The sequence below is a fragment of the Aliivibrio sp. A6 genome, from assembly GCF_028765505.1.
GTDB classification, from domain to species: Bacteria; Pseudomonadota; Gammaproteobacteria; order Enterobacterales; family Vibrionaceae; genus Aliivibrio; species Aliivibrio finisterrensis_A.
The window spans coordinates 1-43,608 of the sequence record NZ_JARACR010000031.1 but is presented as its reverse complement, the minus strand read 5'-3'; the positions used below and the strand labels follow the sequence as shown (position 1 = coordinate 43,608).

Below are 43,608 nucleotides of genomic sequence, written 5' to 3'. Positions count from 1 at the left end.
ATGTTTAGAACTTAAGGAGTAAATTTGAATAAGAAATGATAAGGATAGAAAGCATGGGGAAATAAAAAGGAAAGGAAGTTTAGTAGAAATAAAGGATAGAACAATAATAGGTGCAACAGTGTTATATAAAAAACACTGTAGACATCAATAATATGCATTGGGAATAGCTAAAACGTTACGCTTTTACGTTAGTACCTAACGTAGTGATATTGCGAGTTTGGCCTTCTGCTGTATAAGTCATGCCATTCTTTCCACGGCTTTGCTGCATAAGGTTATTTAATTTATTGAAGCTTAATTGTGCGCGTTGAAGCGCTTCACCATTGACGGCGTTTTCTTCTTTACAGTCATGAATGATGGATTTAATTTCCGTCACTTTTTCTGTTAGTGCATTGTCCTCAGAGAGGAGCTGTCTTTCTGCATGGCTTCCTAATAGCTGATCATATTGGCGCAGTTGGTTTAGTAAGCCAAGTTTGTCGTGAGCAATACCTTCCATTTCAGCTGGTTTTCTACTTGCGATAGCATGCTTCTCTCGATGTAATACCGTCGAAAGAGACAAAGCAACACTGCGTTGTAGATCCAATAATTCAGTTAATGTTTGAGCCATATTCTCTCAATATTTATTAGGTTAGCGCTAGATAAGTAACCAGCCTAGGTTATTATAGGCCGGCTAATTCATCTTCAAATTTAATTATGTTGTCTGCTAGGCGCTCAGGATCAACAGAATAAGAGCCATTTGCGATAGCTGCTTTAATTGCGGCAACTTTATCTTCGTTAAATGAAGGTTCAGTTGCTAGTTGTTGGTGCATTTGGCCAATCTCTTTACCTTGGTTACTTAAAGAAACCGCATCCATTTTCGCAGACATTGCAGGTGTTGAATTTACAGGTGACTTATCACCAGAATCAACACGAGCGTGATTACGTAATGTTGCCATTGCTTGGCTAGCACGTAGTTGGTCAATACTTGTCATATATTCAAGCCTTTTAGCCGGGTTAATACATTTCTCTAATCTATCTATCGGCTGTCAAAAAAATAACTTAAGCAAATAATGAATATTTTTGACGCTTTTTTCATTATTTTCAGTTGTGGAAAAACTAAGCATAAATAGTGCCACAAAAAACATATCGGCATTGTTTGCAGATAGTTTAGAAAATAAAAGTGATTATTTGTTAAAAACGAATACTCACTTCACCTACGGCAGTAACAATACCGCTAACAATGCGTTTTGATTTGTCATTTTCTACATTTACTTTTTCACCGAGTACACCATCACTGAGTGCTGTGCCTTTAGTGAGAATGCTTAATTCGCCTTTTACTGCTTTAATTATAACACTGTCATTGCGGCATACCATGCAGATGTCGTTTTTTTCGACAACTTCACCCGCTCGAACGCTGCGTTTTATGCGCGCACCAATGATATCGTCTTGATTTATATAACCTCCGCGGCGGTATACTCGACTGCCAACGAGCGTTAATGTTAAATCTTGAGGCGAAATCGAGTGTCCGCGCGATAGGGAGGTGATAGCGGTAACTAATGGCATCATAAGCTCTGATTTAACCGGAACATAGACTTTCCAATCGTCTTCTGGGCACTCAACTAACACTGAGGTATTTCCACTCGTATTGAGTTTACCTGGTAAGCTGGTTGTTAAAGGGGTAGGGCAGTCAGTTGCGTGAATACGACTATCAACTCGAACCGCTTCTACTTGCAGAGTTCCATTTTTAGGAGTATCTATTTGCTGTTCAATGAAAGATTCTGCAGCCTGTTTGATTGCCTTTAGTTGCTCATCTGTGGCAGCATGAACATTCACACTAAAGAAACTTACAAATATGCCGATAAGGCTCACAAGTCGATAAAAATCTATTGGGTTACCCTTTGTTTTTTTTATCATCAAAAATTTATTATAAAATGCCATATGGTACATCGTGTTCTTAATGGGTTTATGTTAGGCTCACGGTTCATTAATAATGGCACAAGATGGAGTCAGATATGACAGGCATACTGGATTCGGTGAATCAGCGCACACAACTTGTAGGGCAAAACCGTTTAGAGCTACTTACTTTTCGTCTTATGGGACGCCAACGTTATGGTATTAACGTATTTAAAGTAAAAGAAGTATTACAGTGTCCTAAGCTGACTTCAATGCCTAATTTAAACCCTTTAGTAAAAGGGATTGCTCATATTCGTGGTCAAACTATTTCTGTTATTGATTTAAGTCTTGCTACCGGTGGTCGTGCGACTACCGAAATTGATAAATGTTTTATTATTATTTCCGAATTCAACCGTACTATTCAAGGTTTCCTTGTTAAGTCTGTTGAGCGTATTGTAAATATGCACTGGGAAGCAATTTTGCCGCCGCCACAAGGCACTGGTCGTGCAAACTACCTAACTGCAGTAACTAACATTGATGATGAGTTGGTTGAGATTTTAGATGTAGAAAAAATCTTAGCGGAAATTGCGCCTGTCGATGAAACGATGAACGAAGAATTGGTAGAAGAAATGACGGCGATGAGTCAAGAGGTTGTTCGTAGAGTACTTATCGCTGATGATTCAAGTGTTGCCCGTAAACAAGTGCAACGTGCTGTTGAATCTATTGGTTTTGAAACCATTATGGTGAAAGATGGCAAAGAAGCGTTGAACAAATTGGTTGAAATGGCAAATGCTGGCAGTGTATATGAGCAAATTGGCTTAGTTATTTCTGATGTTGAAATGCCAGAGATGGATGGTTACACATTAACGGCTGAAATTCGTCGTGAACCAGCACTTAAAGACTTACATGTTATACTACATACTTCATTGAGTGGCGTATTTAACCAAGCAATGGTAGAACGTGTTGGTGCAAACCAATTCATAGCTAAATTTAATCCTGATGAGTTAGGTGCGGCCGTGAAAAGGGCTGTTGAAAAATAAACAGCATAAAGTAATAAGCTAAATCCTATTGTCGTAGTAATATTAAGCGGCAATTCATTTTTTATTTGGAAGTAAAAGCGTTAATGACAACTATAACTATCAACGAACAAGAGTATCGTGATTTTAGCCGTTTTCTTGAATCTCAATGTGGTATTGTCCTTGGTGACAGTAAGCAATATTTAGTGAGAAGCCGACTGAGTCCTTTAGTTGCTAAGTTTTCATTAGCTTCATTATCTGATTTATTAAAGCAAGTGATCTCAGGTAGTAACCGTGAGTTACGTGTTGCAGCGGTCGATGCCATGACAACCAATGAAACGTTATGGTTTAGAGATGGCTACCCATTTACAGTATTGTCTGAAAAACTATTGCCAGAATTAGCGGCAAATCGTCGCCCATTAAAAATATGGTCAGCGGCAAGTTCATCAGGCCAAGAACCGTATTCAATGGGGATGACCATTGCTGAGATTCAAGCGCGTAAACCGGGTTTCCTTCCAAACATCAGTATTACCGCGACCGATATTTCACCGTCAATGCTAGAAAACTGTAAAGCGGGTGTCTATGATAACTTGGCGTTAAGCCGTGGTTTGTCACCAGAGCGTCGTCGCGCATTTTTTGAAGACGCTGGTGATGGAAAAATGAAAATTAACGATAAAATTAAGCGAATGGTAAATTTCCGTCCACAAAACCTAATGGACAGCTATAGCTTACTTGGTAAATTTGACATTATCTTCTGTCGTAACGTACTTATCTACTTCTCACCAGAGATGAAATCTAAAGTTTTAAACCAAATGGCGGCAAGTCTTAACCCTGGTGGGTATTTATTACTGGGTGCTTCTGAGTCATTAACTGGTTTGACTGATAAATTCGAAATGGTTCGTTGTAACCCAGGTATTATTTACAAACTAAAGTAATGTCATTTGAATAATTATTAAACAAAAAGCGACTTAGGTCGCTTTTTTTGTATCTGTAATCTATAGTTGGCGTAAATATTGCTAATTATTTATCTGTAGTATCGTCAATCTGCTCTGTGAATTGAAAAGTTGGCATACAGGTTGCATTATAGAAATTATATACTGCTAGTCAGTTCTTGTGGAGGGTTTGAAATGGCAATTTCTTTTGATAACGCATTAGGTATTCATCAGCATACTGTTGGTGTTCGTTCAGAGCGCGCAGAAATGCTAGCGACGAACATCGCTCAGGCGAATACACCTGGCTATAAAGCAAAAGGAATGGATTTTCAAAAAGCATTACAGTCGGCAACATCAAAGGCAAGCATGGGTCTTAGCCGTACAGATGGTCGGCACATTAATGCCTCAACACGAGTGGCAGGGGAAATTCAATACCGTGTACCAACTCAACCAGATACAGGTGATGGCAACACGGTAGATGTGGATTTGGAGCGTAATTTATTTATGCAAAACCAACTTCGTCATCAAGCATCATTAGAGTTTTTAGGTAGTAAATTCAAAAACCTAACCAAAGCAATTAAAGGGGAATAGAGATGAGCTTATTTAATGTTTTCAACGTTACGGGTTCTGCAATGAGTGCAGAGTCAGTTCGTCTTAACACCACTTCAAGTAACATGGCAAATGCCGACAGTGTTAGTAGTTCTGCTGCTGAAACTTACAAGGCTCGTCAAGCTGTCTTTGGTGCGGAATTGAGTAAAGCTAAATACAAACAAGAACATACAGTACCTGTAAAAGTTCTTGGTATTGTTGAAAGCCAAAAACCGCTACGTGCTGAATATAACCCTGATCACCCTATGGCAAATGACGATGGCTACATTTTTAAGCCAAACGTTAATGTAATGGAAGAAATGGCAAACATGATTTCGGCTTCTCGTTCATACCAAACGAATGTTCAAGTGGCAGATGCAAGTAAACAAATGTTGCAGAGTACTCTGCGAATGGGTCAATAAGGATAGGAGGTAGCTATGACTGGAATCAATAACGTTGGTCAAAACGGCTTGTCCTACATGGACCAGCTTAAAAGTCTTCAAGAGGCAAATAAACCTGAAAAAACAACAGGTGGTAAAAATGAACTGAAGCAAGAAGACTTCCTTTCATTATTAACCAAACAATTGTCTCAACAAGACCCGTTTAAGCCGGTTGAAAACGACCAGATGATTGCGCAAATGGCATCATTTGCAACCGTCGATGGTATCGGCAAGATGAATACACAGTTTGATAGCTTGAATTCATCTATGACATCTAACCAAGCATTACAAGCGTCTTCGCTTGTTGGTCGTGATGTTCTAGTACCGGGCGCTAAAGGCTTAAAAGAAGCAGATAAAGGCATGGCGGCAATGGTTAAATTGCCACAAGCGATTAATAACCTAATGGTTCGTGTAGAAAATGAACAAGGTCAATTAATTCGCACTTTAGATGTAGGCGCTAAACCGGCAGGCGACACTCGAGTTGAGTGGGACGGCAAAGATGACAAAGGCAATGCAATGCCAGCTGGCCGCTATAATATTAAAGCAGCTGGTGTGCTTGATGGGAACAACCAAGAGTTTGGCGTATCAACATACGCTAACGTCAACAGTGTTCTTCTAGGCAAAGGCGATGGCAATGTTCTGCTAAATCTTGCTGGTTTCACCTCACCTATGAAATTAGCGGAAGTGCTAGAAGTAGGTAAGGCGTAAAGGGCGAATATTCAGTGCAGCATTGTTGCTGCCTGAATACTCCGTTAGTGTCAAAACTAAACCAATTCATTCATAGAGCTATGCCAATTCCATTAACATTCCTCATTAACCCTGATCGTTAATGGAATTGGAAAACATAAGCGTAGCTAGATAGGAGATATCAAATGTCATACGTAGCATTAAGTGGTCTAGCCGCTGCTCAAAAAGACTTAAACACAACATCAAATAACCTTGCCAATGCAAATACTTTTGGCTTTAAAGAGTCTCGTGCTGAGTTTGGTGATGTGTATTCAACATCGTTATTCTCAAATGCAAAAACCACAACAGGTGGTGGTGCACAAACGACGAAAATAGCACAACAATTTCATGAAGGTTCAAGTGTTTATACGAACAACCCAATGGATTTACGTATAGCGGGTCAAGGTTTCTTTGCGGTAGCAAAAGATCGTATGCAACCGGGTACAAACGAATTAACACGTAATGGAGCATTCCACCTAGATAAAGATAACTTTATTACTAACTCAAATGATGAGTTTTTATTAGGTTATAGTGTAGATGAAGAAACGGGTACTGTTGGGTCTTATGAAGCAAAGCCTATGAGTATCCCTGATCAATTTGGTACGCCAAAACGCAGTGATAACATTGAAATTGGCATGAACTTACCATCAGGAGCGCCATCAAAAGACGTTGCTTTATTTGATATGAATGATCCTGATACATACAACAAAGCTACGTCATCAACGATTTATGACTCATTAGGTCAATCGTACAAGCTAACGTCTTACTACGTTAAAGATGCGGTACAACCAAACCGTTGGAATGTGTTCTATTCAGCAACGGATGCGAGTGGTGAAAAGGCTATTAATATTAATGGTGGTGATGTTGCCACGGCTACAGGCCATTCAGGTCATTCAATTGCCTTTAATAATGATGGTTCAACACAAAGTATTAATGCCGGAAATCCAATTCAAACCACAACATTTGGTGAGAATGGTATGGATCTTAATGGTTCAGATCCATCACAAACGCTAACGATCAATTTTGATGAACCAACCCAATTCTCAGCACCATTTGAAATGCGTCGCTTTAGTGAAGATGGCGCAACCACGGGTTACTTAGCAAAAGTAGATATTGATGCCAAAGGCAATATCATTGGTTCATACTCAAACGGCAAAGATGTAACATTAGGTCGCGTAGCAATGGCTCGTGTAACAAACCAACAAGGCCTTGCTCAAAATGGTGGTACTCAATGGTCTACGACTCAATCGTCTGGTGGTGTTATTTGGGGCGAAGCAAACCAAGGCTCATTTGGTGACATTAAAAGTGGTACGCTTGAGCAATCAAACGTTGATATGACACAAGAACTGGTTGATTTGATTTCTGCACAACGTAACTTCCAAGCGAACTCACGTTCACTGGATGTACACAACCAACTGCAACAAAATATTCTGCAAATTCGTTAATCTAAACGAGATTGTTGTTATCGAATTGCCGTCAATATTGACGGCAATTTTTTACCCAAATTATTTGCCTCTCCTCCCCTAAGTCTTTCCTCTTTGAATCTCTTATATTCATAAAATCATCCTGTTATATATTTAATTTGTTGAAAAATATAGAAAATAAAAGTTGGCACACTCATTGCTATTATAACTTCAGATAGATTATTGGAGTTCATTATGGATCGCGCATTATTTTTAGCCATGAGTGGCGCAAAGCAAAACATGCAAGCTATGCAGCTGCGTTCAAACAACCTTGCCAACGTAAGTACGACTGGTTTTCGTGCCGATTTAGAGCAAGCGCGTTCAATGCAAGCGTATGGTGAAGGTTTGCCTACTCGTGTGTTCAATATGACTGAGCGTCCAGGAAGCAGTTTTTCTCAAGGCTCTGTGATTACAACAGGTCGTGATTTAGATTTAACGATTGAAGGCGATGGCTGGATTTCAGTGATGGACAACACGGGCCGTGAAGGTTTGACTCGTGCCGGTAATCTAAAAATTGATGAAACAGGTTTATTAATGAATGGCAGCGGTCATCTAGTACTAGGTGAAAATGACGCGCCAATCACTTTGCCGCTTCCTATCTCAAAAATTCAAATTGCTAAAGACGGCACTATCTCTGTTCTTGAGCAAGGTGCACCAGCAGAAGCGATGGCAGAAGTTGACCGTATTAAATTAGTAAAAACCGATAATCGTGATTTATTTAAAGACACGAATGGTTTGTTCCGTTCGAAAAATCCTAATAATGCATTCCAAGCGGATGCTAGTGTCACTGTATTAAAAGGTGCATTAGAAGGCAGTAACGTTAATGCCGTAGGTGAAATGACCAATTTAATTGATTTGCAACGTCAATTCGAAATGCAAGTCAAGATGATGAGTACCGCTGAAGAAATGGATAAAGCATCAGACTCATTATTACGTATGGGTTAATTGAATAATTAACTTTGATTAACTTAATACATTAAAAAATTTAGAGGAACACACAATGAATCCAGCATTATGGGTAAGTAAAACAGGTTTAGACGCACAGCAAACAAACATTGCTACTATCTCAAACAACTTGGCGAATGCCTCAACGGTTGGCTTTAAAAAGAGCCGTGCCGTATTTGAAGATCTGTTTTACCAAAATGTAAACCAAGCTGGTGCTCAATCAACTCAAAATACTGAGTTACCAACTGGCTTAATGCTAGGTGCTGGTTCTAAAGTTGTGGCAACTCAAAAAGTATTCACTAACGGTAATGCTCAAACCACATCAAACGGTATGGACATGATGATCGAAGGTAAAGGCTTTTTCCAAGTGACTATGCCTGACGGCAACATTGGTTACTCTCGTAATGGTCAATTTACACTGAACGATGAAGGTGCAATCGTAACAACAGGCGCTGGCTACCGTTTAGAACCAGAAATTATCGTTCCTGAAGATGCAATTAATGTAACGGTAGGTACGGATGGTGAAGTTTCTGTTCGTTTACGTGGTCAGCAAGATAACCAAGTGATTGGTCAAATTACAACGGTTGATTTTATTAACCCAGGTGGTCTAGAGCCAGTAGGACAAAACCTTTACTTACCAACAGGCGCAAGTGGTGATCCGCAAGAAGGAACACCAGGTCTAGAAGGTTTAGGAGCCATTCGCCAATCTATGCTTGAAGCATCAAACGTAAACGTAACTGAAGAGCTAGTAAACATGATCGAAGCGCAACGTGTTTACGAAATGAACTCAAAAGTAATTTCTGCTGTTGATAAGATGGCAAGCTTTGTTAACCAACAACTGTAATTGGTGATTAGGATGAAACGTCTTCTTTGTTTATTAATGCTAACTGCTTTAACTGGCTGTGAATCATTATTGGTGCAAAATCCAAACTTACAAGAGAGCGAAGTCACTTCTGCGACAACCAATGTTGATGCAGTTGAGGGAGATAAAGCAAAAGAAGAGGGCGGCGGCATTATTGATACACTGCGTGGCCGTAATGATCCTATATCAGGTGATCCTGCTTGGGCTCCAATTCATCCTAAAGAAAAACCAGAGCATTATGCGGCAGCAACTGGATCTCTGTTTAATGTTGATCATGCACAAGATATGTACGATGACACAAAACCACGTGGGTTAGGTGACATTGTTACGGTTACTTTGGCTGAAAATACCAAAGCGGCAAAAAGTGCCGATGCAGAATTATCAAAATCGAATGATTCAAGCATGGACCCGCTGCAAGTTGGTGGACAAGAATTGCAGATGGGCGGCCAATATAACTTCTCTTATGAATTATCAAATGACAATAATTTCACAGGAAATACATCAGCCAACCAAAGCAACAGTTTAAGTGGGTCAATTACGGTTGAAGTGATTGAAGTATTATCAAATGGTAACTTGCTGATCCGTGGTGAAAAGTGGCTAACACTGAATACGGGTGATGAGTACATTCGATTAAGCGGAACCATCAGACCTGAAGATATTGGATTTGATAACACTATCGCATCAACACGAATTTCAAATGCTCGTATCCAATATTCAGGTACGGGTGATCAACAAGATATGCAAGAACCTGGATTCTTGGCACGATTCTTTAATGTAGCACTGTAATAATGACGAATCGTTGGAGTTTTGACGTGAATAAAAACCTAGTTACCTTAATTTTTACTTGGTTATGCCTAAGTATCTCTACAGCACAAGCGGCACGTATTAAAGACGTAGCAGAAGTTGCTGGGGTTCGTAGTAACCAATTAATCGGCTATGGTCTGGTCTCAGGCTTACCGGGTACTGGTGAATCAACACCATTTACCGATCAAAGCTTTAATGCCATGCTGCAAAACTTTGGTATTCAATTACCACCTGGTACAAAACCAAAAACAAAAAATGTTGCGGCAGTAATGGTAACCGCAACGTTGCCAGCCTTTTCAAAACAAGGCCAAGTAGTTGATGTTACTGTCTCTTCTGTTGGTTCAGCGAAAAGCTTACGTGGTGGTACTTTGCTACAAACCTTCTTGAAAGGTTTGGACGGTAAAACCTACGCAATTGCACAAGGTAACTTAATTGTAAGTGGTTTTAGTGCTGAAGGTGCAGATGGTTCAAAATTGGTGGGTAATAACCCAACCGTAGGTCGTATCTCTGGTGGTGCAATGGTTGAACGTGAGATCCCGTCTCCGTTTGGTCGTGGTGATTTCATTACCTTTAACTTATTAGAGTCTGATTTTACTACTGCTCAACGTATGGCTGATGCGGTAAATAACTTTTTAGGTCCGAACATGGCGTCAGCGGTTGATGCAACCTCAGTCCGTGTGCGTGCTCCTCGTGATATTAGTCAGCGAGTTGCTTTTTTATCTGCAGTTGAAAACGTAGATTTTGACCCTGCAGATGGCTCTGCAAAAATCATTGTTAACTCTCGTACTGGCACTATTGTTGTTGGTAAACACGTGAAATTGAAAGCCGCAGCGGTAACCCACGGGGGTATGACGGTTGCAATTAAAGAAAACTTACAAGTGAGTCAACCAGGTCCTTTTAGTGACGGTCAAACGGTTGTTGTTCCTGATTCTGATATTGAAGTAACGGAAGAACAAGGAAAGATGTTTAAGTTTGAGCCGGGGCTGACTCTTGATGATTTGGTTCGAGCTGTGAATGAGGTTGGTGCTGCACCATCAGATTTAATGGCGATTCTACAAGCATTGAAACAAGCGGGTGCCATTGAAGGGCAATTAATTATCATCTAATAGTTGCTTGTTAAATAAAGACAATAAACGCACTTCTTAGGGAGTGCGTTTTTTTTGGCATTAAATTTGCTGTATTAGTAACGTAGAGACCGTAACTTTATTACCCTGATTAAAAGAGTAAGTGTAAAGATGAATAATTCAGTAAACATGACAGACGTAGGCTTTATCCATGATGTGGGTGGTCTAGATAAATTACGTAAAAGTGCGGTGAGTGGCGATCAAGAAAGCCAAGACAAAGCGCTGCGTGCGGCGGCTGAGCAGTTTGAATCAATCTTCACACAAATGCTTTTTAAATCAATGCGTAATGCCAATGATTCATTCAAGTCAGACATGATGAGCAGTGATAATCAACAGTTCTTTGAGCAAATGCGTGATGATCAAATGGCAACTGAGTTGTCGAAAAAAGGGTCATTAGGCTTAGCAGACATGATTGTTGCTCAACTTAGTGCATCAATGAATCAAGAGCCACCTGTACATAACGGCAAGAATTTAGAGCAAGATGCGCGTATGGCAATGCGCAAAGCGGCAACCGACGAAACATTGCGTTTGCCAGTTGATTATCAATACCCGGCAATGTCTGAAGCCAAGAAAGCATCACAAACAGAATCAGGGTCTGTCGCTCAATTAGAAAAAGCCTTAGCGGTAAGACCGGCACAGCAGCCTCAGAAATTTGATTCACCTCAGCAATTCGTTGAAACCATGAAACCATACGCAGAGAAAGCAGCAAAAGCACTGGGTATTGATTCGAATGTCTTGATCGCTCAAGCGGCATTAGAAACCGGCTGGGGTAAGAAAGTGATTCAAAACTCAGTCGATTCAAGTCATAACTTATTTAATATCAAAGCAGACAGAAGTTGGCAAGGTGATAAGATCGCTAAGAATACCTTGGAGTATCACGATAATATTGCCGTTACTGAAAATGCCGCTTTCCGTTCATACGATAACTATGAAGAGAGCTTTAGTGATTTTGTTCGATTCTTAAATCAAAACCCACGTTATGAGCGAGCGCTACAGCAAACAGAAAGTTCAGAAAGCTTTATTAAAGGGATCCACAGTGCTGGTTATGCAACGGATCCAAATTATACCGATAAAGTAATGAGTGTAATGAAGACCGTAGAAAGCTTAACTAAATAAACGTAACTAAAAAATTAAACCATTAAAATCCTGCATCTTAGCCATATTGACTGGCTAAGCGGCAGGATTTTTTGTTTTATTGCCGCTTAAAAACCAAAAGAGGCAAAGAAAGGCAATAAATACAGAGTTTTAGTGGCAAAGATAAAGTTTTAAGTCTGTGTTTTTAGTTATCTTATTGAAAGTAAAGAGTTTAAAAGTTGGCACACTGATTGCTATATTAGATTCGTTAGGAAATTTTTATCGCATCTTTTATAGAGTTTTTTTGGAGGCAACATGGGACTTGATCTGCTAAATCTAGGTACACAAGGTGTGCTTACGGCGCAGCGTCAACTGAATACGACCAGTCACAATATTAACAACGTTAATACTGAAGGCTTCAGTCGTCAATCGGTAGTTCAAGAAACAGATATGCCTCTTTGGGTTGCTGGCTCAAAATATGGCGCAGGCGTGCATGTAGCCGCTGTGCGACGTTCGTTTGATCAGTTTGCTACAAACGAATTGAATCTATCGACAACCAATTTAAATTACTCTATGGATACAGAGGCAAATCTTGATGTTCTAACGAATATGATGTCGTCTATTGGCGCAAAGCGTATTCCAGAAAACATTAATGATTGGTTTGATTCAGTAAAAACACTTGCCGATAGCCCTAACGAAATCGGTGCACGTAAAGTAGTCCTTGAGAAATCACGCCTTGTTTCGCAAAGCTTAAATGATTTTTATGAGAACGTACGTCAGCAAAATGCAGACGTAAATAAAAAGATGGATCTAACGGTAGAGCGTATGAATGGTATTGCTCTAGAGTTAAAAGACATTAACAAAATGATGGTTAAGACCCCAGGTCCGCACAATGACCTAATGGACCGTCATGAAAAGTTAATTAAAGAGCTATCTCAATATACAAAAGTAACGATCACTAGGCGTGACAACGAGAATTCATTCAATGTATTAATCGGTGGTGGACACATGCTTGTGTCTGGCACAAATGCAAGTGAACTGAAAATGATCGCAGGTACTCCTGACCCATTACAGCGTCGACTAGCAATGGTTGAAGGTAAAGGCATGAAAGCGATTCAGCATGACAGCATTGGCGGTAAATTATCGGCACTGTTTGAATTGCGTGATAGCACTATCCCAACAATCATGGATGAATTAGGCCGTGTAGCAGTGGGCTTCAGCAGTGAAGTTAACCGTTTACAAAGCCAAGCTATTGATTTGCGTGGCCAGATTGGTGCTAATATTTTCTCTGATGTGAACTCAGAACAAGCAGCACGTAGCCGTGCCATTGTACAAGGTGGTTCTTCTGCTGAAGTAGGCGTATTTATTGATGATATCAGCTTACTAAAAGCAGGCGATTACGCACTAAAATACGATGGTAGCCAATATACAGTGACCCGACCAACAGGTGAAGTACAACGCTTAGACCCAACCGGTAACCCATCGACCTTTTTCTTAGACGGTATGCGAGTTGAAATTCGTGAACCACTAAGTGCCGGTGAGCGTGTATTACTTCGCCCAACTCGTATTGCGGCTGGTGAAATTAAGCTTGAGATGAATGAAGCTGAGAAAATTGCTGCACAAAGCTACGCAAGCTCTGCCACTTTTGCGACAGGTAATGCAAAATTTAAAGTTCTGCAATCAGGCGCATTAAAAGAATTCCAAGTCGTTATCTCTCCAGCAGCAAATCAGTTTGCTGTATTAGATATGAAAGGAAAAATGTTACTTGAACCTCAAACATACCCACCAAAAGGCCCAGTAACTGTTGGTGGAACTACGTTTGAATTAACAGGTGGTGCAGCAGCAAATGATAAATTTGCAGCGAACTTAGTTCCATCTGAAGGTGATAACGGTAACTTATTGTTAATGCAAGGCTTACAGACACGTAAAGTGATGGACGAAGGCCGTTCAACGGTGATTGACCTATACGAAAACGTAAATACTGAAATTGGCCTGAAAAAAGCAACAGCGTCTCGTTTATCTGAAGTTTCTCGTGTAGAAAACGAAGCAGCACAAAGTCGTGTCGCTTCTGTTGCTGGCGTAAACTTAGATGAAGAAGCGGCAAATATGATGAAGTTCCAACAAGCGTATATGGCTTCTTCTCGTATTATGAAAGCGGCAGACGAAACGTTTAACTCAATCTTGCAACTTTCGTAACTAGGAGGCATTCAATATGTTAACTCGTATTTCAAGCTTTCATAATTACCAATCAGTTCAGAATGATATTTCGCGCCAAGAAGCCAAAGTGCATCAAAACAGCGCACAATTAGCGTCAGGTAAAAAGCTATTAACGGCAGGAGACGACCCCGTTGCTGCGTTATACGCTCAAAACCTAACGCAAAAGAAAGAAGAACTACGTCAATACAGCGATACCATTATTCTTGCTCGCAACCGCTTAGAGCGTCATGAAGTGGCGATTGCCAATGCGGAGCAGTTTGCCGATGATGCAAAGCGCAGTGTAATGGAAATGATTAACGGCTCTCTTGCACCAGAAGACCGTTATGCTCATGCTCAGGACGTAAAAGGATTAGCAGATAATTTCTTAAACCTAACGAATATGTTAGATGAATCAGGAAATTACCTTTTCTCTGGAACTAAGCCTAAAACCCAACCATTTTTTAGATCAAATGATGGGACAGTTGCTTATGCCGGAGATGAATACCAACGTAATTTAAAAGTATCAGGTTCGATTGAAGTTGCTGTTAATGATTCTGGCAGTAAGCTGTTTACTGAAATCAAAAATCCATTTGGAGATTATGATCCACAGTACGCACTGCAAGAAGGTTCAGAGCTTTTGCTGTCAAAAGCGACTAATACCAATTACACCGATCCTGCAACTTATGAAATCACTTTTAATGCAGCCGCTAACGGTCAGTATAACTATGAGCTATCAAAAGATGGCAGTACGGTAAAAACGGCCCAGTTTGACCCTTCTGAGGGCATTAAATACGAAGGGGTTGATATTCAAATCCGTGGTCAATTAAAAGCGGGTGATACCATCACCTTAGAGCCGAAAAAGACCATTAGTATTTTTGATTCGTTCAAAAGAGCACAAGAATTAGCATTAAATGATGTGTCTGATGCCTCAACAACGGCAGAATTGCATCAAGTAACGGATGAATTTCACGCGGCATTCATTCATTTAAGCCAAGCGCGAGCAGAAGTTGGTACGAGACAAAATACGCTAGATCAACAAGAGATGCAGCATCAAGATTTTGATTTAACTATTTCTAAATCATTAAGTTCTATTGAAGACTTAGACTATGCGCAAGCGGTCATCGAATTTAATGAAAATACTCGTGCGCTTCAAGCATCTCAACAAGCGTTTGGTAAAGTAAAAGACATTACTTTATTTAATTACGTGTAAATACCGCCATTGAATAAAAAGAGAGCTTAGCAGTCGTGCTAGGCTTTTTTTATGACTGTAACTAATTGAATTATCAATATATTGCATAGGAAAGGCTTTGCCGCATCGTTTGTTTTTTTGCCGCTTTGTAGTAGCTGGCAAATAGTCATTTATTGATTGAGGCAAAGGTGAAAAAAAGCGGCAATAGCTATTGCTAATCAAGCGGCAACATTATTTTTTAGTCTTGGTTTTTTCTATAAAAAGAGACAATAAATAACGAATGTAATTTTTTAAGTTGTTGTTATTTATATATTTAATTTATTTTTCATTGTATTTGAGTTTTTATTTAAAAAACTGGCACACCTTATGCTAATTAATAACTATGACTGAGACGCTCACAGTTTGCCAATGGTAAATAGTGGCATAGCAGTTGCAAAGTAGAGTTAATGACTTTGCTTTTGTATGTCAGTCATTAATGTGCATGTTTTTCTCATCTTGGCATGAGATTTGATATGTAAATTACATGACACTTAATAACTATTGGCCAATTGTGGCTGATATGAATTTTAAATATTTCTGAATAGAGCAGAAATGAGTTTTCGCGAAAGCGAAGCCAAAGGAGAGCAACGATGGCTGTAAATGTAAATACTAACGTATCTGCGATGACTGCGCAGCGTTACCTAAATAACGCAACAAACGATTTAAACAATTCAATGGAGCGTTTGTCTTCAGGTACTAAGATCAACAGCGCAAAAGATGACGCTGCTGGTCTACAGATTTCTAACCGCTTAACAGCTCAGACTCGTGGTCTTGATGTTGCTATGCGTAACGCGAACGATGGTATCTCTATCGCTCAAACGGCTGAAGGTGCGATGAACGAATCGACAAACATCCTTCAACGTATGCGTGATTTATCAATCCAAGCAGCAAACGGCTCTAACTCAGACCAAGACCGTGCTTCTATTCAAGAAGAAGTGCATGCGTTATCTGATGAATTAAACCGTATTGCAGAAACAACATCATTCGGTGGTCGTCGCCTACTGAACGGTACATTCGGTGAATCAGCATTCCAAATTGGTGCAAACGCGGGTGAAGCAATTCTAATCGAATTAACCTCTGTACGTGCTGATGATAGCCGCATGGGTGGTCAACGTTTCGTTTCTGAGAACGGCAAAAGCGCGTCTTGGAATGTAGAAGCTGGCAAAAGTGACATGAAACTAGAGTTCACAACTCAAAAAGGTGAAGCAGTTTCTATTGATATCAACGCTAAAGCTGGTGACGATATTGAAGAGCTAGCAACGTACATCAATGGTCAATCAGACAAGATCTCTGCATCTGTTGGTGATGAAGGTAAACTTCAACTGTTTGTTGCTGAACCATCTATCCAAGGTGAGTTAGCGGTGTCTGGTAACCTTGCTTCTGAGTTAGGTTTAGCTGGCGGTGCTGGTATTAAAGCAACGGTTGATAAACTAGATGTAACGTCTGTTGGTGATGCTCAAGTATCTATCGGTGTTATCGATTCAGCTCTTGCTTACATTGACCGTGAGCGTGCTGATTTAGGTGCTAAACAAAACCGTTTAGGCCACAGCATCAACAACTTGTCAAACATTCAAGAGAATGTGTCTGCTTCTAACAGCCGAATCAAAGATACTGATTTTGCTAAAGAAACAACAAACATGACAAAAGCACAAATCCTTCAGCAGTCTAGTACTTCTATTCTTGCTCAAGCGAAACAGTTACCAAACGCTGCACTAACTTTACTGCAGTAATTGAGTAACTAACAACAGTCATCTTAGTGAACAAGAGGTGCTCTCATCTCTCATCATCCTCTTGTTCATTTGATTGTTGGCAAGCTTCAGGTAACTGGTTTTTTGTGTTCTTCTCACAGATCTCCTCATAAAAAACCAGCCTAGCTTTATGCCCCTTAATTGGGGCTACCCTTTTCTATGTATCCCTCTAGTATTCTCTTCGCTTTTTCCTGTCTCTTTCTTTTTGTTTTTCCTCTTAAGTTTATTTTTTCAGCGCCGATAAAGCCTTATAAGAGTCTATTTTTCTATATCAACGAATAGCTATTTTAATTAAGAGGTCATTATGACAGTGACAGTAAACACCAATGTGTCTGCCATGACGGCACAGCGATATTTAAATCAAGCGACGGAGCATCTAAACCAGTCTATGGAGCGTCTTTCTTCAGGAAGTCGAATTAATAGTGCGAAGGATGATGCGGCAGGTTTGCAGATATCAAACCGTTTAAAATCACAAATGAGTGGTTTGGATGTGGCGGTTCGTAATGCTAATGATGGTATTTCTATTGCCCAAACTGCAGAAGGAGCAATGAATGAAAGCACCAACATTCTTCAACGTATGCGTGATTTAGCACTGCAGTCATCAAATGGCTCTAACTCTTTACAAGATCGCCAGGCAATACAAGAAGAAGCGGATGCTTTAAATGATGAATTAAATCGTATTGCAGAAACTACCTCTTTTGGTGGTCGCCGTTTATTGAATGGTCAATTTGGAACATCAACCTTTCAGATTGGTGCTAATGCGGGTGAAGCGGTGCAATTAACGCTTGGTAGTATGCGTTCTGACACCTTAGCTATGGGCGGCTTTCATTACACCTCTCAAAACCAGCTAAACAAAGGTTGGACAGTACCAGAAGGTGGGCAGACTCTTACCATGTCATTTAATGATGAAAATGGTAAAGCTCAAGAAATCACAATTGAAGCGAAAGCGGGTGACGATATTGAGGAATTGGCAACCTACATCAATGGGCAAAATGATACCGTTCAAGCATCTGTTGATGAGAAAGGTCAGTTACAGTTATTTACCGCAGGGGATTTAGTTTCTAGTGCGGTGACCTTTGGTGGTTCGTTATCTGCGGAATTGGCTATTGGTGGTGCTGTATTTGATACCGTGAATGATTTGGATTTAACGACGGTAGGTGGCTCTCAAAAAGCCATTGCAACGTTAGATGCCGCCATGGGATTTGTTGATAAAGAACGTGCAACATTAGGTGCGTTCCAAAACCGTTTTGGTCATGCGATTAATAATTTAAATAATATTAATGAAAATATCTCGGCATCAAACAGTCGTATTGAAGATACGGATTTTGCGAAAGAAACGGTTGAGATGATGAAAGCGCAAATTTTACAACAAGTAAGCTCAACGGTACTCGCTCAAGCTAAACAAGCACCAGATCTTGCGTTAAAACTGCTTGGGTAACTTATACCAACAGATATAACTATTTAAAAACCAGCAATGACAGCTGGTTTTTTTTCGCCTAAAGAAAATAAAGTGAAATAAATAAAGAAATGAGGCATCAAACTCAAAATAAAACCCAAGGAGAAGTAAGCAATATCCTTTTGTATCAAGGTTCTGATTAATACTTGACCAAAATCGGGAAAACTTTAGCTGTTTTTTAGTCAATTGTAAAAAACTTTGAAGCATGATCATAGTTCATAAAGTAATCATCTGTTTTATAAAAAAAAGCATAAAGGTTTATTTTTAACCGTCGCTAAGCTAAGTATCAGGCACTAATAGCAACGTTGTTAGTTCTAAATAATAAAGCTCAGTTTTCCGAACTACGGAAAACAATCGGAAAACTAAACGGAGATACCACTATGTCGATTACAGTAAATACTAACGTATCAGCAATGACTGCTCAGCGTTACTTGAACAATGCAACGGATGGCGTTAATCAATCAATGGAACGTCTATCTTCTGGCTTTAAAATTAACAGTGCGAAGGATGATGCAGCAGGCCTGCAAATTTCAAATCGTTTAACTTCTCAATCTCGTGGTTTAGATGTTGCTGTTCGTAATGCAAATGATGGTATTTCTATTGCACAAACAGCTGAAGGTGCGATGAACGAATCGACAAACATCTTACAACGTATGCGTGATTTATCGCTTCAGTCTTCTAATGGTTCAAATACTTCAGCTGATCGTGAAGCGATTCAACAAGAAGTTGGCGCGCTTAATGATGAGTTAAACCGAATTGCAGAAACGACTTCATTTGGTGGTTCACGTCTTCTTAACGGTCAGTTTGGTACTAAATCATTCCAAATCGGTGCTGATTCTGGTGAAGCGGTAATGCTAAGCCTAAATAATATGCGTTCTGACTCGGCATCAATGGGGGGTACAAGCTATAAAGCTGAAACCAAGCTTGATGCTGACTGGGGTGTTAATGCAGAAAATTCAGAATTAACGGTTTCGTTTGTTAATAAAGCGGGCGAAGAGAAAGAACTGACAATTAATGCCAAGACGGGCGATGACATTGAACAAGTAGCGACTTACATTAATGGTCAGACTGATTCTATTAATGCTTCTGTCTCAGAGAACGGCGAGCTACAAATTGTAACGTCGAACGATAAAGTGCAAGGTGAAGTGCAATTTGGTGGCTCACTAGCAAGTGAACTAAACATGGGTGCAGCACAAGCTGAAACCGTTAAGAGTATCGATGTAACAACGGTTGGTGGCTCACAAAAAGCAGTTGCTGTTCTTGATGCGGCAATGCAATTTGTTGATGAGAATCGAGCGGGTTTAGGTGCATTCCAAAATCGCTTTAGCCATGCGATTAATAATCTAGATAACATTAATGAAAATGTATCAGCATCAAATAGTCGAATTAAAGATGTCGATTTTGCGAAAGAGACCACTGAGATGACTAAAGCTCAAATCCTTCAGCAAGCAAGTTCATCTATTTTAGCTCAAGCTAAGCAAGCGCCAAATGCTGCTCTTGGCCTGTTACGCTAATTATATTGGCTAATTAAAGAAAATTCTAAGGTAATAGTGCTCTCACACTATACCAAAGCCGGGGACTACCTCGGCTTTTTTTATATCAATATAAAACACGACAGACCGTATAGTGGCTTGTAATGTGTTTATCTGTATGTTGTTTGAGTGATCTTTGTTCTGTTTTTGTTGATTTATAGCGTTTTTTCTTACTTTTCCCCCTTTATTTAAATTAATTTCATTTTTTTTGCATTTTCTCCTAAAGAGTTTCCGAGTTTGAGCGATAACCTAAGTACAAAGCAGAACGACTGAATAAACAGAAAATGCTTTAAAAAGAAAAACTTAAAAAAATTAAAAGTTTTTCTAAAGTAAATTGAAGTCAGGTCGTTAAGTTAAGTATCAACGATGAATAATACGGTTTCCGGTCCAGGAGCGGAGTGATTCGGAACCAAAGTGGAGAAATAAAATATGTCTATCAATGTAAACACAAACGTATCAGCAATGACAGCACAGCGTTACCTAAACAGCGCAACGAATGACTTAAACAGCTCAATGGAGCGTTTGTCTTCTGGCTTTAAAATTAACAGTGCAAAAGATGATGCAGCGGGTCTACAAATTTCTAACCGTCTAACATCTCAAACTCGTGGTTTAGATGTAGCAGTTCGAAATGCAAATGATGGTATCTCAATGGCGCAAACTGCTGAAGGCGCGATGAACGAAACAACGAACATCCTTCAACGTATGCGTGATTTATCACTTCAATCTTCTAACGGTTCAAATACAACAGCTGACCGTGTAGCAATTCAAGAAGAAGTGGTTGCTTTGAATGACGAATTAAACCGTATTGCAGAAACAACATCGTTCGGTGGCTCTCGCTTACTTAACGGTCAGTTTGGCACTAAATCTTTCCAAATCGGTGCGGATTCAGGTGAAGCGGTAATGCTTACTCTGAACAATATGCGCTCTGACACAACGGCAATGGGTGGACACACTTACTCTGCGACGGAAGGTAAAGATGCAAACTGGAAAGTAGATGCAGAAAGCACAGAATTAACAATGAACTTTGTTGATAAAGATGGCCAAGAACAAAACATCACCATTAATGCAAAAGCGGGCGATGACATTGAAGAAGTAGCAACCTACATCAATGGTCAAAGCAGTGCAGTAAATGCTTCTGTAACAGAAGATGGCAAACTGCAAGTATTTGCAGCAGCTGAAGCAACTGACATTGCATTTAGTGGCTCACTAAGCAGCGAATTAGGTATGGGTAACAAGGTTACTGATACGGTTAAGAGCATCGATGTAACGACGGTTGGTGGTTCACAAAAAGCAGTCGCGATTCTAGATTCAGCAATGCAATATGTTGATTCAAATCGTGCGGACTTAGGTGCTTTCCAAAACCGTTTTGGTCACGCTATCAACAACTTAGAAAACATTAATGAGAATACGAGTGCAGCAAACAGCCAAATCAAAGATGTTGATTTTGCGAAAGAAACCACTGCAATGACGAAATCTCAAATCCTGCAACAAGCGAGCTCGTCTATCCTTGCTCAAGCTAAGCAGGCACCAAATGCAGCATTAGGCCTGTTGGGCTAATCAGCATAGTAAACACTTGTGAGAATGAGAGCTAAGCTATCTGCAAAGTTCTATCCCAACAGGTTATAAGTAAGTCTGGCTTACTTTATAAAATTAAACTTAGGCTATCTCATGATGTATTTTGTAGAGGTGAGAGTCTACAAAGTGCATAGAGATACGCTTTTAAATATATGTGAGAAACAATGGCTGGTTCGGAGGATGAGACCAACCACCATTGAACTATCCCTTAGGAGATCTATTTATGTCTATTACAGTAAATACTAACGTATCAGCAATGACAGCTCAGCGTTACTTAAACAGCGCAACATCTGACGTTAACCAATCAATGGAGCGTCTGTCTTCTGGCAACAAAATCAACAGTGCTAAAGATGATGCGGCTGGCCTACAAATCTCTAACCGTTTAAACACGCAAACTCGTGGTCTAGACGTAGCGGTTCGTAACGCAAATGACGGCATCTCTATGATGCAAACTGCTGAAGGCGCAATGAAAGAGACTTCAAACATCCTTTCTCGTGTACGTGACCTAGCACTGCAATCGTCAAATGGTTCAAACACAGACGCTGACCGTAGCGCGATCCAACAAGAAGTAACGGCTCTTTCTGATGAAATGAACCGTATCGCAGAAACAACTTCTTTCGGTGGCACACGTCTACTTAACGGTAACTTTGGTACTAAATCTTTCCAAGTTGGTGCTGATTCTGGTGAAGCGGTAATGCTTACACTGAACAACCTACGTGCTGACGAAGCAAACATGGGTGGCCAATCTTTCACTGCGAAAGAAGGTGTTGCTGCGGGTTGGACTGCTGGTAAAGATGCAGAAATGACTATTTCTTTCACAGACAAGTCTGGTGAAGAGCAATCAGTATCAATCACAGCTAAAGCTGGTGACGATATCGAAGAAGTAGCAACATACATCAATGGCCAAACTGATAAAGTTAGCGCTTCTGTTGGTGAAGATGGCAAGCTACAAGTATTCGCAGCTAAAGGCACAATCGAAGGTGAAGTAAGCTTCTCTGGTGCTCTAGCTAACGAAACTGGTATGTCTGACGCAGTTCAAGCACAAAAAACAGTAGGTAACATCGACGTTACAACTGTAGCTGGTTCTCAAGATGCAATCGCAGTTGTTGACGCAGCAATGAAATTTGTTGACAGCCACCGTTCTGAGCTAGGTGCTGCTCAAAACCGTATGGGTCACACAATCAACAACTTAGACAACATTAACGAAAACGTTTCTGCTGCTAAGAGCCAAATCAAAGACGTTGATTTCGCGAAAGAAACAACTGAAATGACTAAAGCACAAATCCTACAGCAAGCAAGCTCTTCTATCTTAGCTCAAGCTAAGCAAGCGCCAAACGCTGCTCTAGGTCTATTACGTTAATCTCTTTGATTAAGTGATAATACTAAAATAGGTAGGTGGGCGGCTTCATCGTCAACCCACTTACTGAAATATGACAGCCGGACCGCTCTCCTGCTGTCTTTTTTCGTATTAGGAGGTAAGAGTTATGAACCCCTCATTTGTATCTTCACCAACCCTCACATTCCCCCCTTCCAATAACGGCACGCAAATTGCTAGTTCTAATGTACAGCCAACATCATCTGTGAATATCAATAATCAAATAGCAAAAGGTGAGTCGTCAGAGTTATTGACACCAAGCCAAGCTATTGTGGTTGAAGCAGAGCAACAGCTTGAAACGAAAAAGAAAGAAGAACTTTATCATGCAGTGAAAGAGCTGAATGAATACGTTAAGAGCATGGATCGAGGATTATCGTTTCGCTTAGATGAAGAGTCTGGGCGGCAGGTTATTACCGTTTTTGAAGTTAATAGCGGTGAAATTATTCGTCAGATCCCCGATGAAAAGATGTTGGAAATTGCCAGAGAATTAGCTGCCAGTGCGTCTGGATTAATAGCTGAGAAGATATAATCGTTAATTGAGGAAAATGCTTCATGAGTATGAGCCCGATGGGGATGGGTGGTGGCCTAGATATTAATTCTATGGTGAGTAAAATAGTTGAAAGCGAGCGCTTACCAAAGCAGCAGCGCATCGACCGTGAACGCTCAGATATAGACATGAATATCAGTGGCTATGGCCGTCTGCAAGAATCGTTAGATACCATGAAAAACCTCATGTCGACGTTTCGCCAAGAGGATACGTTTGCATCTCGAACTATTTCAAGCAGTGATGACGAAGTAGTCAGTGCGACGGCAACGCCAGAAGCCTTGGCGGGTCGATACACAATTGATGTTTTACAATTAGCTCAAGCTCAAAAACTAGCATCATCGCCAATCCGTGATGATGCTAAATTTGGTCCAGGTAAATTGGATATTTCATTAGGTGATAAAGAATTCACTATTGAAATTATTGGTAAAAATAATAAAATTACCGATCTGTTAAAGCAGATCAATGGTGCACCGTCAAATCCAGGTGTACAAGCCTCTATCGTTAAAGACGATGGTGGTTCACGTCTTATTCTCGCCTCGGATAAACCAGGCGAAAGTCATAAAGTTAAAATTGAAGTCGATGCTGAATACAATAATCAGCTACATCGTCTTGCTTTTAATCCTAATTTTGATCCTACGGTATCAACAAAATTTGATATTCCAACCTTGCTTGAATATCAAAATGTACCAGAAATTGCCGCTCAGCAAATGCAAGAGCCAATAACGGCACAAGAAGTTCCTGAATTAAGTGATGAAGAAAAATACGCGTACTTTAAGCCGCTTATTGATTATGCCAATCGTGAATTAGCGCGAGAAGAAAAAGCGGCAAAAGAGATCATGCTTCAACAAGAAGCAACGGCAGCGTTATCAACATTGGAAGACCCTACCGATCCAACATCGGGCATGTCAGGGTGGAGCGAGCGTACAGCGGGTACTCTGCAAGCGGCACTGCCAAACGAAGCTGAAAAGATCGAGTTAGCTAAAGCCGCCAAGCAAGGCGATCAAGATGCAGCAGAAGCCTTAGCTGAAATTGGTCAAACGCCAGATGTTGTTTTTCAAGCGGCGGGCATTACTTATGAAGCACCTCAAGTCGCACCTAAAAAAGAATTGGTTGAAATAGCGAAAGAAAAAATTGAGCAGTTACCGCCGACAATTAAAGAAATAGCAAAAGAAAAATTAGAACCGATTGAAAAAGTTGTAGAGGCAATTAAGCCTGAAGGCCCACGTAAACCGTTGTATTCTGGTCTTCAAGAAGTGCAAACAGCAAGTAGTGCAAAAGTAGTATTAGATGGTGTTGCTCGAATAAGCAGTGATACTAATGTGATTCAAGATGCGGTTCATGGCGTAGATATCACTTTAAAAGGTACGACAGCAGAAGCAAGCAAGCGTGTTGAGCTTGATGTGCAATTTGATAGAGATGGTGTAAAAGCTGCTATTGAGCAATTTGTTGCCACCTATAATCAGTTCTATGAAACGACTCAAGCACTGAGTGGCTTTGATCCGGCAACTGGCCAAAGTGGTCCTCTTGCTGGCGATAGTGTTGTTCGTTCTGCTGAATCTCGTTTGAAATCCGCTTTCGTGGCACCAGTAGAGTCGGCACCAAAAGATGTGAAAACACTGATTGAACTGGGTATTTCTACGACTCGTCAAGGAACGTTAGAAATAAATCATACAATGCTTGATCGACAATTGAATGAAAACTTTGGTCAATTGCATACTTTTTTTGGCGGTTCTAAAGGGTTTGCTAAAAAAATTGAAGACGTCATTCAGAGTATGACAGGGGTAACAGGCCCAATTCGAACCAGAATGAACACTATGCGAGATCAAAATTACCGCTTAAATGATCAACAAGTGGACTTAGATCGTCGTATGGAGAGTTTACAAGAACGAACTCGAAACAAGTTTGCCAATATGCAAGACGTTACTGGGAAAATGAAAGCTCAGTTGTCAGGAATGATGAACGCGTTAGGTTAATAGAGTGTCAGTGATAATTAGGTGTTTTCGATGATATTAATACAGCAATTAGAAAAACTGGATCAAGAGTTGCAAAATTCATATCGTTCAGATGATATTAATTTTGAACAGTTGGCGATATTTTTATCAAATCGGGAACAACTTTTGCATCAGTGTATGCAAGTGTCAGAAATAGTGCATTCCACTGAATGGCAAAGCGCAATTGCAAGAACTCAATTGATCGTTGATGAAATGAGTCAATTAGGACAGCAATTTGCTACAGATTATCAAAAATTGAATCATGGACAAAAGTCGGTTCAACTTTATAGAAAATTTCAATAATACTGAGGAAATACAATGAGAGGTTCACTACAAGCATATAAGAAGGTATCGATTGATAGCCAATTAAGTGCTGCATCACCTCATAAGGTCATTCAAATGCTAATGGCTGGCGCGATTGAGCGTTTAATCCAAGGTAAGGCTGCAATGCAGCAAGGAAATACCCCGGTAAAAGGTGAGCGTCTTGGTAAAGCATTGGATATCGTGATCAGTTTACGTTCTTGTCTTTCTATGGATGATGGTGGTGACATTGCAAGTAATCTTGATTCTTTGTATGACTTCATGATCCGCCAGATCTCCCATGCAAATCAAAATAACGATGGTCAAGCTATTGATGACGTTGTTGAGATGCTGCGTGAGATAAAATCAGCATGGGATCAAATTCCAGCAGAGTTCCATAACCTTACTGCAGACCAAGTTGGTATTTAAGTTCACTTCACGTAACTTGGTATAAAATACCATTAGTTTTATAAATCAAGTTTATTTTTGATTTTTTATACTAACCTCTCATTTACAGTATGACTGTCGATTTATTGGCAGTCATAGTTGCCTTATTTTTCTTATGCTATAAAATAGCGATATAATTTCGTTGCTGTTCAATGAATAGGCCACTTAAATCAAAGAATTAAGGCACATAACACATCTATGCAAGGTTTAGCAAAGACACTAATTATTGAAGATGACGAGCAAAACCGTCATAACCTTAAGGTCATTCTTGAGTTTATCGGTGAGCATTGTCATGCCATTTCGACTTCAGAATTGTCTACTTTTGACTGGAATGACCCTTGGAGTGCCTGTTTTTTAGGTAACGTAACAGATAGTTCACAAAAAGAATTAATCAAAAAATCCTTAATTACTAATAACCATGTCCCTATTATTATGCTTACAGGGGCTATGTTTGATCTTGAGGATTTAACTAATTATGTCGGTGAATTAAATCAACCGGTAAATTACCCTCAATTGACCGATGCGTTGCGCCATTGTCAAGAGTTTATGGGACGCCGTGGCTTAGGTGTACCCCAGCTTGGGCGTAAAATTACCTTATTCCGTAGTATGGTTGGACAAAGTCCTGCGATCAGTACGGTTCGGCATTTAATTGAGCAAGTCTCTGGTACTGAAGCAAGTGTTCTTGTTTTAGGTGAGTCGGGGACCGGTAAAGAAGTCGTTGCACGAAATCTTCACTATCATTCACCGCGTCGTAAAGGCCCATTTGTACCTGTAAACTGTGGTGCGATTCCACCTGATCTTCTTGAAAGTGAGTTGTTTGGCCATGAAAAAGGGGCTTTTACTGGTGCAATAACAGCACGTAAAGGTCGTTTTGAACTGGCTCAAGGCGGTACGCTGTTCTTGGATGAAATCGGTGATATGCCAATGCCGATGCAAGTAAAACTGTTGCGAGTATTACAAGAGCGCTGTTTTGAACGTGTTGGTGGCAATCAAAGTATTAAAGCGGATGTTCGTATTGTAGCTGCAACACATCGCAATCTTGATGAGATGATAGAGAAAGGAACTTTCCGTGAAGATCTTTATTATCGATTAAATGTATTTCCAATAGAAATGCCAGCATTGCGTGAACGTAAGCAAGATATTCCGTTATTATTGCAAGAACTGCTAACGAGAATGGAAGCGGAAGGCAGTGCGCGTGTCCGTCTAACGCCACGTGCGGTGAACTCGTTAATGGAGCATCATTGGCCGGGTAATGTGCGTGAGCTAGCAAACCTCATTGAGCGTTTAATGATCTTATTCCCTGGCGAATCGGTTGATGTTAATCACTTACCGACAAAATATCGTTATAGTGATATTCCTGAGTTCCAACCAGAGAATAACAATAAACAAAGTATTGAAGAGCAAGAGCAAGCTGCACTAGCAGATATGTTTGCTAACTTTAGTGATGGTGGAGTGCCTCAAATATCAAACCAAAACTTCGGTCCAGCATCTAATGATTTGCCTGAAGATGGTCTAAATCTAAAAGAAATGTTGGCTGATGTAGAAGTTAATATGATATGCCAAGCACTTGAAGCGCAAGCCGGGGTTGTTGCTCGTGCTGCTGATATGTTAGGTATGCGTAGAACGACTTTAGTTGAGAAAATGCGTAAATATAATCTAAATAAAGATGATATGCGTTAATAATCTGCACTGACAAATAATTGACTCATTAAAGATGTTATTTTGATATAACTTGATGATTTAAAACAATAAAAAGGGCTGGCATGTTAAATGCATTAGCCCTTTTGTTGTTTTGGCGGGGATCAAATTATGCAAGGTAACTCTGAGAGTGGGATCAATTCACTCCTTGGCACAGTAGAAGAACAAAATACACGTTATAAGCAAGTATTAGATGTTATGCCTGCGGGGGTAATATTGCTTGATACACAAGGCGTTGTATGTGAAGTAAACCCAGAAGCCATTAAGCTTCTTGGTACCCCATTATTAGGTGAACGTTGGTTTGAAGTCATTCAACGCTCATTTGATCCAAGAGAAGACGATGGGCATGAGATCTCATTGCGTAATGGACGTAAAGTACGTTTAGCGATCTCAGCCTCAGAAACGGGTCAACTTATTCTTATTACCGATCTAACCGAGACCCGTTTACTGCAATCTCGTGTCAGTGATTTGCAGCGTTTGTCATCGTTAGGAAAAATGGTTGCCTCCCTTGCTCATCAAGTAAGAACGCCACTTTCAAGTGCGATGCTTTATGCTTCAAACTTAGGTTCCCCCAATCTGCCCGCAGCAACACACAAACGTTTTCAAACCAAATTGGTTGATCGTTTACATGATCTCGAAAAACAAGTGAATGACATGTTGTTGTTTGCTAAAGGTGGCGATAACAAGGTTGTTAAATCATTTACGATTGAAGAGCTTGTTGCAGAATATCGTCCAATGGTAGAAACCGCTTTGCAATCAAATCAAGTGGATTATCACTTAGAAGTAGAAGAGCAAGATACTTTATTAATGGGTAATGCCAACGCTATTGCCAGTGCCATTAGTAACTTGATTATGAATGCGATACAAGCCATTGGAAAAGAATGCCAAATTGATGTTTTCTTTAGACCGGTTAATGGTTATTTGAAAATATCAGTACAAGACAATGGGCCAGGTATCCCACTTGAATTACAAGATAAAATTATGGAACCATTTTTCACTACACGCTCTCAAGGCACGGGTCTTGGTTTGGCCGTAGTTCAAATGGTTTGTCGAGCACATAAAGGACAACTTGAATTGTATTCAGAACCGGATGATGGTGCGTGCTTCACCATGTCTATTCCATTAACAGCAACCTATGCTGAATCCGCAACTCAAACAGAATCTGGAGAATAATCATGGCTCAAAGTAAAGTATTGATCGTAGAAGATGATGAAGGCCTACGCGAAGCCTTGATTGACACCTTAGAGTTAGCTGGCTACGAATGGATAGAAGCGGATAGCGCAGAAGCCGCGTTGCTTATTTTGAAAAAAGAATCTGTTGATATCGTTGTTTCTGATGTTCAAATGGCAGGAATAGGCGGTTTAGCATTGTTGCGTAGCATCAAGCTAAATTGGCCTAATTTACCCGTTCTTCTAATGACAGCTTATGCCAATATTGAAGATGCGGTTTCTGCAATGAAAGACGGCGCAATAGATTACATGGCGAAGCCTTTTGCGCCAGAAGTGTTGTTAAACATGGTTAGCCGTTATGCACCAGTTAAAAATGAGCAAACGGGCGATGCCATTGTTGCGGACGAAAAGAGTCTGAAATTACTTAAGCTTGCAGATAAAGTTGCGCGAACTGATGCAAACGTGATGGTCCTTGGCCCAAGTGGTTCAGGCAAAGAAGTGATGTCTCGTTATATCCATAACAACTCACAGCGTAGTGACGGCCCATTTGTTGCGATTAACTGTGCTGCTATCCCAGACAATATGCTAGAAGCCACCTTATTTGGCTATGAGAAAGGTGCATTTACTGGCGCAGTTCAAGCGTGTCCGGGTAAATTTGAACAAGCTCAAGGCGGCACCATTTTGTTGGATGAAATCAGTGAAATGGATCTTAATCTACAAGCTAAATTACTGCGCGTACTTCAAGAACGCGAAGTTGAACGTTTAGGTGGTCGTAAGAGTATTAAGCTTGATGTCCGAATTTTGGCGACCAGCAACCGAGACTTAAAAAAATACGTAGAAGAAGGTAATTTCCGTGAAGATTTATACTACCGCTTAAACGTATTCCCAATTGCATGGCCAGCACTTAAAGAGCGTAAAGGTGATATCGCACCTATTGCTAAGCACCTTATTGAGCGTCACTGTCAAAAGCAAGGCTTACCCGTACCCAGTTTTAGTGTTGAAGCTACTCAAAAACTGGAAAGTTACCCTTGGCCAGGAAATGTACGTGAGCTAGATAACGTTGTGCAACGTGCATTGATCTTGGCTGAAGAGCATCAAATTACCGCGGATGATATCTTATTAGAAGGCGTTGACTGGGTAGATGCTCGAGGTTTGCAACAAGTGGTTAGTGGTGAAGCGCCAACAATTAAGCCTGAGCAGCAAGCACCGTCAATAAATGACACAGTTGCAATGCCATTATCTGAAGATGGTGAGATTTTAACCGCATCTAGTGGGCTAGGTGGTGAACTTCGTGAGCAAGAATTCATCATTATCCTTGAAACGATAAAAGCGTGTGACGGTAAACGAAAAGATGTCGCTGAAAAATTGGGCATTAGCCCGCGAACGTTACGCTACAAATTAGCGAAGATGCGTGATGCTGGAATAGATATCCCAAGTTAAAACAACGGGTTACCGTGTTTGATATTTTGGTATGTAAATTGCTTTATATACTTCGGGTCGTAAAATAAAGTCAATTAGTTGACTGGGTCGGAGAATAGAAATGAAAATTGGTGGTTTACAAGGCGAAATGCAAGCAATGATGCTTGACGCGTCAAATACAACGCGTCCAGCAACAGGTAAAGAAGTCGGTGCGGACTTCAGTGCTATGTTTGCAAAAGCAGTGAATAACGTAAATGGCTTACAACAAGCATCAAGTGATTTAGCTGTGCGTTTTGATCGAGGTGATGAAGGGGTCTCATTATCCGATGTAATGATTGCACGTAACAAATCAAGTGTTGCATTTGATGCCACAATACAAGTGCGTAATAAGCTTGTAGATGCTTATAAAGCACTCATGAATATGCCAGTATAATTTCTAGGAATTAAAGCGTGTCAGAAGAAAATAAAAACACAGACTTAGCAGTATCTGATGGAGTATCCGCCGGTGGTTCAATGGCGTTAGATAATTCAATGGATGTTCAAAATCCAGATACTGATGAGCAAAGTTCTTCGAAGTTAGATTCAGCGTTGGGTAATCTTGATTTATTGCGTCAAGTTATCCTTGTGTTATCTGTATCTATCTGTGTCGCATTAATCGTAATGCTTTTCTTTTGGGTTCAAGAACCTGAAATGCGACCACTTGGTGCGTATGAGACGGATGAATTAATTCAAGTTCTTGATCACCTTGATGCGCAAAAAGCAGAATACAAGCTAGAAGGTAATACCATTCTAGTTCCCGCTTCTCAATTCAGTAAAATGAAGCTTGATCTTTCTCGTGCCGGTTTAAACCGAGAAGTAGGAGAAGGTGATGATATCTTACTGCAAGATATGGGGTTTGGTGTATCACAGCGTTTAGAACAAGAGCGTCTAAAGTTAAGTCGTGAACGCCAATTAGCGAGTACGTTTGAGCAAATGCGTCCAATTCGTAAAGCTCAAGTATTACTCGCAATGCCAAAACAAAGCGTATTTGTTCGTCATAACCAAGAAGCATCGGCAACGGTATTCTTGACTATGCGAATGGGTGCAATGCTAAAACAAGAAGAAGTAGATTCGATTGTTGATATGGTTGCAAGTGCGGTTCCTGGAATGAAACCAACACGTGTTACCGTAACGGATCAGCACGGTCGTCTTCTTAGCTCTGGTACGCAAGATCCGATGGCTATGGCTCATCGAAAAGAGCAAGAGTTAGAGCGTAAACAAGAGCAATCACTGCGTGATAAAATTGATGCGATTCTTATCCCAATTTTAGGCTTGGGTAACTATACTGCTCAAGTTGATGTATCAATGGACTTCAGTGCGATTGAACAAACACGTAAACAGTTTGATCCACAAACTGCATCAACACGAAGTGAATATACATTAGAAGATTACAACAATGGTAACGTGATTGCCGGTGTTCCGGGTGCCCTAAGTAATCAGCCACCAGTAGATTCAGCAATCCCTCAGGATATTGCTGAATTAAAAGATGGTTCAGTACTAGGTCAAGGTTCGGTTCATAAAGAAGCAACACGTAACTTTGAATTAGATACAACCATCAGTCACGAGCGAAAACAAACGGGAACGGTCGCACGTCAAACGGTTTCAGTTGCCGTAAAAGAGCGTCAAAGTGTTAACCCTGAAACAGGCGAAGTGACTTATACACCAGTGTCGACAGAGCAAATTGAAAAGATCCGTCAAATCATCATTGGTAGTGTTGGTTTAAATGAGCAACGTGGCGACTTATTAAACGTATTAAGCGTTAAATTTGCGATTGAAGAGCAACCAATTACTATTGATGTACCGATTTGGGAGCATCCAAACTTCAACGACTGGATTAAATGGTTAGCTGGTGCTTTAGTGATTATTGCTGTGCTACTTATCCTTGTTCGCCCAGCAATGAATAAATTACTGTTCCCTAACCAGGCAGAAGACGATGCCGTTGCGAAAGGTGAAGGCGTTGAAGGCGACATGGGCTTAATTGGCAGTGATTTAGATGGTGACGGTTTCGAGTTTGGTTCAGGCATTGATCTACCAAACTTGCATAAAGACGAAGATTTATTAAAAGCGGTTCGTGCTCTTGTAGCAAATGAACCAGAGTTAGCAGCACAAGTGGTTCGTAACTGGGTATCTGAAAATGGCTAATGAGATTGTAGAAGCAGAAAAAAAAGATGAAGACAACCAAGAGTTTGATCTTTCGTCACTAGCAGGCTCAGAACGTGCTGCCATTTTACTACTTAGTTTGAGTGAGGATGATGCTGCAAGTATCATTCGTCACTTAGAACCAAAGCAGGTTCAGAAAGTAGGCGCAGCAATGGCAACCGTATCTGATTTAAATCAGATTAAAGTGTCAGCGATTCACCGTGCTTTCTTAGAAGACATTCAGAAGTTCACTAGCATAGGTATGGGCAGTGAAGACTTTATGCGTAACGCATTGGTTGCAGCTCTTGGTGAAGATAAAGCGAATAATCTAGTAGATCAAATTCTACTAGGCAGTGGTTCACAGGGGTTGGATTCATTGAAATGGATGGACCCTCGTCAAGTGGCAAGCATCATTATGAATGAGCACCCACAGATCCAAACCATCGTATTATCGTATTTAGACCCAGATCAGTCAGCAGAGATTTTATCTCAGTTCCCTGAGCGTAGTCGCTTGGATTTGATGATGCGAATTGCTCATCTTGAGGAAGTTCAACCATCAGCTCTGGCTGAACTGAACGAAATCATGGAGAAACAGTTTGCGGGTCAATCTGGCGCACAAGCTGCGAAAATTGGCGGCCTGAAAGCAGCGGCAGAAATCATGAACTACCTAGATAACAGCATTGAAGGTATGTTGATGGATCAAATCCGTGACCAAGATGAAGAGACTGCAACGCAGATCCAAGATCTTATGTTTGTATTTGAAAATCTTATCGATGTACAAGATACAGGTATTCAAATGCTATTGCGTGATGTTCCACAAGAAGTTCTGCAAAAAGCACTTAAAGGTGCTGATGATGCACTTAAAGAGAAAATGTTTAAGTGTATGTCGAAACGTGCAGCGGAACTTATGCGTGATGATCTTGAAGCAATGGGGCCAGTTCGTGTGGCAGACGTTGAAGCCGCTCAGAAAGAAATTCTGGCAGTGGCACGTCGAATGGCCGATTCTGGCGATCTAATGCTTTCTGGCGGTGCAGACGAATTCGTATAATACGTTTTTGCTTCATTGAGTTATAATTATACGGCTATTTAAGAGTTAATCTAAATAGCCGTTATGCTTTTTAATCTTCTTCTTTTTACGGGTTATTATCATGAGTATCAGCAAAAAACGTGGCTTTATTCGCATTACCGATGAGAGTGAGCTACAAAAAACTAATATTTGGGAATCCCCTGATTATTCTGATCCTAACCAGCCAGCTCGTGAAACTGCATTAAATTATGATCCTAGCTGGACACCATCACTTCCTCAAGAAGAAGAGCCTGAAGAATTTGTACTCACCGAAGAGATTATCGAACAGATAAAGCAAGGCGCTTACAATGAAGGGTTAACGCAAGGGCAAGAATTTGGTTATAAAGAAGGTCTAGAAAAAGGCCAAGCAGAAGGTTTTGAGGCTGGAAAACCAGAAGGTTACCAAGCTGGCTACGATGAAGGTATTGCTGCAGGGCAGGCTGAAATTCAAGAGCGTATACAGCATTTAATTGAAATGGCTGATAAGTTTGCAACGCCATTAGAGTTAGTTGATTCTCAAGTAGAAAAACAGCTTATCGATATGGTATTAGCGCTAACTAAAGAAGTCATTCATGTTGAAGTAAAAACCAATCCTCAAGTATTACTTGATACGGTTCGTGAATCTGTCGAAACCTTGCCGGTTACTGAACGTGAAATTACTATTTCATTAAACCCAGAAGATCACCAACGCGTGATTGAGGCGTATGGCGAAGAAGCGTTAGCGCAAAAGCAGTGGACACTGGTCACCGAGCCTTCAATGAATCTTGGTGATATTAATATTCAAGCATCAGATTCAAAAGTCAGCTACTTACTTGAAGAGCGAATTAAAACCGTTTTAAATAAATTCTGCGGTGTAAATCGTCATCAAGGGAATCAGTAAATGCTGCCATTATCTGAACGCCTTTCTCAATATAAAACAACAGGGTTAACCACACGAGCTATTGCGTCAGGCAAGCTAGTACGTGTTGTTGGCTTAACCTTAGAAGCCACAGGATGCCGAGCGCCAATTGGCAGTTCCTGCTTGGTAGAAACCATCAATGGTGAAATAGAAGCAGAAGTGGTTGGTTTTTCAGGTGATAACCTGTTTTTAATGCCGAATGAACAAGTCTCTGGCGTACTTCCAGGTGCGAAAGTCACTCCAATTGTTGGTGGTAGTGGCATTCCTGTTGGTATGGAACTGCTTGGTCGAGTTGTGGATGGTGTAGGAAACCCTATCGATGGTCTTGGAGAGTTGTATACTGAAGAAACCGCGTCATTTACCTCAGAGCCTATTAACCCATTATCGAGAAAACCAATTTCAGAACCACTTGATGTTGGATTAAAAGCCATTAACGGTTTACTTACGGTTGGTAAAGGCCAGCGTTTAGGTCTATTTGCAGGCTCAGGTGTGGGTAAATCGGTAACACTTGGCATGATGACTCGCGGTACAACAGCACAAGTGGTTGTCGTCGGTCTGATTGGTGAGCGTGGGCGAGAAGTAAAAGAATTCATTGAAGAGATTTTAGGCCCAGAAGGGCGACAACGTTCAGTTGTTGTCGCAGCGCCTGCCGATTCGTCAGCGCTAATGCGATTAAAAGGCTGCCAGACAGCCCTGACTATTGCGGAGTACTTTCGTGATCAAGGTTTAGACGTATTATTATTGATGGATTCACTGACACGTTTTGCACAGGCACAGCGTGAAATTGCCTTGTCAGTTGGTGAACCACCTGCAACCAAAGGTTATCCGCCTTCCGTATTTGCTAAATTACCTGCTTTGGTTGAACGAGCGGGTAATGGTAACGAAAACCAAGGGTCTATTACTGCCTTCTTTACGGTTCTGACTGAAGGGGATGACTTACAAGATCCTATTGCTGATGCTTCTCGTGCCATTTTGGATGGACACATCGTATTATCACGTGAAATGGCTGATGCAGGCCACTATCCAGCGATTGATGTTGAAAAATCAGTGAGTCGTGTTATGCCACAAATCACTGATGAAGAGCATATGTTGATGTCTAAAGTGGTTCGTCAAATTTTATCTACTTGTCGTAAAAACCAAGATTTGGTATCAATCGGCGCTTATAAACCGGGTACCGATCCGGCTATTGACCAAGCGTTTACGTTAAAACCACGACTTGATGAATATCTACAACAGAAAATGAAAGAAAGCGTGCCATACGATATGTGTAAGAGCATGTTGAAAATGCTATTAAGTGGCTAACAAGTTAAAGGTACGAGAATAGTGCGCATGGATAAGACGATAAATAGAGAAAGAACATGAGTAATACCTTTGATTTTTTATTAGAACAATCTCAGGAAAGAGAGAACCAAGCGGTAATGGCATTAAGTAAAGCCAAAGCGGAGTTGGATAATTTCTATGAACAAGTTAAACAAATCGAAAAGTATCGTCTTGATTACTGTAATCAACTTTTACAGCGTGGTCAGCAAGGTCTTACTGCGAGCCAATACAGTCATTTAAATAAGTTTTTGGTGCAGTTAGATGAAACGCTAACAAAACAAAAAAGTGCAGAGTCTCATTTCACTTCCCAAGTGGATAATTGTCAAAGCTATTGGCAAGAGACTCGTAAGCAACGTCGCTCTTACGAATGGATGATCGATAAAAAGAAAACCGAGCGTCAAAAAAAACTCGATAAACAAGAGCAAAATATGATGGATGAGTTTTCGACACTCCAGTTTGCCCGACGAATTAAATCTGAATAGGTAATGTGGTTATTTTTTCGATTGCTTTGCTTTAGTAACCCCCTTCTTCTTATTGTCCAACATTACACTAAATATAAAAGTGGCTTAATATTTGCTTTAAAATAATCAACGTTGGGCCGCTACAGTGCTCGTCAAAAAATTCACACTCAATGTAGAGAATATACTATGAGCAGTCATGACTTATCCTTAAGCAGTATCAATAAAACCGCACCAGTAAAAACAGATACTAAAACGGCTGCGGTAGAAAAAACAGAATCTGAAGGCTTTGTAGAAGAGCTTAAAGAAGTCATGGGATTAAAAGAAAAAGACGACGCCAAAAAAACAGCGGTAGAAGAAAAAGGCGACGTTGAAAAAGGTGAGGCGGCTGAAAAATCGAAAGAGTCTGAATCTGTTGAAACAAAAGAAGAAACAACAGAAGAAAAAGTAAGCCAAGGTTCTGAATTACTCTCTCGTTTAGAACAAGCGAATAGCACGCTAGTTGATGAAAAAGATCAAACGAAAAAAGAAAAAGCAAGTCAAGATTCTGAATTATTCTCTCGTTTAGAACAATCGAATAGTACGTTAGTGAATAAAAAAGAATCATCTGATGATTCAGAGTCTCTAACTGATGCAGAAGTGATGCTAACTCAAGCCAGTATTGCGGCTAAAGGTGAGAAAAATAGCAGTAAAACTGTAGCTGAAAAAACGGACCCTTTAAAAGAAATTCAATGGGGAAGTGGTGCTAAATCGTCAACTCAAGTAGAGGGCGAAACACAGAGCAAAGGTGAGGCGTCAGGCAACAAAGAATCAACCAAAGAATTATTAACCTCTACAGCACTTATCGGTAAGGCAGAAGCTGAAGCCGGAAAACTTGCTGAGGCAAAAAAAGCAAAGATCGATATCTCAGCACTTGGCATGACACAGATTGCTAATGGTGAAACTGTGAGTCTAACTGAAGCTAAAACGACAGATAGTTTTGCTCAGCAGCTAGCGACGGCATCAGGAGTAACAGCAACACAACAAGCAACCGCTGCTCAGAAAATGGATCCTGCAATGGCACCGCTGAATATTCGTCAAGAACAAGTCAGTGACGAAGTTGCTGAACGCATCAATATGATGATGGCAAAAAACTTAAAACATGTTGATATTCGTTTAGATCCACCAGAAATGGGACGTATGCATATTCGCCTAAACATGGGAGCAGATAGTGCAGGGGTTCAGTTTACGGTATCAAACCAACAAGCTCGTGATGCTATTGAACAAAGTTTACCGCGATTACGTGAAATGTTTGCTCAACAAGGGATCCAATTAGCCGATACCTCTGTTCAGCAACAAAACTCTGGTGAGTCATCTCAATACGCTTATCAGAAAGAAGAGTCTTCTCGTCAAGGCTCTGGATTTAATGAAGAGTTTTCTGAAGAACAAGAGATTAACGTACAAGTATCAAAACCCAATGATGGGATTAGCTTTTACGCCTAAGAATTTTTAAAAAAAAGCATCATGATTTTAAAATAATAATTAACGATTTATCCAAGAGGAAATACAATGGCAAACCAAGGTGATGCACCTAGAAGTAAAAATAAACTGATTATTATCATCACATTGATTGTATTATTGCTTGTGGGTGGCGGTGCTGCTGCTTGGTTCTTCTTAGCGGGAGATACCAAAGAAGAGGCAACAGAACAAGACATTGCAGCATTAGAAGCTCAAATGCCAGCATTGTACTTAAACTTACCTCAGCCATTTATTTTTAATGTTACAGGCGATAAGCGTGATCGTTTAGTACAATTAAAAGTGCAAGTGATGATGCGTGGTACTGATAATGAAAGTATTGCACAACAACACACCCCTTTAATTGAAAGTGCTTTATTATCGACTTTCGCTGCCGCAACGGTTGAGCAATTAAGAGAGCCTCGTGGTCGAATCGATTTACGCGAGCAGGCAACACGTGATATTCAAGATGCCTTTACTAAAATTACAGCCAAGCCTGTAGTTGAAAAAGTATTATTTACTGACTTTGTAATGCAATAGGTTCAATGTGACAGATCTATTATCCCAAGATGAAATTGATGCTCTACTCCATGGTGTAGATGACGTAGAAGATGATGTAACGGGTGGTCCTGAAGAAAACATAGGTTCAATGAAGAACTTTGATTTCTCATCACAAGACCGAATCGTTCGTGGTCGAATGCCAACCCTAGAATTGATTAACGAACGTTTTGCTCGTCATATGCGTATTAGCTTATTTAATATGTTGAGAAAAACCGCCGAAGTATCAATTAATGGCGTATCTATGGTGAAGTTTGGTGAGTATCAAAACACACTGTATGTTCCAACTAGCTTGAATATGGTGCGTTTTCGCCCATTAAAAGGCACAGCATTAGTCACTATGGAAGCTCGATTAGTTTTCATTTTAGTAGAAAACTTCTTTGGTGGTGATGGCCGTTTCCATGCGAAAATTGAAGGCCGCGAGTTTACGCCAACCGAGCGACGTATTATTCAATTATTACTGAAAGTGATTTTTGAAGATTACAAAGAAGCATGGTCACCAGTAATGGGGGTGGAATTTGAGTATTTAGACTCAGAAGTAAACCCAACAATGGCAAACATTGTTAGCCCAACAGAAGTGATCGTTGTGAGTTCATTCCATATTGAAGTGGATGGTGGTGGTGGTGACTTCCACGTAGTCTTCCCATATTCAATGGTTGAGCCTATCCGTGAATTACTTGATGCGGGTGTTCAGAGTGACAAGATGGACACTGATGTTCGTTGGAGTAAGGCACTGCGTGATGAAATCATGGATGTGCCAGTTGAAATGAAAGTGAATCTTTTAGAGAGCCAAATTTCATTACGTGACTTAATGGATTTAGAAGCGGGCGATATTATCCCTGTTGAAATGCCAGAAGCCGCCACCGTATTTGTAGAAGAGTTGCCAACTTACCGCGGTAAAGTAGGTAAATCAAACGATAAATTAGCAGTACAGATCACAGAGAAAATCAAACGCCCAGATATGGTGAAAACGGATTTAGCCTTCCTAGGCAAAGACGTATTGTTTGATCTAGATGAAGAATAAGAGTAGAGAAGGTAGTGGATCATGGATTCAAATGAACAACAAATGGCTGACGAATGGGCAGCAGCATTAAGTGAAAGTGCAGAAGGCCAAGCGGTAACCGCACCATTGGAAGACTTAGAAAACAAAGCACCAGAGTTCAATGAAGATGAACGTCGCAAGCTTGATACGATCTTAGATATTCCTGTGACTATTTCTATGGAAGTAGGCCGTTCACATATTAGTATTCGTAACTTACTGCAATTGAACCAAGGTTCAGTTGTTGAACTTGACCGTATTGCAGGTGAATCACTGGATGTTATGGTTAATGGTACTCTTATCGCTCACGGTGAAGTGGTTGTCGTGAATGACAAATTTGGTATTCGTTTAACAGACGTTATTAGCCAAACTGAGCGTATTAAGAAACTACGTTAATCAGGAACCAATAGATGAATAAAAGGAAGGGTATGAAACAGCTATGGTTATTGGCATTGATGCCTTTTCCTTTATTTGCCGCAGATGCGCCTAATGTCGATTTAGCGGCGACATTAGGCTCTTTGATTTTTGTTATCGCGCTGATTCTCTTTTTTGCTTGGCTATTAAAGAGAATGCGTTTTCCTGGTGTTACAGGATCTCCAGGTAGCAACATGAGTATTGTTAAGCAATTACCTGTGGGAACAAAAGAAAGAGTCGCAGTGGTTCAAGTTGGAGAGGAGCAGTTTCTTATTGGAATTACCTCTCAAAATATCAATATGCTAAGTAAACTTGAAAAACCGTTAGATGTCGGTGAATCGACGTTGACGCCATTTTCAACTCAACTAAGCCAACTGATGAAGAAAAATGCTAAAAACTAATTTAATTGCCGCCACTTTGGCGGTTTTTTCACTCTTATTCATGGCATCTTCGGCATGGGCGGTAGATGACTTAGCAAGCGCTATTCCTGCAACAGCAGCCAGTGCGGAAGGCATGACTGTAACTGCGATGGAAAAGGACAGCGGAGCTTCTAAAACTATCGCTAAAGGCAGCAGTTCTGGTGGTGGGGTTCCTGCATTCACCATGACAACTAATGCTAATGGTGGTGAAGACTATTCTGTTAACCTGCAGATATTAGGGTTAATGACCATGCTAGGCTTTTTGCCTGCCATGGTTATTTTGATGACGTCGTTTACGCGTATAGTAGTGGTCATGTCGATATTACGACAAGCCATGGGTCTACAACAAACCCCATCAAACCAAGTTATCATTGGTATCGCAATGTTTTTAACCTTTTTCATTATGGCTCCAGTCTTTGATAAGGTAAATAACACCGCTATTCAACCTTACATCAATGAAGAAATTACGGCGCGCGAAGCTTTTGATGTTGCACAAGTACCAATGAAAGAGTTTATGCTGGCGCAAACGCGAGTGAAAGATCTAGAGACATTCGTCAATATGTCTGGAGTAGAGGCGCAAAACCCTGAAGATGTCCCTATTACCGTTATTATTCCTGCGTTTATTACCTCAGAACTAAAAACGGCGTTTCAAATCGGTTTCATGCTTTTCTTACCTTTCTTAATTATCGACTTAGTCGTAGCCTCGGTATTAATGGCTATGGGTATGATGATGCTTTCTCCTATGATCGTATCGTTACCCTTTAAACTTATGTTATTTGTATTGGTGGATGGGTGGAACTTAATACTTTCGACACTTGCCGGAAGCTTTAGTACATAAGGAGCGAACATGACACCTGAAATGGCCATCGAGCTATTCCGTGGCGCGCTGTACATGGTACTTATCATGGTGTGCGCCATTATTATCCCAAGTTTGCTTATTGGTTTAGTGGTGGCGGTATTCCAAGCCGCGACGTCAATTAACGAACAAACGTTAAGTTTTTTGCCTCGTTTGATTGTCACCTTATTAGCATTAATGCTGTTTGGTCACTGGATGACTCGAATGTTGATGGAATATTTTTACGAATTGATTGCTCGAATGCCAACAGTTCTTTATTAATTTAAATAACTTCAACTTGAGATAATTTAAGCGGACTTATGGAATACCCAAGCCAGATAGTATTAGATTTTATTGCTGCGTATTTTTGGCCTTATACTCGCATTTCAGCCATGTTAATGGTGATGTCAGTATTCGGGGCACGATTTGTGTCGCCTAGAATTCGACTCTATCTTGGCTTAACGATTACTTTTGCGGTTATGCCTGCCATTCCAGCCATGCCACCTGAAATTCAGTTAATGTCTTTTCAAGGTTTTATGACAACAGCAGAGCAGATTATTATTGGCGTTGCTATGGGGATGGTCACTGTGTTTGTTACTCAAACTTTTGTTCTTCTTGGGCAAATTTTGGGTATGCAGTCGAGTTTAGGCTTTGCTTCAATGGTTGACCCTGCAAATGGTCAAAATACGCCATTACTTGGTCAGCTATTTATGTTTCTATCGATACTGTTTTTCTTAGGAACTGATGGCCATTTAAAAATGATTAACTTTGTCGTGATGAGTTTCACTACGTTACCGGTTGGTGTCGGAAAATTGACAAGTGTCGATTATCAATCCATGGCTGGCTGGCTTGGTATCATGATGAAAGCCGGGTTAAGCATGTCTCTATCTGGCATTATCGCCTTACTTACGGTCAACCTTTCTTTTGGTGTAATGACGCGTGCTGCACCACAGCTAAATATATTCTCATTAGGTTTTGCTTTTGCATTATTAGTCGGTTTATTACTGACCTCGTATATCATTCTTGGTTTATTTACTCACTATGATTTGCACTGGGGTCGTGCCGAAGCGCAAATATGTAGCATGATAAGGCTGGATTGCTAATGGCCAAATTAAGACTCGTGGAGGTCAGCCATGGCTGAAAGTGACGGTCAAGAACGTACCGAAGACGCCACGGCCAAACGCTTGCAACAAGCCAAAGACAAAGGGCAGGTTGCAAGGTCAAAAGAGCTCGCTTCAGTCTCTGTTTTGGTGTGTGGTGCGGTTGCATTAATGTGGTTTGGAGAAGGCGTTGCCAAAGCACTCTTTTCTATCATGGAGCGTTTCTTTTCTATTTCTAGAGAAGAGATTTATGACACTAATAAATTACTTGAAATCGTAGGTGGTGGATTAGTCGCATTAACTTTCCCTGTTCTGCTTATACTTGTCACATTATTTGTTGCGGCCTTAATTGGTGCAGCGGGTCTTGGTGGTATTAGCTTTTCAGCAGAAGCGGCAATGCCAAAACCGTCTAAAATGAATCCGATGTCAGGCATTAAGCGAATGTTTGGCATGCAAAGTTGGGTTGAACTTTTAAAATCGATATTAAAAGTATCTTTAGTCAGTGGGATGGCTTTTTATTTGATTAATCAAAGTAAAGCAGATCTATTTCAGCTTAGCCTTGATACGTATCCTGCAAATATTTTTCATTCCCTTGATATCTTGCTGAACTTTATTTTATTGATCAGCTGTACCTTATTAATTGTGGTCGCGATTGATATTCCGTTTCAAATTTGGCAACACGCAAATCAGCTGAAAATGACCAAGCAAGAAATTAAAGATGAATATAAAGAGACAGAAGGTAAGCCTGAAGTTAAAGGTCGTATTCGTATGCTTCAGCGCGAGATGACACAACGACGCATGATGGCAGATGTACCCTCAGCCGATGTCATCGTGACGAACCCAGAGCACTATTCAGTGGCATTGCGCTATGATCAAAGCAAAGATGCTGCTCCTATTGTTGTCGCTAAAGGGGTCGATCACATTGCAATGAAAATTCGAGAAATCGCAAGAGAGCACAATATTGATATTTTGCCTGCGCCGCCATTGGCTCGTGCTTTATATCATTCAACAGAGCTAGAACAACAAATCCCTGATGGTCTGTTTGCCGCAGTTGCTCAAATCTTGGCGTATATCTTTCAGATGAAGCAATATAAGAAGAAAGGTGGAACTAAACCTGAGCTCGATGAAAATACACTGACTATTCCTGACGAGTTGAAAAAGTAGCGAATACCAATTCGATTAGCCTTTCTTTTTGCTAGTCTATACTCCAATTTTTAAGAATAGATTGATGATGAAGCATCTGTATGCTTCATCATCAATACTATTTGAATCAAACATAATCCCAATTTTTGATTGCTTTTCTTT

General features: G+C 40.5%; 43 protein-coding genes. 40 read left to right on the top strand and 3 right to left on the bottom strand.

Annotated elements, in window-relative coordinates; translation table 11 throughout:
* Positions 1-175: 175 nt before the first annotated feature.
* The 3 genes from PVK70_RS15755 to flgA all read right to left on the bottom strand — a co-directional run bounded on the left by PVK70_RS15755 (position 176) and on the right by flgA (position 1,890).
* A complete protein-coding gene (locus PVK70_RS15755) occupies positions 176-604 on the bottom strand; it encodes a flagella synthesis protein FlgN (RefSeq protein ID WP_130048963.1) in 429 nt (142 codons plus the stop codon).
* A gap of 52 nt (positions 605-656) precedes the next feature.
* Positions 657-968: a flagellar biosynthesis anti-sigma factor FlgM gene (gene flgM / locus PVK70_RS15750; protein ID WP_130048964.1), complete on the bottom strand. Its 312-nt coding sequence runs from the start codon at positions 966-968 to the stop codon at positions 657-659.
* Positions 969-1,167: 199 nt separating this feature from the next.
* The gene (gene flgA / locus PVK70_RS15745; RefSeq protein WP_242504814.1) at positions 1,168-1,890 is read right to left on the bottom strand and encodes a flagellar basal body P-ring formation chaperone FlgA; all 723 of its coding nucleotides are present in this window, start codon (positions 1,888-1,890) and stop codon (positions 1,168-1,170) included.
* A gap of 98 nt (positions 1,891-1,988) precedes the next feature.
* On the opposite strand from flgA, the gene PVK70_RS15740 reads away from it, so the two are divergent.
* The 40 genes from PVK70_RS15740 to flhB all read left to right on the top strand — a co-directional run bounded on the left by PVK70_RS15740 (position 1,989) and on the right by flhB (position 43,467).
* Positions 1,989-2,909, top strand: a complete 921-nt coding sequence (locus PVK70_RS15740) for a chemotaxis protein CheV (protein WP_130048966.1) — start codon at positions 1,989-1,991, stop codon at positions 2,907-2,909.
* A gap of 83 nt (positions 2,910-2,992) precedes the next feature.
* Positions 2,993-3,820, top strand: coding sequence for a CheR family methyltransferase (locus tag PVK70_RS15735; protein WP_130048967.1), 828 nt, complete (start codon positions 2,993-2,995; stop codon positions 3,818-3,820).
* Positions 3,821-4,012: 192 nt separating this feature from the next.
* Positions 4,013-4,408, top strand: a complete 396-nt coding sequence (gene flgB, locus PVK70_RS15730) for a flagellar basal body rod protein FlgB (RefSeq protein WP_130048968.1) — start codon at positions 4,013-4,015, stop codon at positions 4,406-4,408.
* A 2-nt stretch (positions 4,409-4,410) separates the two neighbouring features.
* Positions 4,411-4,827 carry a flagellar basal body rod protein FlgC gene (flgC, locus tag PVK70_RS15725; RefSeq protein WP_045102654.1) on the top strand — a complete coding sequence of 139 codons (417 nt, stop codon included), beginning with the start codon at positions 4,411-4,413 and terminating at the stop codon, positions 4,825-4,827.
* 15 nt (positions 4,828-4,842) lie between these two features.
* Entirely contained in the window at positions 4,843-5,553 is a 711-nt protein-coding gene (flgD, locus tag PVK70_RS15720; protein ID WP_130048969.1) for a flagellar hook assembly protein FlgD, read from the top strand.
* Between the two features lie 164 nt (positions 5,554-5,717).
* Positions 5,718-7,016, top strand: a complete 1,299-nt coding sequence (gene flgE, locus PVK70_RS15715) for a flagellar hook protein FlgE (protein WP_130048970.1) — start codon at positions 5,718-5,720, stop codon at positions 7,014-7,016.
* Positions 7,017-7,229: 213 nt separating this feature from the next.
* Entirely contained in the window at positions 7,230-7,979 is a 750-nt protein-coding gene (locus tag PVK70_RS15710) for a flagellar basal body rod protein FlgF (protein ID WP_130044117.1), read from the top strand.
* 55 nt (positions 7,980-8,034) lie between these two features.
* The gene (flgG, locus tag PVK70_RS15705; RefSeq protein ID WP_130048971.1) at positions 8,035-8,823 is read left to right on the top strand and encodes a flagellar basal-body rod protein FlgG; all 789 of its coding nucleotides are present in this window, start codon (positions 8,035-8,037) and stop codon (positions 8,821-8,823) included.
* Between the two features lie 12 nt (positions 8,824-8,835).
* A complete protein-coding gene (flgH, locus tag PVK70_RS15700; protein ID WP_130044119.1) occupies positions 8,836-9,627 on the top strand; it encodes a flagellar basal body L-ring protein FlgH in 792 nt (263 codons plus the stop codon).
* A 2-nt stretch (positions 9,628-9,629) separates the two neighbouring features.
* Positions 9,630-10,751: a flagellar basal body P-ring protein FlgI gene (locus PVK70_RS15695; protein ID WP_130044120.1), complete on the top strand. Its 1,122-nt coding sequence runs from the start codon at positions 9,630-9,632 to the stop codon at positions 10,749-10,751.
* A 129-nt stretch (positions 10,752-10,880) separates the two neighbouring features.
* Entirely contained in the window at positions 10,881-11,885 is a 1,005-nt protein-coding gene (gene flgJ / locus PVK70_RS15690) for a flagellar assembly peptidoglycan hydrolase FlgJ (RefSeq protein ID WP_130048972.1), read from the top strand.
* Positions 11,886-12,158: 273 nt separating this feature from the next.
* Positions 12,159-14,039 (top strand): flagellar hook-associated protein FlgK, encoded by a 1,881-nt coding sequence (gene flgK, locus PVK70_RS15685; RefSeq protein ID WP_130048973.1) that lies wholly within the window; start codon positions 12,159-12,161, stop codon positions 14,037-14,039.
* A gap of 16 nt (positions 14,040-14,055) precedes the next feature.
* Positions 14,056-15,249: a flagellar hook-associated protein FlgL gene (flgL, locus tag PVK70_RS15680; RefSeq protein WP_130048974.1), complete on the top strand. Its 1,194-nt coding sequence runs from the start codon at positions 14,056-14,058 to the stop codon at positions 15,247-15,249.
* A 608-nt stretch (positions 15,250-15,857) separates the two neighbouring features.
* Positions 15,858-16,997: a flagellin gene (locus tag PVK70_RS15675; RefSeq protein WP_130048975.1), complete on the top strand. Its 1,140-nt coding sequence runs from the start codon at positions 15,858-15,860 to the stop codon at positions 16,995-16,997.
* Positions 16,998-17,319: 322 nt separating this feature from the next.
* A complete protein-coding gene (locus PVK70_RS15670) occupies positions 17,320-18,453 on the top strand; it encodes a flagellin (protein WP_130048976.1) in 1,134 nt (377 codons plus the stop codon).
* A gap of 398 nt (positions 18,454-18,851) precedes the next feature.
* Positions 18,852-19,985, top strand: a complete 1,134-nt coding sequence (locus PVK70_RS15665; RefSeq protein ID WP_130048977.1) for a flagellin — start codon at positions 18,852-18,854, stop codon at positions 19,983-19,985.
* A gap of 447 nt (positions 19,986-20,432) precedes the next feature.
* On the top strand, positions 20,433-21,560 hold the full coding sequence (locus PVK70_RS15660; RefSeq protein WP_130048978.1) for a flagellin: 1,128 nt from the start codon (positions 20,433-20,435) through the stop codon (positions 21,558-21,560).
* A gap of 241 nt (positions 21,561-21,801) precedes the next feature.
* A complete protein-coding gene (locus PVK70_RS15655; protein WP_130048979.1) occupies positions 21,802-22,938 on the top strand; it encodes a flagellin in 1,137 nt (378 codons plus the stop codon).
* A gap of 124 nt (positions 22,939-23,062) precedes the next feature.
* Positions 23,063-23,482 (top strand): flagellar protein FlaG, encoded by a 420-nt coding sequence (locus tag PVK70_RS15650; RefSeq protein WP_130048980.1) that lies wholly within the window; start codon positions 23,063-23,065, stop codon positions 23,480-23,482.
* A 23-nt stretch (positions 23,483-23,505) separates the two neighbouring features.
* Positions 23,506-25,473, top strand: coding sequence for a flagellar filament capping protein FliD (gene fliD / locus PVK70_RS15645; protein ID WP_130048981.1), 1,968 nt, complete (start codon positions 23,506-23,508; stop codon positions 25,471-25,473).
* Positions 25,474-25,503: 30 nt separating this feature from the next.
* A complete protein-coding gene (locus PVK70_RS15640) occupies positions 25,504-25,794 on the top strand; it encodes a hypothetical protein (protein WP_065624089.1) in 291 nt (96 codons plus the stop codon).
* Between the two features lie 15 nt (positions 25,795-25,809).
* Entirely contained in the window at positions 25,810-26,220 is a 411-nt protein-coding gene (gene fliS, locus PVK70_RS15635) for a flagellar export chaperone FliS (protein ID WP_065624088.1), read from the top strand.
* Between the two features lie 216 nt (positions 26,221-26,436).
* Positions 26,437-27,918: a sigma-54 dependent transcriptional regulator gene (locus PVK70_RS15630; protein WP_130048982.1), complete on the top strand. Its 1,482-nt coding sequence runs from the start codon at positions 26,437-26,439 to the stop codon at positions 27,916-27,918.
* Between the two features lie 129 nt (positions 27,919-28,047).
* Positions 28,048-29,109 carry a sensor histidine kinase gene (locus PVK70_RS15625; RefSeq protein WP_130048983.1) on the top strand — a complete coding sequence of 354 codons (1,062 nt, stop codon included), beginning with the start codon at positions 28,048-28,050 and terminating at the stop codon, positions 29,107-29,109.
* A gap of 2 nt (positions 29,110-29,111) precedes the next feature.
* Complete coding sequence (locus tag PVK70_RS15620) at positions 29,112-30,545, top strand: sigma-54-dependent transcriptional regulator (RefSeq protein WP_130048984.1); 1,434 nt, start codon at positions 29,112-29,114, stop codon at positions 30,543-30,545.
* Between the two features lie 100 nt (positions 30,546-30,645).
* Positions 30,646-30,957: a flagellar hook-basal body complex protein FliE gene (fliE, locus tag PVK70_RS15615; protein WP_130048985.1), complete on the top strand. Its 312-nt coding sequence runs from the start codon at positions 30,646-30,648 to the stop codon at positions 30,955-30,957.
* Positions 30,958-30,974: 17 nt separating this feature from the next.
* Positions 30,975-32,705, top strand: coding sequence for a flagellar basal-body MS-ring/collar protein FliF (gene fliF / locus PVK70_RS15610; RefSeq protein WP_130048986.1), 1,731 nt, complete (start codon positions 30,975-30,977; stop codon positions 32,703-32,705).
* Complete coding sequence (fliG, locus tag PVK70_RS15605) at positions 32,698-33,750, top strand: flagellar motor switch protein FliG (RefSeq protein ID WP_130048987.1); 1,053 nt, start codon at positions 32,698-32,700, stop codon at positions 33,748-33,750. The genes fliF and fliG overlap by 8 nt, the downstream gene beginning before the upstream one ends.
* Before the next feature lie 100 nt (positions 33,751-33,850).
* The gene (gene fliH, locus PVK70_RS15600) at positions 33,851-34,648 is read left to right on the top strand and encodes a flagellar assembly protein FliH (protein ID WP_130048988.1); all 798 of its coding nucleotides are present in this window, start codon (positions 33,851-33,853) and stop codon (positions 34,646-34,648) included.
* Complete coding sequence (gene fliI, locus PVK70_RS15595; protein WP_130048989.1) at positions 34,649-35,968, top strand: flagellar protein export ATPase FliI; 1,320 nt, start codon at positions 34,649-34,651, stop codon at positions 35,966-35,968.
* Positions 35,969-36,024: 56 nt separating this feature from the next.
* Positions 36,025-36,468, top strand: coding sequence for a flagellar export protein FliJ (gene fliJ / locus PVK70_RS15590; protein WP_130044140.1), 444 nt, complete (start codon positions 36,025-36,027; stop codon positions 36,466-36,468).
* Between the two features lie 165 nt (positions 36,469-36,633).
* Positions 36,634-37,926, top strand: a complete 1,293-nt coding sequence (locus PVK70_RS15585) for a flagellar hook-length control protein FliK (RefSeq protein ID WP_130048990.1) — start codon at positions 36,634-36,636, stop codon at positions 37,924-37,926.
* 66 nt (positions 37,927-37,992) lie between these two features.
* Positions 37,993-38,478: a flagellar basal body-associated protein FliL gene (gene fliL, locus PVK70_RS15580; RefSeq protein WP_130048991.1), complete on the top strand. Its 486-nt coding sequence runs from the start codon at positions 37,993-37,995 to the stop codon at positions 38,476-38,478.
* Between the two features lie 7 nt (positions 38,479-38,485).
* A complete protein-coding gene (gene fliM / locus PVK70_RS15575; RefSeq protein WP_130048992.1) occupies positions 38,486-39,520 on the top strand; it encodes a flagellar motor switch protein FliM in 1,035 nt (344 codons plus the stop codon).
* A gap of 21 nt (positions 39,521-39,541) precedes the next feature.
* Positions 39,542-39,931 (top strand): flagellar motor switch protein FliN, encoded by a 390-nt coding sequence (gene fliN / locus PVK70_RS15570; RefSeq protein WP_130044144.1) that lies wholly within the window; start codon positions 39,542-39,544, stop codon positions 39,929-39,931.
* A gap of 32 nt (positions 39,932-39,963) precedes the next feature.
* The gene (gene fliO / locus PVK70_RS15565; RefSeq protein WP_130048993.1) at positions 39,964-40,350 is read left to right on the top strand and encodes a flagellar biosynthetic protein FliO; all 387 of its coding nucleotides are present in this window, start codon (positions 39,964-39,966) and stop codon (positions 40,348-40,350) included.
* Complete coding sequence (gene fliP, locus PVK70_RS15560) at positions 40,337-41,206, top strand: flagellar type III secretion system pore protein FliP (protein WP_130048994.1); 870 nt, start codon at positions 40,337-40,339, stop codon at positions 41,204-41,206. The genes fliO and fliP overlap by 14 nt, the downstream gene beginning before the upstream one ends.
* Before the next feature lie 9 nt (positions 41,207-41,215).
* Complete coding sequence (gene fliQ, locus PVK70_RS15555) at positions 41,216-41,485, top strand: flagellar biosynthesis protein FliQ (protein ID WP_130048995.1); 270 nt, start codon at positions 41,216-41,218, stop codon at positions 41,483-41,485.
* A gap of 38 nt (positions 41,486-41,523) precedes the next feature.
* A complete protein-coding gene (fliR, locus tag PVK70_RS15550; RefSeq protein ID WP_130048996.1) occupies positions 41,524-42,306 on the top strand; it encodes a flagellar biosynthetic protein FliR in 783 nt (260 codons plus the stop codon).
* Positions 42,307-42,336: 30 nt separating this feature from the next.
* Complete coding sequence (flhB, locus tag PVK70_RS15545; RefSeq protein ID WP_130048997.1) at positions 42,337-43,467, top strand: flagellar biosynthesis protein FlhB; 1,131 nt, start codon at positions 42,337-42,339, stop codon at positions 43,465-43,467.
* The last annotated feature ends 141 nt before the right edge of the window (positions 43,468-43,608 follow it).

What these genes read in the sequence shown, in the direction of transcription:
- flhB (WP_130048997.1), top strand. Translation starts at nt 42,337, where the DNA reads ATGGCTGAAAGTGACGGTCAAGAACGTACCGAAGACGCCACGGCCAAA.
- fliH (WP_130048988.1), top strand. Translation starts at nt 33,851, where the DNA reads ATGAGTATCAGCAAAAAACGTGGCTTTATTCGCATTACCGATGAGAGT.
- fliQ (WP_130048995.1), top strand. Translation starts at nt 41,216, where the DNA reads ATGACACCTGAAATGGCCATCGAGCTATTCCGTGGCGCGCTGTACATG.
- fliP (WP_130048994.1), top strand. Translation starts at nt 40,337, where the DNA reads ATGCTAAAAACTAATTTAATTGCCGCCACTTTGGCGGTTTTTTCACTC.
- PVK70_RS15650 (WP_130048980.1), top strand. Translation starts at nt 23,063, where the DNA reads ATGAACCCCTCATTTGTATCTTCACCAACCCTCACATTCCCCCCTTCC.
- fliG (WP_130048987.1), top strand. Translation starts at nt 32,698, where the DNA reads ATGGCTAATGAGATTGTAGAAGCAGAAAAAAAAGATGAAGACAACCAA.
- PVK70_RS15695 (WP_130044120.1), top strand. Translation starts at nt 9,630, where the DNA reads ATGACGAATCGTTGGAGTTTTGACGTGAATAAAAACCTAGTTACCTTA.
- PVK70_RS15670 (WP_130048976.1), top strand. Translation starts at nt 17,320, where the DNA reads ATGACAGTGACAGTAAACACCAATGTGTCTGCCATGACGGCACAGCGA.
- PVK70_RS15675 (WP_130048975.1), top strand. Translation starts at nt 15,858, where the DNA reads ATGGCTGTAAATGTAAATACTAACGTATCTGCGATGACTGCGCAGCGT.
- PVK70_RS15740 (WP_130048966.1), top strand. Translation starts at nt 1,989, where the DNA reads ATGACAGGCATACTGGATTCGGTGAATCAGCGCACACAACTTGTAGGG.
- PVK70_RS15625 (WP_130048983.1), top strand. Translation starts at nt 28,048, where the DNA reads ATGCAAGGTAACTCTGAGAGTGGGATCAATTCACTCCTTGGCACAGTA.
- fliL (WP_130048991.1), top strand. Translation starts at nt 37,993, where the DNA reads ATGGCAAACCAAGGTGATGCACCTAGAAGTAAAAATAAACTGATTATT.
- fliJ (WP_130044140.1), top strand. Translation starts at nt 36,025, where the DNA reads ATGAGTAATACCTTTGATTTTTTATTAGAACAATCTCAGGAAAGAGAG.
- fliI (WP_130048989.1), top strand. Translation starts at nt 34,649, where the DNA reads ATGCTGCCATTATCTGAACGCCTTTCTCAATATAAAACAACAGGGTTA.
- flgL (WP_130048974.1), top strand. Translation starts at nt 14,056, where the DNA reads ATGTTAACTCGTATTTCAAGCTTTCATAATTACCAATCAGTTCAGAAT.
- flgG (WP_130048971.1), top strand. Translation starts at nt 8,035, where the DNA reads ATGAATCCAGCATTATGGGTAAGTAAAACAGGTTTAGACGCACAGCAA.
- PVK70_RS15660 (WP_130048978.1), top strand. Translation starts at nt 20,433, where the DNA reads ATGTCTATCAATGTAAACACAAACGTATCAGCAATGACAGCACAGCGT.
- fliD (WP_130048981.1), top strand. Translation starts at nt 23,506, where the DNA reads ATGAGTATGAGCCCGATGGGGATGGGTGGTGGCCTAGATATTAATTCT.
- flgM (WP_130048964.1), bottom strand. Translation starts at nt 968, where the DNA reads ATGACAAGTATTGACCAACTACGTGCTAGCCAAGCAATGGCAACATTA.
- flgC (WP_045102654.1), top strand. Translation starts at nt 4,411, where the DNA reads ATGAGCTTATTTAATGTTTTCAACGTTACGGGTTCTGCAATGAGTGCA.
- PVK70_RS15640 (WP_065624089.1), top strand. Translation starts at nt 25,504, where the DNA reads ATGATATTAATACAGCAATTAGAAAAACTGGATCAAGAGTTGCAAAAT.
- flgH (WP_130044119.1), top strand. Translation starts at nt 8,836, where the DNA reads ATGAAACGTCTTCTTTGTTTATTAATGCTAACTGCTTTAACTGGCTGT.
- flgD (WP_130048969.1), top strand. Translation starts at nt 4,843, where the DNA reads ATGACTGGAATCAATAACGTTGGTCAAAACGGCTTGTCCTACATGGAC.
- fliO (WP_130048993.1), top strand. Translation starts at nt 39,964, where the DNA reads ATGAAACAGCTATGGTTATTGGCATTGATGCCTTTTCCTTTATTTGCC.
- PVK70_RS15655 (WP_130048979.1), top strand. Translation starts at nt 21,802, where the DNA reads ATGTCTATTACAGTAAATACTAACGTATCAGCAATGACAGCTCAGCGT.
- fliE (WP_130048985.1), top strand. Translation starts at nt 30,646, where the DNA reads ATGAAAATTGGTGGTTTACAAGGCGAAATGCAAGCAATGATGCTTGAC.
- PVK70_RS15585 (WP_130048990.1), top strand. Translation starts at nt 36,634, where the DNA reads ATGAGCAGTCATGACTTATCCTTAAGCAGTATCAATAAAACCGCACCA.
- flgB (WP_130048968.1), top strand. Translation starts at nt 4,013, where the DNA reads ATGGCAATTTCTTTTGATAACGCATTAGGTATTCATCAGCATACTGTT.
- PVK70_RS15620 (WP_130048984.1), top strand. Translation starts at nt 29,112, where the DNA reads ATGGCTCAAAGTAAAGTATTGATCGTAGAAGATGATGAAGGCCTACGC.
- fliR (WP_130048996.1), top strand. Translation starts at nt 41,524, where the DNA reads ATGGAATACCCAAGCCAGATAGTATTAGATTTTATTGCTGCGTATTTT.
- flgA (WP_242504814.1), bottom strand. Translation starts at nt 1,890, where the DNA reads ATGATAAAAAAAACAAAGGGTAACCCAATAGATTTTTATCGACTTGTG.
- fliN (WP_130044144.1), top strand. Translation starts at nt 39,542, where the DNA reads ATGGATTCAAATGAACAACAAATGGCTGACGAATGGGCAGCAGCATTA.
- PVK70_RS15665 (WP_130048977.1), top strand. Translation starts at nt 18,852, where the DNA reads ATGTCGATTACAGTAAATACTAACGTATCAGCAATGACTGCTCAGCGT.
- PVK70_RS15630 (WP_130048982.1), top strand. Translation starts at nt 26,437, where the DNA reads ATGCAAGGTTTAGCAAAGACACTAATTATTGAAGATGACGAGCAAAAC.
- flgJ (WP_130048972.1), top strand. Translation starts at nt 10,881, where the DNA reads ATGAATAATTCAGTAAACATGACAGACGTAGGCTTTATCCATGATGTG.
- PVK70_RS15755 (WP_130048963.1), bottom strand. Translation starts at nt 604, where the DNA reads ATGGCTCAAACATTAACTGAATTATTGGATCTACAACGCAGTGTTGCT.
- flgK (WP_130048973.1), top strand. Translation starts at nt 12,159, where the DNA reads ATGGGACTTGATCTGCTAAATCTAGGTACACAAGGTGTGCTTACGGCG.
- PVK70_RS15735 (WP_130048967.1), top strand. Translation starts at nt 2,993, where the DNA reads ATGACAACTATAACTATCAACGAACAAGAGTATCGTGATTTTAGCCGT.
- flgE (WP_130048970.1), top strand. Translation starts at nt 5,718, where the DNA reads ATGTCATACGTAGCATTAAGTGGTCTAGCCGCTGCTCAAAAAGACTTA.
- PVK70_RS15710 (WP_130044117.1), top strand. Translation starts at nt 7,230, where the DNA reads ATGGATCGCGCATTATTTTTAGCCATGAGTGGCGCAAAGCAAAACATG.
- fliS (WP_065624088.1), top strand. Translation starts at nt 25,810, where the DNA reads ATGAGAGGTTCACTACAAGCATATAAGAAGGTATCGATTGATAGCCAA.